General features: G+C 57.7%; 45 protein-coding genes (1 of these 45 only partly in view). 17 read left to right on the top strand and 28 right to left on the bottom strand.

Features of this window, described 5'->3' with window-relative positions; all coding sequences use genetic code 11:
• Positions 1–1020 precede the first annotated feature (1020 nt).
• The gene (gene sucD, locus DSM3645_RS02850) at positions 1021–1896 is read right to left on the bottom strand and encodes a succinate--CoA ligase subunit alpha (protein WP_002650509.1); all 876 of its coding nucleotides are present in this window, start codon (positions 1894–1896) and stop codon (positions 1021–1023) included.
• A gap of 172 nt (positions 1897–2068) precedes the next feature.
• Positions 2069–3253 carry an ADP-forming succinate--CoA ligase subunit beta gene (gene sucC / locus DSM3645_RS02845; RefSeq protein WP_002650508.1) on the bottom strand — a complete coding sequence of 395 codons (1185 nt, stop codon included), beginning with the start codon at positions 3251–3253 and terminating at the stop codon, positions 2069–2071.
• Between the two features lie 594 nt (positions 3254–3847).
• On the opposite strand from sucC, the gene DSM3645_RS02840 reads away from it, so the two are divergent.
• The gene (locus tag DSM3645_RS02840) at positions 3848–4669 is read left to right on the top strand and encodes an ankyrin repeat domain-containing protein (protein WP_002650506.1); all 822 of its coding nucleotides are present in this window, start codon (positions 3848–3850) and stop codon (positions 4667–4669) included.
• 34 nt (positions 4670–4703) lie between these two features.
• Here the strand turns inward: DSM3645_RS02840 and DSM3645_RS30380 are convergent, their stop codons facing one another.
• The 12 genes from DSM3645_RS30380 to DSM3645_RS02785 all read right to left on the bottom strand — a co-directional run bounded on the left by DSM3645_RS30380 (position 4704) and on the right by DSM3645_RS02785 (position 15248).
• On the bottom strand, positions 4704–4847 hold the full coding sequence (locus tag DSM3645_RS30380) for a hypothetical protein (RefSeq protein ID WP_002650505.1): 144 nt from the start codon (positions 4845–4847) through the stop codon (positions 4704–4706).
• A 122-nt stretch (positions 4848–4969) separates the two neighbouring features.
• On the bottom strand, positions 4970–6217 hold the full coding sequence (locus DSM3645_RS02835; RefSeq protein WP_002650504.1) for a hypothetical protein: 1248 nt from the start codon (positions 6215–6217) through the stop codon (positions 4970–4972).
• Between the two features lie 316 nt (positions 6218–6533).
• On the bottom strand, positions 6534–7418 hold the full coding sequence (locus DSM3645_RS02830; RefSeq protein WP_002650502.1) for a methyltransferase domain-containing protein: 885 nt from the start codon (positions 7416–7418) through the stop codon (positions 6534–6536).
• Positions 7419–7439: 21 nt separating this feature from the next.
• Positions 7440–7853, bottom strand: a complete 414-nt coding sequence (locus tag DSM3645_RS02825; RefSeq protein WP_002650501.1) for an arsenate reductase ArsC — start codon at positions 7851–7853, stop codon at positions 7440–7442.
• Between the two features lie 35 nt (positions 7854–7888).
• Positions 7889–8137 (bottom strand): hypothetical protein, encoded by a 249-nt coding sequence (locus DSM3645_RS02820; RefSeq protein WP_002650500.1) that lies wholly within the window; start codon positions 8135–8137, stop codon positions 7889–7891.
• The gene (arsB, locus tag DSM3645_RS02815; RefSeq protein ID WP_002650499.1) at positions 8137–9366 is read right to left on the bottom strand and encodes an ACR3 family arsenite efflux transporter; all 1230 of its coding nucleotides are present in this window, start codon (positions 9364–9366) and stop codon (positions 8137–8139) included. Before arsB ends, DSM3645_RS02820 begins: the two co-directional genes overlap by 1 nt.
• 72 nt (positions 9367–9438) lie before the next feature.
• On the bottom strand, positions 9439–9795 hold the full coding sequence (locus DSM3645_RS02810) for an ArsR/SmtB family transcription factor (RefSeq protein ID WP_002650498.1): 357 nt from the start codon (positions 9793–9795) through the stop codon (positions 9439–9441).
• A 77-nt stretch (positions 9796–9872) separates the two neighbouring features.
• Positions 9873–10907, bottom strand: coding sequence for an LVIVD repeat-containing protein (locus DSM3645_RS02805; protein WP_002650497.1), 1035 nt, complete (start codon positions 10905–10907; stop codon positions 9873–9875).
• Between the two features lie 135 nt (positions 10908–11042).
• The gene (locus DSM3645_RS02800; protein ID WP_002650496.1) at positions 11043–12116 is read right to left on the bottom strand and encodes an LVIVD repeat-containing protein; all 1074 of its coding nucleotides are present in this window, start codon (positions 12114–12116) and stop codon (positions 11043–11045) included.
• A gap of 9 nt (positions 12117–12125) precedes the next feature.
• Entirely contained in the window at positions 12126–12578 is a 453-nt protein-coding gene (locus DSM3645_RS02795) for a carboxypeptidase-like regulatory domain-containing protein (RefSeq protein WP_131282156.1), read from the bottom strand.
• Positions 12579–12705: 127 nt separating this feature from the next.
• Positions 12706–13779, bottom strand: a complete 1074-nt coding sequence (locus DSM3645_RS02790) for a DUF1559 domain-containing protein (protein ID WP_002650494.1) — start codon at positions 13777–13779, stop codon at positions 12706–12708.
• Positions 13780–14090: 311 nt separating this feature from the next.
• Positions 14091–15248: an AraC family transcriptional regulator gene (locus tag DSM3645_RS02785; RefSeq protein WP_002650493.1), complete on the bottom strand. Its 1158-nt coding sequence runs from the start codon at positions 15246–15248 to the stop codon at positions 14091–14093.
• A gap of 221 nt (positions 15249–15469) precedes the next feature.
• Here DSM3645_RS02785 and DSM3645_RS02780 point away from each other — a divergent pair, with 221 nt between their 5' ends.
• Both DSM3645_RS02780 and DSM3645_RS02775 read left to right on the top strand, forming a co-directional pair.
• Positions 15470–16585 (top strand): Gfo/Idh/MocA family protein, encoded by a 1116-nt coding sequence (locus tag DSM3645_RS02780; RefSeq protein ID WP_002650492.1) that lies wholly within the window; start codon positions 15470–15472, stop codon positions 16583–16585.
• A 91-nt stretch (positions 16586–16676) separates the two neighbouring features.
• Positions 16677–21095: a PVC-type heme-binding CxxCH protein gene (locus tag DSM3645_RS02775; RefSeq protein ID WP_002650491.1), complete on the top strand. Its 4419-nt coding sequence runs from the start codon at positions 16677–16679 to the stop codon at positions 21093–21095.
• A 171-nt stretch (positions 21096–21266) separates the two neighbouring features.
• Here the strand turns inward: DSM3645_RS02775 and DSM3645_RS02770 are convergent, their stop codons facing one another.
• Genes DSM3645_RS02770 through DSM3645_RS02760 form a run of 3 tightly spaced genes read right to left on the bottom strand, consistent with a single transcriptional unit; the run spans position 21267 to position 24067 of the window.
• Complete coding sequence (locus DSM3645_RS02770) at positions 21267–22931, bottom strand: serine/threonine-protein kinase (RefSeq protein ID WP_002650490.1); 1665 nt, start codon at positions 22929–22931, stop codon at positions 21267–21269.
• Between the two features lie 7 nt (positions 22932–22938).
• The gene (locus DSM3645_RS02765; RefSeq protein WP_002650489.1) at positions 22939–23565 is read right to left on the bottom strand and encodes a sigma-70 family RNA polymerase sigma factor; all 627 of its coding nucleotides are present in this window, start codon (positions 23563–23565) and stop codon (positions 22939–22941) included.
• A 58-nt stretch (positions 23566–23623) separates the two neighbouring features.
• A complete protein-coding gene (locus DSM3645_RS02760) occupies positions 23624–24067 on the bottom strand; it encodes a GNAT family N-acetyltransferase (RefSeq protein WP_040351559.1) in 444 nt (147 codons plus the stop codon).
• A 216-nt stretch (positions 24068–24283) separates the two neighbouring features.
• On the opposite strand from DSM3645_RS02760, the gene DSM3645_RS02755 reads away from it, so the two are divergent.
• Together DSM3645_RS02755 and DSM3645_RS02750 are read left to right on the top strand one after the other, a co-directional pair.
• Positions 24284–24844, top strand: coding sequence for an RNA polymerase sigma factor (locus tag DSM3645_RS02755; RefSeq protein ID WP_002650487.1), 561 nt, complete (start codon positions 24284–24286; stop codon positions 24842–24844).
• A 74-nt stretch (positions 24845–24918) separates the two neighbouring features.
• Positions 24919–28812 (top strand): hypothetical protein, encoded by a 3894-nt coding sequence (locus DSM3645_RS02750; protein ID WP_002650486.1) that lies wholly within the window; start codon positions 24919–24921, stop codon positions 28810–28812.
• Position 28813: 1 nt separating this feature from the next.
• Here the strand turns inward: DSM3645_RS02750 and DSM3645_RS02745 are convergent, their stop codons facing one another.
• Together DSM3645_RS02745 and DSM3645_RS02740 are read right to left on the bottom strand one after the other, a co-directional pair.
• Entirely contained in the window at positions 28814–29869 is a 1056-nt protein-coding gene (locus DSM3645_RS02745; RefSeq protein ID WP_002650485.1) for an NAD-dependent epimerase/dehydratase family protein, read from the bottom strand.
• 77 nt (positions 29870–29946) lie between these two features.
• Complete coding sequence (locus DSM3645_RS02740) at positions 29947–30888, bottom strand: hypothetical protein (protein WP_131282154.1); 942 nt, start codon at positions 30886–30888, stop codon at positions 29947–29949.
• Positions 30889–31009: 121 nt separating this feature from the next.
• On the opposite strand from DSM3645_RS02740, the gene DSM3645_RS02735 reads away from it, so the two are divergent.
• The 6 genes from DSM3645_RS02735 to DSM3645_RS02710 all read left to right on the top strand — a co-directional run bounded on the left by DSM3645_RS02735 (position 31010) and on the right by DSM3645_RS02710 (position 37307).
• On the top strand, positions 31010–32737 hold the full coding sequence (locus tag DSM3645_RS02735) for a c-type cytochrome (protein WP_002650483.1): 1728 nt from the start codon (positions 31010–31012) through the stop codon (positions 32735–32737).
• A gap of 67 nt (positions 32738–32804) precedes the next feature.
• Positions 32805–33791 carry an aldo/keto reductase gene (locus DSM3645_RS02730; RefSeq protein WP_040351558.1) on the top strand — a complete coding sequence of 329 codons (987 nt, stop codon included), beginning with the start codon at positions 32805–32807 and terminating at the stop codon, positions 33789–33791.
• 213 nt (positions 33792–34004) lie between these two features.
• The gene (locus DSM3645_RS02725; protein ID WP_002650481.1) at positions 34005–34856 is read left to right on the top strand and encodes a 3'-5' exonuclease; all 852 of its coding nucleotides are present in this window, start codon (positions 34005–34007) and stop codon (positions 34854–34856) included.
• A 107-nt stretch (positions 34857–34963) separates the two neighbouring features.
• Complete coding sequence (locus tag DSM3645_RS02720; protein WP_002650480.1) at positions 34964–36154, top strand: AAA family ATPase; 1191 nt, start codon at positions 34964–34966, stop codon at positions 36152–36154.
• Complete coding sequence (locus DSM3645_RS02715) at positions 36151–36771, top strand: DUF4276 family protein (RefSeq protein ID WP_002650479.1); 621 nt, start codon at positions 36151–36153, stop codon at positions 36769–36771. The genes DSM3645_RS02720 and DSM3645_RS02715 overlap by 4 nt, the downstream gene beginning before the upstream one ends.
• Positions 36768–37307: a DUF1697 domain-containing protein gene (locus DSM3645_RS02710; RefSeq protein ID WP_002650478.1), complete on the top strand. Its 540-nt coding sequence runs from the start codon at positions 36768–36770 to the stop codon at positions 37305–37307. Before DSM3645_RS02715 ends, DSM3645_RS02710 begins: the two co-directional genes overlap by 4 nt.
• 52 nt (positions 37308–37359) lie before the next feature.
• On the opposite strand, the gene DSM3645_RS02705 is transcribed toward DSM3645_RS02710, so the two are convergent.
• From DSM3645_RS02705 to DSM3645_RS02695, 3 genes are all read right to left on the bottom strand, one after another.
• Entirely contained in the window at positions 37360–37611 is a 252-nt protein-coding gene (locus DSM3645_RS02705) for a hypothetical protein (RefSeq protein WP_002650477.1), read from the bottom strand.
• 133 nt (positions 37612–37744) lie between these two features.
• On the bottom strand, positions 37745–38779 hold the full coding sequence (locus DSM3645_RS02700) for a DUF1559 family PulG-like putative transporter (protein WP_237564742.1): 1035 nt from the start codon (positions 38777–38779) through the stop codon (positions 37745–37747).
• On the bottom strand, positions 38772–39425 hold the full coding sequence (locus DSM3645_RS02695) for an RNA polymerase sigma factor (protein ID WP_202594917.1): 654 nt from the start codon (positions 39423–39425) through the stop codon (positions 38772–38774). Before DSM3645_RS02695 ends, DSM3645_RS02700 begins: the two co-directional genes overlap by 8 nt.
• A gap of 248 nt (positions 39426–39673) precedes the next feature.
• On the opposite strand from DSM3645_RS02695, the gene DSM3645_RS02690 reads away from it, so the two are divergent.
• The 3 genes from DSM3645_RS02690 to DSM3645_RS02675 all read left to right on the top strand — a co-directional run bounded on the left by DSM3645_RS02690 (position 39674) and on the right by DSM3645_RS02675 (position 42741).
• Positions 39674–41407 (top strand): hypothetical protein, encoded by a 1734-nt coding sequence (locus DSM3645_RS02690; protein ID WP_002650474.1) that lies wholly within the window; start codon positions 39674–39676, stop codon positions 41405–41407.
• The gene (locus tag DSM3645_RS02685; protein ID WP_002650473.1) at positions 41404–42084 is read left to right on the top strand and encodes a class I SAM-dependent methyltransferase; all 681 of its coding nucleotides are present in this window, start codon (positions 41404–41406) and stop codon (positions 42082–42084) included. The genes DSM3645_RS02690 and DSM3645_RS02685 overlap by 4 nt, the downstream gene beginning before the upstream one ends.
• A gap of 318 nt (positions 42085–42402) precedes the next feature.
• Complete coding sequence (locus DSM3645_RS02675; protein ID WP_002650471.1) at positions 42403–42741, top strand: four-helix bundle copper-binding protein; 339 nt, start codon at positions 42403–42405, stop codon at positions 42739–42741.
• A gap of 195 nt (positions 42742–42936) precedes the next feature.
• On the opposite strand, the gene DSM3645_RS02670 is transcribed toward DSM3645_RS02675, so the two are convergent.
• The 3 genes from DSM3645_RS02670 to DSM3645_RS02660 all read right to left on the bottom strand — a co-directional run bounded on the left by DSM3645_RS02670 (position 42937) and on the right by DSM3645_RS02660 (position 46265).
• Positions 42937–43818, bottom strand: coding sequence for a sialate O-acetylesterase (locus tag DSM3645_RS02670; protein ID WP_002650470.1), 882 nt, complete (start codon positions 43816–43818; stop codon positions 42937–42939).
• An 87-nt stretch (positions 43819–43905) separates the two neighbouring features.
• Positions 43906–44634, bottom strand: coding sequence for a hypothetical protein (locus tag DSM3645_RS02665; protein ID WP_002650469.1), 729 nt, complete (start codon positions 44632–44634; stop codon positions 43906–43908).
• A gap of 128 nt (positions 44635–44762) precedes the next feature.
• A complete protein-coding gene (locus tag DSM3645_RS02660; protein WP_002650467.1) occupies positions 44763–46265 on the bottom strand; it encodes a sulfatase family protein in 1503 nt (500 codons plus the stop codon).
• Between the two features lie 320 nt (positions 46266–46585).
• On the opposite strand from DSM3645_RS02660, the gene DSM3645_RS02655 reads away from it, so the two are divergent.
• Positions 46586–47554: an acyltransferase family protein gene (locus tag DSM3645_RS02655; RefSeq protein WP_002650466.1), complete on the top strand. Its 969-nt coding sequence runs from the start codon at positions 46586–46588 to the stop codon at positions 47552–47554.
• A 482-nt stretch (positions 47555–48036) separates the two neighbouring features.
• Here DSM3645_RS02655 and DSM3645_RS02650 read toward each other — a convergent pair whose 3' ends face one another.
• Both DSM3645_RS02650 and DSM3645_RS02645 read right to left on the bottom strand, forming a co-directional pair.
• A complete protein-coding gene (locus DSM3645_RS02650; protein ID WP_002650464.1) occupies positions 48037–48363 on the bottom strand; it encodes a hypothetical protein in 327 nt (108 codons plus the stop codon).
• Positions 48364–48570: 207 nt separating this feature from the next.
• Positions 48571–49257 carry a helix-turn-helix domain-containing protein gene (locus DSM3645_RS02645; RefSeq protein WP_040351555.1) on the bottom strand — a complete coding sequence of 229 codons (687 nt, stop codon included), beginning with the start codon at positions 49255–49257 and terminating at the stop codon, positions 48571–48573.
• Between the two features lie 272 nt (positions 49258–49529).
• On the opposite strand from DSM3645_RS02645, the gene DSM3645_RS02640 reads away from it, so the two are divergent.
• Positions 49530–50126, top strand: a complete 597-nt coding sequence (locus DSM3645_RS02640) for an ECF-type sigma factor (RefSeq protein WP_002650462.1) — start codon at positions 49530–49532, stop codon at positions 50124–50126.
• Positions 50127–50390: 264 nt separating this feature from the next.
• Here DSM3645_RS02640 and DSM3645_RS02635 read toward each other — a convergent pair whose 3' ends face one another.
• Positions 50391–50840 (bottom strand): RNA recognition motif domain-containing protein, encoded by a 450-nt coding sequence (locus tag DSM3645_RS02635; protein WP_002650461.1) that lies wholly within the window; start codon positions 50838–50840, stop codon positions 50391–50393.
• 597 nt (positions 50841–51437) lie between these two features.
• Between DSM3645_RS02635 and DSM3645_RS02630 the strand changes: the two genes are divergently transcribed.
• Positions 51438–51656, top strand: partial view of a hypothetical protein gene (locus tag DSM3645_RS02630; protein ID WP_002650459.1) — the 5' portion only. Its footprint extends 96 nt past the window's final position; only the first 219 of its 315 coding nucleotides appear in the window; it begins with the start codon at positions 51438–51440; its stop codon lies off the right edge, out of view.

Raw genomic sequence — 51656 nt, 5'->3', positions numbered from 1 at the left:
TCGCCAGCCGCATTCCATCGGCTTGCGCCTCTGGCTAGTGTGATGATTTCCGGCTGGTTCTGGCCCTGTTTTACGGTTCTTTACTCATGTTTGATTGTTTGTGAATTGCAAATAGCGCAACTTCAAAAAGCGCCAGCAAAGGAAATGCGGCCGGAAGCAATGTAGAGAACACGGCCCGACCACGGATCCAACTTCGCAACTACTGCTCCAACGTTGGCATCTCCTAGTGCGCCGCATTCCCAGGGCTGCGTCACTTCGTGACTCCATTGCACCATCCCGAATACTTGCGAAGGCCCCTTTGGGCATGGACGATCGCCAATCTTTGTCGATTGACAAAGCGCACGGATCAGGGGTCCACTATCCACGAAATCCCGATCCAACCAACAACGATGATTCGGCGGCCGAGAAGGCCGACTTGAGGGCGTATTGCTGCGCGCGGGCCATTTCCACACCGACCGATCAACCAAATCGCCAGTGCGGTAGCGGTAGGGTGGGTGGAGCAAGCGAATTCCGGCGCCCAATTTCAATCGACATCGCCGCTTGCACAACCCACCGATGACGCCGTGTCGGCAAGCAGGTTTGGTGGGTTACGCAAACCGGTCATGTCGATCGAAAATGGTTTAATCGATCTCGGTTTTGCTCCAACCACCCTACGATAATTCACACATCGCGGTCCAGTCCTGTCCAAGGTTTCAACCCGAAAAACAGCGGTCCAGTCCTGTCCAAGGTTTCAGCCCCAAAAACAACGGTCCAGTCCTGTCCAAGGTTTCAGCCCCAAAAATAGCGGTCCAGTCCTGTCCAAGGTTTCAGCCCCAAAAATAGCGGTCCAGTCCTGTCCAAGGTTTCAGCCCCAAAAACAGCGGTCCAGTCCCATGGTCCAACCGAAAATGCTGCGGGCCGTTTGTCACAAAACGCCCCCTTGAGCAAGCGAAGAATAATGGTGTTCCTCGGCAGCGCGCACAAAAAAACGCGTCCCGTGCGGAACGCGTTCTTCGTGTTGGATTGTGCAGGGAGCGAATGCTATTTCTTTTCGATCGCTCGCTTCAGCGCGGTCCCCATATCGGCCGGGCTTTCGGCGATTTCGACGCCGGCGGCTCGCAGTGCGGCGAACTTTTCGTCGGCGGTTCCCTTGCCGCCCGAGATGATCGCGCCGGCATGACCCATCCGCTTGCCGGGAGGCGCGGTACGTCCGGCGATGAACGCGGCGACCGGCTTGTCGACGTTGGCTTTGATGAACTCGGCCGCTTCCTCTTCGGCGGTGCCGCCGATTTCGCCCATCATCATGATCGCTTCGGTCGCTCCGTCCGCTTGGAACATCTTCAGCAGATCGATAAACGAGGTTCCGACGATCGGATCGCCGCCGAGACCGACGCAAGTCGACTGGCCCAATCCCAAGCTGGTCAGTTGCCAAACCGCTTCATAAGTGAGCGTACCGCTGCGGCTCATCACGCCGACCGGGCCCTTCTTATGAATGTAGCCCGGCATGATGCCGATTTTGCATTCCTCCGGCGTGATCACGCCGGGGCAGTTGGGTCCGATCAAGACCGAGTCAGAAGCTCGCACTTTCTCGTAGACCGGAACCATGTCGAGAACCGGGACCCCTTCAGTGATCGCGATGATCACTTTAATTTTGGCGTCCAGCGCTTCGAGAATCGCGTCGGCCGTACCAGCCGGCGGCACAAAGATCATCGTCGCTTCGCAACCGGTCGCGGCGACCGCTTCTTCGACGGTATCCCAAACCGGCAAGCCTTCGACCTGTTGGCCACCTTTGCCCGGCGTTACGCCGCCAACCATTTTGGTGCCGTACTCCAGGCACCCCTTGGTATGGAAGCCGCCGACGCGGCCGGTGATCCCTTGGCAAATGACCTTCGTATCTTTGTTGATCAGGATGCTCATTGGAACAGCTTCTTCTGGAGGTGTTTTAGCCTAAGGAGTTTTTAATCGTCGTAGGGTGCGTCGCGACCCAGCTTTTTCATATCTCGGAAGTCAATATGGGAGACGAATATTGTCGCCAACCACATTCCCTCGGCTTGCGCCTCGGGCTAGTGTCCAGATCGTCCGTGATCGCCTAGGCGACCGACGCGACAACTTTTTTCGCGGCGTCGGTCAAACCGTCGCCGATGATGATCGGGATGCCCGACTCGGACAGGATCTTGCGGCCCTGCTCGACTTCGGTTCCTTCCAAACGGACGACCAACGGCACGTTAAAGCCGACGCTCTTGTAGGCTTCGACCACCGCGGTGGCGATCGTCGTGCAACGCATGATGCCGCCAAAGATGTTGACCAAGACCGCTTTCACGTTCTTATCGGCCAGCAAAATGCGGAACGCCTCGGTGACTTGATCAACGTTGGCGCCGCCGCCGACATCGAGGAAGTTCGAGGGTTCGCCGCCGTGCAGCTTGATGATGTCCATGGTCGCCATCGCCAAACCGGCGCCGTTGACCAGACAACCGATGTTGCCTTCGAGCTTGACGTAGCTGAGCCCGGTGTCGGCCGCTTTGACTTCGGCCGGCTCTTCTTCCGACAGGTCACGCAGTTCGACGATCTTCGGATGACGGAACAAGCCGTTGGTGTCGAAGTTCATCTTGCAGTCGAGTGCGATCATGTCGCCCGAGCCGGTGATGACCAACGGGTTGATCTCGAGCAGGCTGCAGTCGGTGTCGACGTAAACCTTGCAGAGACCTTGGATAAACTTGTAGGCGCTTTTGATCGTAGCGCCTTCGATGCCCAGCTTCTTGCAAAGCTTGCGAACCTGGAATGCGTCAGGACCGCGGGAAGGATCGAAATGCTCTTTCAGAATCAATTCGGGGCTATGGGCGGCGACCTCTTCGATTTCGGTCCCCCCTTCGCTCGACATCATCAGCACCGGCTTGGCGGCGGCGCGATCCAACACGATCCCCATATAGAGTTCGCGGGCGATGTCGCACCCTTCTTCGACCAAGACCTGGCTGACCAGTTTCCCCTCGGGGCCGGTCTGAATGGTGACCAGCTCTTTGCCCAGCAATGCGGCGGCGACCGCTTTCGCTTCGTCGGCAGATTTGACGAGCTGAACGCCGCGTTGGTCGGCGTTGTCTTTTACCGTCCCCTTGCCGCGTCCGCCGGCGTGGATCTGAGCTTTGACAACGGCGATCTTGCCGCCGAGCTCTTCGTAGGCCTTGGCCGCCTCTTCAGGCGTCTTGGCGACGATGTTGCGCGGGACGGCGACGCCTGCGTCGCGGAGAAGCTGCTTCGCCTGGTATTCGTGAATTTTCATCGACTAAATCCGACTGAGTCGAGGCGTCATGGTGCGGTAAAAGCCGGATTATCGATTCAGAACGAAACAGGGTCAACCATAGCGCTTTTGTGGTTGATGAACCTGAAGGGTTTTTCATGAAGGAGAAAGCAAGTGGTTTTCCGCAGGCCGTACGAGGGGGATTCGCTCGGCAAACGTAAGGTTTAGACGCCGAACGGGGTGGTTCGTTTGATCGGACGCAAAGCGGCCGTCAAAGCAATCATCGAAAAAACAAAACCGGCGAAAATCAGGCAGGATTGGATGGCGAGCATTTTAAAAGTCTCCAAACTTGGGGGAAGTTGGCAGACTTATTAGGCGATAGGCGTGCCAAATCCTTCGGAGGCGAAAAAACCCGGAATACCAGCCTTAAATCTTATCCAGACTACCACCAGGGGCCGATAAACAACCAATCGCGTCAGCTAGCAGTTGTCGATATGACTTCTCTCTTCGCGATGTGAGACAAATTCGCGACACGCGACACAAGAAACGCCTAGACCCAATGCGACCGCAGCCGAACAATGACATCGCCAGCTTAAACGCCATGCCGAACTGCGTTCCCCCGCCGAGTCGGAGATCATGATGCGCAGCCTGCTAATAATCGTCGCCATCGCGGCCGCCCAGGTCGGGATTTACTTCTGGCGACTACGACCAACGGAGTTTGAGTGGGGCAGCCTGACTGGCGTCGCCCTGATGACGTTGACCCTGGTCTTTTGGTCAGCTGTGCTGCAAATCGCTTGGCGTGATCCATCCCCTGCCTCGCCTCGGCCGATCTCGCCGGAGCCGGGCAACAAAAACTGGCGGCCGCTGAACCGATTGACTATCGCCGGGTTTTTTGCGCTGCTGGCGATTCACGCGTCGATCGTGTTGTTTGCCTGGACGACCTACGATGGCCAGCAACAGCAAAATCGCTTGGTCGACGGCATTTATCGCGCGGTAAGCAATGGCAGAATGGCCGAGATGCGCGGGCTGGCCGCCCATGGCTGTCGCTTCAACGATCGCATCGATACGGCGGATCCCTTGATTCACACCGCCAATCAACCGGAGGTCGCCGAGTATCTGGTCGACCATGGGTCGGACGTGAACGCCAGAAACGGCATCGCCGAGACGCCGCTGATTCAGTCTTCTCGCTACAAGCGATCGCCAGACTTGATCCGCGCCCTGATCCGACATGGCTCGGAAGTAAATCTAATCGATCGCGCCGAAGACTCGGCGCTTGACTGGGCGGTGCGTCATGGAGAACTGGAGACGGCGCAAGAGCTGCTTGAAGCCGGCGCTAATGTAAACCGGCTCAGTCCGTCGACCGACAGAACGCCGCTGGATGAAGCGATCTTCCGCGGTAATGAACCGATGATCGAGCTGTTGAAAAAAGCAGGCGCCACCCCTTCGCCAGATGCATAGCCGCATGCGGCGATCGACAGGCGCAGCCTTCGCGTTACTTCGGAATCGCCAGCCGTCGGTTCATCAGCAAGAACCAGATCGCCAACCCGCCAAAGGTGACGCCGGCCGTTAGCATGACGTTCCAATCCATATAGCAGCCAAACCCGATCAAGGCGCAAAAGAGAATGAGATACGACATAAGCTATCCGCGTCCTGAAAAGTGACAATTGTCCACTAGGAAACTTGTCATACGGACGCGGCAAGTCAAATCGTTACGAGCGGGATTTTCCGAAAAATCATGCCCTGCAACGGCTGACCTGGCTACGGACGCTGGGCGTTTAGCGGGCGATAGTATCGGCTCTCGCCTCGCAAGATCTGATGGTAGATGCGGTAATGATCGATCGAACGCTTAACATCGTTCGGACCAACCGGCTGCAGCTGCGGATCAAGAAACGAAAGCTTCTTCGCGATGCGGTCGCTATAGACGTCTCCGTCGCGCGCCCCCAAGTAGGCCAAGTCCAACTTCGGCAGATCTTCGCCTAGTCGGCTCTCGACCAACTGAGCCCGGATGATGACCGGTCCCGGCCGACCGCTGGCGAAGTCGCGCGAATGTCGCACATGACTCACCGGTAACAAGACGCCCTGTTGTCGCTGGTAGGTATTGAAAAACCAATCGTCGACCAGCGTTTCGTCCCCCCGCTTTTGCGTGATTCGCCGTGTTACCAAAGAGCACCCGGTCGCGAGCGAAAAGATATCGATCGTGCGATAGGGCGAGTCGGTCGGTTCATGCCGCATCACCAAAAAATGGTGGTCGCCGGTTTGATCAATCTGGGCGGCGACAATGCCTTCGGTCTCCTCATTACTCAGTTCTTCGATTCGCTTGCGACAGATGTCGATCACGTTGCTGCCGGCGACCGAAATGAAGAGCGCCCGCGGATCGGCCAGCGGTCCCATTGCGAACGGCCGCATCGGTTCGACCGGCTTATGGCGAACGATTCTGCGCGGCAAGGGAGAATCGGCGGGGATCGCCGCTTTGTCAATCCGCTGCGGATCGCGGGGAAGCGTACGCAGCCCCAGCACTTGGTTGGGGCCTGCAATGATCTCCACCAACTGTTGGGCTGGGATGATGGTCGACCTGGTGTCCAATCGCCGCGGCAGATGGAACAGCCGCGGCGTCTGGAGCTGCACATACTTGTAGTAACAAACGTCGGTCAAAAAATTGGTCGCAAACTCGACATGCGCGGTCGTTTCGCCGAAACCGACCTCGGCGATCCGCGTCCCATTGGGGCGTAGCCCGACGACTCGGCGATACTCTTTTTGAAACAGCTGGTACTTGCCTCGCCAGGTGGTCAGCTTGGCTTTATTCGCCGTTTGCTCGGCGATGATTCGCTGTAGATATTCGATGGTTTGCAACGGGCTGAGTTGGCTGGTGCGAATGTCTGTCAGCTTCGCTTCCAGCTGGTTGGCGAACGCTGCGGTCGCGCCTGCTTGCGGCGTTGGCTGCACCACATCGGCCGACGCGACGCTGCTCCAGAGCAACAAGAAGCAGAGGGAGATCGAGGATTTCATGCGGGTAACTCTTTACAGTTCGCTCTCTATCGTCTTGCGGCCTTGGCCCAAACTCTCATCCGCGATTGGGCCTCTTCACTAGGCTGAAAGTCTTTCCGCTCAACCAATTGAAAATCGCGATCGATGACAAGGACTGTCATCGGCCTTGCTTTCCAGCAACAGGCCACCACGTATGGAGCGAGAGAATCACCGCTTCTCACCTTTACTTATACTGGCCAGACCGCCGCCGCGGCAAACTTATTCCTGGGACGAAAAAAGGCGCCAGGAAAACTTCCTGACGCCTGAATCTCTTCCGCTCAACTCTGCGTATTCGCGCTTACGGCTTCACCGCGTAAACCTTCACGCTCGCCGCGTACTCATTGATGTCATATTTCTTCAGCAGTTCGGTCAAACGCTGATGGATACCTGGTTCCAGCGGAGCTTCATTGCCGCCGCAGCAACCGGCGTCGATAATCGCCAGCGGATCGTCGCTCATGGTGGGTGAGCAGCAGCCGGCCTGATTGTCGACGCTGGCGTAGGCGTTGAGATCGGCCTGGTCGTCGACCACTTCGACCGCGGCGAAACCGGCGTCGAGCAGACCTTGGCGATAATCGGCGATCGGAATCGCTCCTCCGATGCAACCGACCAGCGCCGAGATATCGCCTGCCAACTCTTCCGGCAGAGGCTTTTTGAGCGCAATGTCACTCACCGCGACACGTCCGCCGGACTTCAAGACGCGGGCAATCTCTTGGAAGACGGCCCCTTTGTCATCGGCAAGGTTGATCACGCAGTTGCTGATCACGCAGTCAACGCTGTTATCATCCAGCGGCATCGCGTCGATCGTCGCCAAGTGAAACTCAACATTCGTCAGCGGCGGGTTACTGCCGGCGGCGTTCTTGTTCGCCAGGTCGATCATTTGCTGCGTCATGTCGATGCCGATCGCTTTGCCGGTTGGGCCCACTTTCGCCGCCGCCAAGAAGACGTCAAGACCGCCGCCGCAACCGAGATCGACGACCACTTCGCCGGCGCGCAGATTGGCGGTGGCCGTCGGATTGCCGCATGACAGCCCCATATTGGCGCCGGCCGGGATCGAACTAAGTTCGGCGGCCGAGTAACCGAACGCCTCGGCGATCGCTTTGACGCCTGCATGTTCGCTGGATAGGCCGCTGGTCGCAACGGCGCCATAGTTCGACTTGATTGCAGCGGTGTTTTCGTTGGTCATTCTGTTCCCCTTTGAGTCGAATTAGGCCGTCGGCAAGTAGCCCAGAATTTTGGTTTTGATCTCGTCGCGCACGCGGCGGAACATCAACATCTTTTCCTCTTCATCACCGGTCGCGTCGGCCGGATCATCAAAGGGCCAGTGCAACGTTTGCTTGGCGCCAGGAAAAACCGGACAAGCCTCTTTGGCGTTGTCGCAAACGGTCACAACCAGATCAAACGGCTGGTCGGCGAACTGGTCGACATGCTTGCTTTCGTTAGACGAAATATCGACGCCCAGCTCGCTCATCGCGCGAATCGCCAGCGGATGCACGTAGCCAGAAGGCTTGGAACCGGCCGAATCGGATTTCCAGGCGCCTTCGCTCAAAGTCTCGAACAAAGCTTCGGCCATCTGCGAACGACAAGAGTTGCCGGTGCACAGAACTAAAACGCGTTTCATCAATCGTGCTCCTATCTTAATTGTCAGACTGAAATTTATTGAATGGCCGCCGACAACGCCAGCTTGGCCATCGACAGTTGATAGCAATGTTCAAACTGGGGACAGCGGCGACAAGCGTTCCATTGCTCATGATTCACGACGACCCGCTTACCCGATGTCACCAATCCGCCCGACTTTTGAATCTCCACTCCCAGCGCCTTCCCAGATACGGTTCTGCCGGTCGGCAAATGAAGTACGTCGGGAAACATCTTCGAGTAGCATTCAGGAAGTTGCTGATTCTCCATCACATGGCTCCCTTTGTCGCCGTGACCGGCTCGGACGATTGGCTCGCAAACGACGTCTGCGTTTTGACGCAAAACCGCACCAACATCAGCATCAACGGCACTTCGATCAAGACGCCGACAACCGTCGCCAGCGCGGCGCCGGACGACAAACCGTACAACATCGTCGCCGTCGCGATGGCGACCTCAAAGTGATTGGAAGCGCCGATCATGGCGGTGGGCGCCGCGTCTTCGTACGAAAAATTCATCCATCTAGCGACGGCGTATCCCACGGCGAAGATCAAGATCGTCTGCAGCATCAACGGGATCGCGATCCAGACGATCGTGAGCGGGTTGCCCAGAATCACTTCCCCCTTCAACGAAAAGAGGAGCACCAATGTCGCCAACAAAGCGGTGATCGTAACCGGGGTCAGCCAATGCAGAAACTTCTCTTCAAACCAGGCTCTTCCTTGGGTGCGAATGATCAAGATCCTTGATGCATAGCCGGCCGCCAGCGGCAATGCGACGTAGACCGATATCGACAACAGCAACGCCTGCCAAGGCACGGGAAGCTGACCGACCCCCAGCAGAAAACCACCCAAGACGCCGTATAGCAATAACATGGTCAGCGAGTTGATCGCGACCATCACCAGCGTCAAGCCATCGTTGCCGCGGGCCAAATATCCCCAGACCAACACCATGGCCGTGCAGGGAGCGATCCCCAGCAAGATGCAACCCGCGAGATAGCTGCGCCACAAGGGAACTTGCAGCATTTTGACTCCGTCCACCAAGACGACGGTTCCTGATCCATAGACATCGCCTTCGACCAGGCTCACGCCTAACGGCGGTTTGACGAGATCGACGGCATCCTCCCCAATCAGCGGCAGAAACAGGTATCCCAGAAAGAACAACGCAATCGCGTACATCGTGAACGGCTTAACGCCCCAGTTGAGGAGCAGCGTCAACCCGACCGGCTTCCAAGCTTTGCCGGCCTGAACGACTTTGGCGAAGTCGATCTTCACCATGATCGGATACATCATAAAAAAGAGACAGAGCGCGATCGGGATCGAGATGACCGGCGCATCTCCTACGTAAATCGCCATTTGATCGAGCGACTGAGCGACGCCTGGGGCCAATTTACCCAGCAGTACGCCGCCGCCGATGCAGAGCAAAACCCACACGGTCAAATATCGCTCGAAGAAGCCGATTCCCTTCGACGGCTGGTCACCGCAACTTTCAGAATTCATGTCCATATCAATTCCAATTCACTTGCTTCTCGGGACACTATATTCGCCCAAGCGAATGTATAAATTAAAAAAAAGGAGCTACTCGCAACAATCGCTTTCGCCGCACGACGACAAATAGTCGCGATCGGCGGCAAGTTGCGGCAGCACCTCAGCGCTATCGGCGACGCACTTCAGCAGCGACTGATGAAACTTGCCGCTCGCCGGAATCAAACGGTAGTACTGCCACAGCCCCTCCTTGCGAGCCGCGACCAGGCCTGACTTTTTCAAGTAAGCCAAATGTCGCGAAGCGGTCGGCTGCGGCACGTCGAGCACGTTGACCAAATCGCAAACGCACAGCTCTCCCTTGCGCAGCAAATGCAAAATCCGCAACCTGGTCGGATCAGACAAGGCGCGAAACGCTAGCTCGGGATTTAGCGCTAGTGCGATGGTATTCATGCTTGGCTCATTACATTCGTCTAAGCGAATATAGTGTTCATGGCGGAAAAGGTCAAGGAGAGATCGCTCAAGACGGGTCATTTCTCGAGTTCGTGGCGATTCAGAATAACCAGACTGTCGCCGGTACGTGCTCCCAAATAAACATAATCGCCGCGAGCCGCCAGTCCGTACGTTCGTTTCGCCAAGGGATGGCTAAACGAGGTCACAAATCGTGGTTTTGCGGGATTGGAGATGTCGACCACCGCGACTCCATCTCCGCGGACCATCGGCAGGTAAGCCCTGTCCCCGACAACCGCACAGCGATTCGGCTCGCCCAGCCGTTCATCCACCAATTCCCCTTCGAGACTAGGCATGGTCGTATCCGAGAGTTCGGCGAGATTGATGACCGCCAGCGCATCCCATGGCCAACACGCGGCGTACATCCGGTCGCCAACGACGGTTCCAATCACCTGACTGAGATGCGGGGCGAGCACTTCCCCCACAATTCGTGGTTTCACAGGATCCTCAACGTTGACCACGACCAAGCGATTCGGATGGCCGAAAACGGTTCCTACCAGTGCATAATGCCCCTGCATCGTAACGCAATACGCGCCGTCATCGGCCGTGGTTACTTGCACGTGACTAACGACCTGAGGACGTGATTTGTCTCGTGCGTCGACAATGTACAGCCGTTTTTCCGCTTGATGAGCCATGTAACAGTACCCGTCTCGATAGGCCATCTTATAGACGGGGCCTTCACTCCCCGGTTGACCAATGCGAACCTTGCCCAGCAATTTTATCGCAGCGGAATTGGATACATCGACAATCAGGAGAAACTGGCTGTTTTGCGACGCCAGATAAGCGGTGTCTCCCTCCAAGGCGAAACCAGTTATGTGGTCCAAATCTGGGTCGCTGAACGATCCTATGATTACGGGCGCTGCGGGGTTCTTGATCGAGCAGACGGTCAAGCGACGCCCTTCCCGACAAGGCAAGTACGCAAGATCACCGCTCAAGAGGATGTCTTCTACGCCGTTCAACTGTTCGCTGTCGACCAACGTGCCCACGATCGGAGATCCCGCCAGCGACAACTCGCCGCTAGTAATCAGACTCGCGGCCGCCAAGATGGCAAGCATGACTCTGTTGAAAAGTGACAAAACTCGCTGCATTGCTCATTCCCGTGAATCCAACCCCGCGAGAAGTCGAACCCTTACCTTCTAACAGACCAAAGGGGCCGACTTTCGCTCCCTCACGCGCCGCTGCATTGCAGATCACTTGACCAGCCCGCTCGCCGATCCCGGCTCAAGATCCCGGCGATCAATCACCACCAGGCTATTGCCTTCACGCGACCCGACGAACAACAGATCGCCGCGAGCAGCGATCCCGTAGGTTTTATCCAAAAGCGGATGCGTGAACGACGACAAAAAACGAGGCTTCGACAGATCGGAAATATCGACAACGGCGACGCCATCTCCTTCCACCATCGGCAAGTAGGCGCGGTCTCCCACCACTTCGCACCGATTTGGTTTCCCCAGGCGCTCGTCAACCAGCACTGCTTCGAGAGTAGGCTTGGTCAGATTGGAGATGTTCACCACAAGAAGCGAATTGTTGTTCCAACAAACGGCGACGTATCGATCGCCGACAATCTTCCCGCTCACCTGGCAAAGATGCGGGTTCAGCAAAACCGCGGTCAACTGCGGATGCAGCGGATCTTGGATGTCGACTACCGCCAGGCGATTGTTACGGCCAAACAGCGTCCCCACCAGGGCATAATGATCTCGCAACTCGACGCTGAAAGGACCGTCATTATCCGTAGTGACTTGAATATTGCTGACGACTTTGGGCTCGGTTTTGTCGCGTACGTCGACCACGTACATCCGCTTGCCTTGTTGCAAAGCGACATAACAGTAGCCATCTCGATAGGCGACTTTGTAAAGAGCGCCAGGGCCGTCCGCCGTGCCGATCAAAACCTTTCCCAACAATTTCATCTCCGCCGGATCGGCCACATCAACGATCAACAGTTGATGATTGCTATTGGATGCGACATAGGCCGTCGTTCCATCCAAAGCGAACCCCGCCGCTTGGTCCAACGCCGGGTGCGTGAACGAACCCAAAATCTGCGGCTGGGTCGGATCTTTGATCGAGCAAACCGTGAGTCGATGCCCTTCGCGACATGGCAGATAGGCTCGATCGCCGTCGAGATAAACGTCTTCTACACCTCGCAACAACACAGGATCGACCAGCACGCCGACAAAAGGAGAAGCGGCCGAAAGAGATCCGCAATACGTCAACGCAATTCCAAAGAAGGCGACAACTAGCAAGGGAAACTTGAAATTTACAATCATGAAATGGCTTTACCGACGGTCTGTTGAAGAAGAACCCAATTGAAAGTTAAACGTGCTCTTTCCCTCTTTCACACTGGCGGACAAATTGCTGGACTGTGAAAAATGAAACTTCCTCGGGATCTTCGCCTGAATTGGAGTAAGGGGGATCCGCTTATCCAGTTCGTCTCGAGTCGAGGGGGGAGAAATGGAAACGACATATTCCCCCGGCGGAATCCCATCGCCATACTGCGAGCGGATCCGATAGTTGCCGTCGTCTGCGATCACCGCCATCGCGGCGAAACCGGTGCGCGCATTTTCAAAAGAGACGATCGCCTGGGCGACCGGCTCGTCATTCATCATGACTTGCCCGGTAACCGGGACGATCGGAATTTGATTTCCTCCCATGCAACCAGCGAACATGCAGCACAAGACGCCGCCAGCGATCCCGGAATAGATATTCTGGAGAGTAGTTCTTGAGTACATAGTGCAAGCCAAATTGGAGATGTACAGGAGGAAGTCAACGGAGCGTTCCCGTTCTGGATCATTTCTTACCGACAAACAAGGAATCGGAAGTGCAGCATCCGCTCCCCCTAGTTTTCGCTGCGGCGGCTTAGTACTCGCCGATCGTGAGACCATCATTCCGTGCGGCCAGCGGACACAGGATCCCATTTACATCAATCGTTTCCGCAAGGAAATGGGCGCTTCCGTCCGCAAACAACACCTGCGCTCCGCCGGGGTGAGCCGACTGGATCGGCGCATTGGTGCCGTATTCAACATTGCCTAAGGTGTCGGAGGTCTTCGCTTTGTAATTCACGGCATAGCGAATGGTCGAGATATTGTGCGTGTCGTTCTCAATCGTGCTCGTCCAAGTCGAGGTTCCGGGATATCCCGGGGATCCAGTCCCCATCGTAAAACCCCAGCGCCACGAATTTCGGAGATCCACTTTCGCGCCTGTTGAGTCGACGCAGAAATCGGACTGTTCGCCAACGAGCAGTGTGTTGGTCAAGCCATCGGTGATTTCTCCCATCCGAATCGACAAATTGGGAGGCATCAGCCCATTCGAGCAGACATAGCCATATTTCCCTTGGATGCAGCGATCTCCGGTTGTCGACGACACCACATCGGTTGGCGTCGCCGCTCCTGAAATCCCCATATAGTTCGACGCGCCGAAACGGGGACTAACGCTCGCTCTGCTCAGATTTTCCAAGGGACTCGAAGGGCAGATATAACCCGAGATCACCACATCCGCGAAGGCCGTTTTGGTCGTCGCAGGCGCATTGGAGGTTTGTCCCCCGCGACTCTGGACGAAAGTCCATTGATCGTACAAGGCGCGTTCTTCAATGAACGGCAACACTCCCACCATCCAAGACGATGCATACTGATAAGCGCTGCCAACCGGAAAAGCGCCAAAGGTGTCGTGGTAATTATGCAAAGCCAAGCCGAGTTGCTTCAGATTATTTGAGCAAGACATCCGCCGGGCCGCTTCGCGGGCCTGCTGCACTGCGGGTAGCAAGAGAGCGATCAACACGCCGATGATCGCAATGACCACCAGCAATTCGACCAGGGTGAACCCAGCACGAATTCGGAACGCAGAAGTCGGGACGGAACCGTTCTCGATCGATTGTCGGACATCCCCAACCAGATCTTCGGGACTTCCGTTCAAGCAAGGCGTGGAGGTATGCATTTCAAGGATTCTCTTGGCTGGTTAGAGAGCGGATAAACCATGCGTCAAAGTCGATTGCCGCTGGCTCCCTCAAACTAACTCCAAGCGAATTCTAGATCGAACAAGACTGCGTGAAGATTCGATAAAAATCCCCCGATCCAATCCCTCACCAAGCCAACAGGCCGCTTCACGAAGAACGTCTCCCGCACAAAAGCGCACAATTCTCAACAGAAAGCGTCATCCAGCGCAAAACAGAGGCGTAACGTCTTTCCTTAGACCAAGCCGTGCAAAACAGATCTCGAAGCGCTCGACTAGAAACCACCACACCGCGTTTACTTCGGCTGCACCTGGCGGCGATATTCCGATGGCGACATCCCGGTCTTCTTCCGAAACGCCGAGCTCATGTATTCGACATGCTCGAAGCCGGTGCGATCGGCGATGTCGGCCATTGAGAGTTGCGTGTCGCGCAGCAGCTGGCGGACGCGATCCAGGCGAACTTGCACCAGCGCTTCGTGCGGCGTTTTGCCGGCCGCTTCTTTGAAGCGATATTCAAGCACGCGACGCGAGAGCGGCACGACCGACAGGACGTCTTGCACGTTGACGCCGTCGCACGCGTGTTCGCGAATGAACTGCATCGCTTTGGCGATGATCGGATCATCGGTCGCCATCACGTCGGTCGATTGTCGCGTGTTGATCCCGAGCGGCGGTACGAACATCCCTTCGTCGCCGACCGCTTCGCCGTTCATCTGACGATCGAGTAAACGGGCCGCTTCGTATCCGGTGGTGCGCGTGTCAGGGATCACGCTCGACAGCGGCGGCGAGCAAAGATCGCACAGCAAGCGATCGTTATCGACGCCGATCACGGCGACCTGCTCCGGCACGGCGATCTCCAACTCGCGACAGATGTCCAACACCTGCTGTCCTTTGATATCGTAACAGGCCATCAAACCGACCGGCTTCGGCAGTTTGTGCAGCCAAGCGGCCATGCGTCGTTTTTCGCGCGTCCATGAATAAGAGTCGCTATCGCGCGGCGTCGACTCGAAGATGTGACAACGTCGCTTCGCTTGCTTCAATCGCTCGACAAAGTTTTCTTCGCGCCACTTGGACCAGTTAAAATGAGGCTCGCCGCAAAACGCGAACTCTCGGAATCCCCGCTCCAACAAATGATCGGCGGCGGTTCGGGCAATTTCGGCGTCATCCGTCTCAACCCACGGCACGCCGGGCGCCAACTGCGCGGCGCTGACATCGACGACCGGCATCTTTAGCTTTTTGACAACCGCCGCGATCTGAGGAGTCTCAATGCGGACGATCGCGCCATCTCCTTTCCAACTTTTTAGCCAGGCCGGCGGCGATGCGCCGCGTTCTTGTTCCGGCACATAAATCGACCACGGCTGATGCTCGTGAACATACGAGATGATCCCTTCCAACAGCCCCCGCGCGTACGCGTTTGACGTTTCAACCAACAGCGCGACTGTCTTGCGGCGTTTCATGGGAAAGCGGTTACTCTTTAAAGGAGCGGCGTGCTTGGCTCCATTGTAGACGAAAAGTTGTGGCGACTCTGCTCCTTATGTGAAATACCTCCGATTGTATTCGCGTTTTCTCATGGCTTTTAGCCCGGCGACCGGTCAGGTTATAAGAACGTACTGAACGCCGTCACCGCTTGGTCAGTACGCTGCGCTCTGCATGCATCTTCTCGCTCGAAGGATTATTGATGAATACGAAGCAGTTCAACGTGGTGATTGTGGGTCTCGGTTTCGGCGCCGAGTTCATCCAGATCTACAAAGCTCACCCGCAAATCAAGATGTACGGAGTTTGTCGGCGGAACGAGGCCGAGATGCACAAGATGGCCGACTTGTTCGAGATCGAGCAGCGCTATACCAGCTACGACCAAGTGCTGGCCGACCCGACGGTCGACTTTGTCCATATCAACTCGCCGATTCCCGATCACGGCTGGATGTCGCTGCAGGCGCTCGAAGCCGGCAAGCATGTGATGTGCACCGTACCAATGGCCACCACGATCGACGAATGCCGTCAAATCGTTGAGAAGGTCGCCGAAACCGGTCTGAAGTACATGATGGCCGAAACGGTCGTCTATAGCCGCGAGTTCCTCTACATCAAACAGCTCTACGACCAAGGGGAGCTGGGAGACATTCAATACATGGCCGCTTCTCATCCGCAAGACATGCAGGGATGGCCCGAGTATTGGGAGCGCATGATCCCGATGCACTATGCGACCCATGTGGTCAGTCCCGTATTAGGCCTAATGAATAGCCGCGCCGAATACGTGAGCTGTTTCGGCTCTGGCGTTATCTCGCCGGAACTGGCCGAAAAGTCAGGCAACCAATACGCCGTAGAAACCTGCCATATCAAGCTGAAAGATAGTCCCGTCGCCGCCCATGTCTGGCGATTTCTGTTTGACACGGCGCGGCAATATCGCGAAAGCTTCGATGTCTACGGCACCAAGCAGAGCTTTGAGTGGGCGCTGATCGAAGGGGAAGAACATGTACTGCATACGGCGAAAAAGCCAGAGCACGAAATCGCCCAACGAATCACGGTGCCTGACTTCGCCCAGCGACTGCCGGCCGAGATTCAAAAATTCACGCGCGCGATTCAGGATGTCGAGCACTTGTCGTTCATCCAAGGCGCCGGACACGGCGGTTCGCATCCGCACTTGGCCAACGAATTTGCCTGTGCGCTGGCCGAAGATCGCGATCCCTGGCCCAACGCCGTGATCAGCGCCAACTGGACCTGCGTCGGTTTGTGCGCCCACCAATCGACCAAACAGGGGGGCGAGATCGTTCGCTTGCCTGACTTCACGCTCGCCTAATGCGCGTGCGTGCCGAGAGAGACCGTAGATTCTATTCGCATACCCAAACGCTCGTCACCGCTAGGACGAGCGCGCTGGCCGGAGTTTCGCCGTGATTCGTTTGCTCGCCGCCGCAGCCGTGCTGTTCGCTTTCGTCGCCAACTCGCTTGCCCAAACGGCGAACGAAGCGCCGATTCGGATTCTCTTTCTCGGCGACCAAGGACATCACCACCCTGCCGATCGCGCCGCTCAGTTGATTCCAGCGATGAAAGAGCGCGGCGTCGATATCGAATACACGGAAGACATCACGGCGCTGAACAAAGATCGGCTGAAGCAATACGACGGCTTGATGATCTACGCCAACGCCGAGAAGATCTCGGCCGACCAAGAAGCGGCGCTGTTGGATTACGTCGCCCAGGGAGGCGGTCTGATTCCGCTGCACTGCGCCACGTACTGTTTTCTCAACTCGCCGGCCTATGTTGACCTGGTGGGCGGACAGTTCTCGAAGCATGGAGGCGAAGTCTTCAGCACCGTTATCGCCGAGCCCGCTCATCCTCTCATGCAAGGCTTTCACGGTTTTCAAAGTTGGGACGAAACCTACATCCACCATCGCCACAACGATCGCAATCGCATCGTGCTGGAGTATCGCCTTCAAGGGGGTCAGGCCGAGGGACAAACGCGTGAACCTTGGACCTGGATTCGCACGCAAGGCGCCGGCCGCGTCTTCTATACCGCGTGGGGACATGACGCACGGACCTGGAGCAACCCCGGATTCTTGAATCTGGTCGAACGAGGAATTCGCTGGGCGACCAAACATGACGTGAGCGTCGTGGATGATTTCTATGATAAGTCGCGGTTCGATCCGCCGGCGATGAGCCAAGTTCCGGCCGACGCCGCCAAGTTTGCCTACATCGACGTGGGCGCCAAGATCCCCAACTACACGCCGAGTGACAAATGGGGAGTGCAAGCCGCGCCGCTCACCGTCATGCAGGCGCCGCTACCCGCTAACAAATCGCTAACGCACATGGTCCATCCGGTCGAATTCTCGATTGACGTCTACGCGGCCGATCCAGAATTGGGCGGAAAACCGATCGCGATGAACTGGGACGAACAAGGGCGACTCTGGATCTGCGAAACGCTCGACTATCCGAACGAACTGCAGCCGAACAATCGCGGCCGCGATCGGATTCGCATTTGCGAAGACACCACCGGCGACGGTCGTGCTGACAAGTTCACGATCTTCGCCGAAGAGCTGAGCATTCCGACCACAATCTTGCCCTATCGCGGCGGCGCTGTCGTGCAGAACGGAACGGAGACCCTATTCCTGAAAGACACCGACGGCGACGGCAAAGCCGATGTCCGTAAACCGTTGATCACCAACTGGACCTTGGGCGATACGCACGGCGGCGTCAGCAACTTCCACTATGGTCTCGACAACTGGATCTGGGGAATGCAGGGGTACAACGACTCGGCGCCGATGATCAACGGCCAGAAGCAGCCGAACTTTCGGATGGGCTTTTTTCGCTTTCGCCTAGACGATCAAGATCCGCCGAATGTAACCGACCTGGAGTTCGTCCGTTCGACCGACAACAACACATGGGGACTCGGCATCAGCGAAGAAGGACTCATCTTCGGCTCGACCGCCAATCGCAATCCCAGCGTCTATATGCCGATCGCCAACCGCTACTATGAGACGGTTCGCGGCTGGGGGCCAAGTCGACTCGGCTCAATCGCCGACACCTACCTATTCAAACCGATTTCTGACAAGGTTCGCCAGGTCGATCAACATGGGGGCTACACCGCCGGCGCCGGCCATGATCTGTACACCGCTCGCGTCTACCCGCAGCAGTGGTGGAACAAAACGGCCTTTGTTTGCGGACCGACCGGCAAGCTGATCGGGACGTTTGTATTGACTCCGGATGGCTCTGACTTCCACTCGACCAGCCCGATCAACCTGGTCGCTAGCGATGACGAATGGACGGCGCCGATCGCCGCGCAGGTCGGTCCAGACGGCAACGTGTGGTTCCTGGATTGGTACAACTACGTCGTGCAGCATAATCCAACTCCGCATGGTTTTAAAACCGGCAAAGGCGCCGCCTACGAATCCGATCTGCGTGACAAAAAACATGGTCGCATTTACCGCGTCGTCTATGACCACGCGAACCCAGACGCGAACCCGGCGATCCATCTGCAAGAAGCCGACGCCGCCGCTTTGCTATCAGGCTTAAAGCACCCGAACATGCAATGGCGACTGCATGCTCAACGTCTGTTGATCGATCGCGGAAAGCGGGACGTCGTGCCGCAGTTGATTCAGATGACCCTCGATCCGCTGACCGATGCGATCGGCCTGAACACTGGAGCGATTCACGCGTTGTGGACATTGCAAGGACTGGGCGTGTTCGCCGATCCGCAGCAAACGGCCGCTCATAGCGCGGCGGTCAAGGCGCTCACCCATCGCTCGGCTGGGGTACGACGCAACGCGTTGGCGGTCTTGCCGCCGACCGCTGCTTCGACAGCCGCGATTCTCGCGAGCGGAACGCTGCAAGATGGCGACGCCCAAGTTCGCCTGGCGGCGCTGTTGGCTTTGGCCGATATGCCTGCCCACAAAGCCGCAGGCGCCGCGATCGCCAAGTTGACGACCGAAGCCAAGTTGATGAACGATCGTTGGCTGCCGGATGCATTGACGGCGGCGGCGGCAAAGCATGCCGACGCTTTTCTGCTGCAGCTCGCAGGAAGCGCCGAAGCGCCGGACAAACGCGTCCTGGGAATGACGATAATCGTCGCCGAACATCTGGCTCGCGGCAAGTTGGACGCTGGCCAGCTTGATTCGCTCTTGGCCGGCCTTGAAGCGGCCGATCCCGCGATCGTCGGTGCGATCATCCATGGTCTCAACGCAGGTTGGCCGCGCGACTTCAAGATCGATGCGACTTCCGCCACCACTTCGGTCGCCGGCGCCGTGGTCGAAAAAGCGCCGATCGCCACCAAGGCGGCGCTGATTCATCTGGCCGGCAACTGGAACGGAGTCGACCTGCGATCGTACGCCAATCAAGTCGCGGATCAATTGCTGGAAATCGTGGAAGATGAAGACGCCAGCGAGGACGCGCGGATCTTGGCGGCACGGCAGGTCGTGGAGTTTCTCGCCGATAGCATGCGACCGGTGGACGTGATCCTGGAAATCGTCGGCCCCCACGCAACGCCCAAATTGAACGAGGGACTCCTCTCCGCGCTCGCGGCCAGCACCGCCACAGCGACCGGAGAAGCGCTGGCCGAAAGCGCCGGCACGATGACCCCAGCGACGCGCGACGCGGCGATTCGCGTCCTGCTGTCGCGTGCTTCGACCACCGTTGATCTGGTCAACGCGTTGGAATCAGGCGCGCTGGCGCTGAACGATCTGAAGCTCGATCAACGTCAGGCGCTGGCCGATCATCCTGACGCCCAGCTTCGCCAGCGCGCTCGCAGATTATTGGCGATGGGCGGAGGACTTCCCAACGCCGATCGCGACACGGTGCTGCAGGATCTGCTGGCGATCACCCAAGTCAAAGGCCATCCGAAAAACGGCCTAGAGCTGTTCAAAAAGCATTGCGCCAAATGCCACAAGCATAGCGGCGAAGGGGGCGATGTCGGCCCCGACCTGACCGGCATGGCGGTTCACCCGAAAGCCGAACTGTTGACCAACATTATCGATCCGAGCCGGAGCGTCGAAGGCAACTTTCGCACCTACAAAGTGCTGACGATCGACGGCAAATTGCTGACCGGAATGCTGGCCGGCGAATCGCGCACTGCAATCGAAATCATCGACGCCGAAGCGAAGAAGCATCAGTTGTCGCGGGAAGATATCGAAGAGCTGGTCGCGTCACGCAAGTCGCTGATGCCGGATGGGTTTGAAAAACAGATGTCCCGCGAAGAACTGACCGACCTGTTGGAGTTTTTGACCAACAAAGGAAAGTTTGTCCCGCTGGCGCTCGATCGCGTCGCGACCATCACCAGCAACCAGGGTATGTTCTACAGCGCCGATAGTCCCAGCGAGATGCTGCGTCTATCCGACTGGTCCCCCAAAACGATCGAAGGGATCCCGTTCGTACTCGTTAATCCGACCGGCGACAAACCAAATGTCGTCATGCTGAAGAGCAAAAAAGGCCCCATCCCGGCGACCATGCCGCAGTCCGTCACGTTGCCGCTGCACGCGCCGGCTCAAGCGATTCACCTACTGAGCGGAATCAGCGGTTGGGGCGCGCCATTCGACAACAACCAGACGACGGTGATGACCATCCGACTGCATTACGCCGATGGTCAAATCGAAGAAGTCCCCCTGAAAAACGGGCTCCACTTCGCCGACTATGTCCGCCGAGTCGATGTGCCTAACTCACAGTTCGCCTTCGCTTTCAGCGGCGGACAACAGATGCGGTACCTCAAGTTTAAGCCTAAGCGCACGGCGGAGATCGCCGAGGTCGAGCTATTCAAGGGACCGCATCCTAGTGCGCCGATCGTGATGGCGATCACGGCGGAGCAGCCGGATGGGAAGGGGGAATAATTAGGGAACCACCGTAGGCCGAGGGGCGAACCGAGGGAATGCGGACAGCCATCGGCGAACGGTCAAGATTTGCACTTGAGCGAATATCATTGGAGTCTTGACCGATGGTTCAGTCTCCATTCCCTCGACTCGCGCCTCAGGTTACGGTTACAGGAAACCGGATCTTGCCGTTCAATCGCTCCTCATTTCCCCACTCCGCAGCCGCTGCAAATAATACTGCACCCCCGGCACAAAGAAGCACAACGACGCGATCACGCCGTAGATTAGATGCGCGTAGAGCGGAAAGATCGCCATTGGCAGCGCCGTCAAAAACAGCACGCCGGCTTGGATGTAAAACCAGCCGGTGAGGATTCCTCCTTTGATCAAAAAGAGCATCCCCAGGATCACGGCCAGGATCGGCGAGAGTTCGACCGGTTGCATCCCCATCAGCGCTTCGATGGGGAACAGCGACACCACGCCGATCATCCCGGCGCCCCAGACGTGGGCGATCTGTCTTTCGACAAACGTGACCGGCCCCATGCGCCGCCGCATTCCCCAAAAGATGATCGCCCAGGCGCCGGCGATCACGGTCCAAATGAAAATATAATGCCAGCGAGTTTCGTCGCCGATCAATTGCAGGCCAAAGGTAGCCAGCGACATCGCGAGCAAGACCAAGCTATGCCAGATCCAGAGCAGCCCCCAGTTCTCCAGCACCTGAGCGTGATGCGTTTCACGAAACAGTCGCGAGACGATTTGCCCAAATCGCCCACTGCGAGCCGAGATCGATTCGTCATGTAGATAGGCGTTCAAGTCTCGCGCCAGCGCATCGGCGCTGCCGTATCGCAGGTCAATCGGTTTTTGTAAACAGCGCAGCGCGATCATTTCTAAATCGCGATCTACCTTCGGATAAATCTCGCGCGGGAGCGGCGGATCTTGCTCCAGCACCTTCAAGACGACATCGACCGGCGAATCACCTTGAAAAGGGGGCCGACCGGTCAGCATCGCGTAGAGGATGGTTCCCAAGCTATAGACGTCGCTCACCGGACCGATGCGACCTCGATTTCCGGCCGCTTGCTCCGGCGCCATGTAGGTGGGCGTGCCGAGGATCGCGCCGGTGCGGGTCAGATCAATACCGTCGGTCGTACGCTTCGCCAAACCAAAGTCGGTGACGAGCGGCCGGCCGATTTCATCCAGCAGGATATTGGAAGGCTTCAAGTCGCGATGCAGCACGCCTTGCTGATGGGCGCAGTGGACGGCGTCGGCGACTTGCTTTAGCAGCAAGGCCGCATCACGCGGCGCCATCGGCCCGCGGGCAATTCGGTCTGAGAGCGTCTCTCCCTGCACAAACTTCATCGTGAAGTAGCAGCGGCGATCGAACTCGCCCACTTCGTAGATCGGCACGATCGAGGGATGCTCGATGCGCGCGGCCGCTTCCGCTTCGCTGCGAAAGCGGGCCTGATCTTCGAGCGACGCCAAGCGATCGCGCAAAACCATCTTTACCGCGACGATGCGATCCAAACTTTTTTGCCGCGCGCGATAGACGATTCCCATCCCGCCGCGACCGATCTCCTCTAGCAGGTGATAGTCGCCAAAATCAGCAGGCAAACTCAGCGGCGACAAATTGCCGCTGGACGAGCCGGTGATGCTTTGCGTGATGGCCTGATCGCTGCGAACTTGCGTCGCCACCGCGTCGGCCAGCATCACGGCGCCCCACAGCTCGCGCAGATCGCTGGCCAAGTCGGGGTGCGACTCGGCGACCAGATCAAGATCAACATGTTGCCCGGCTTGCACCTGAGAGGTGAGCTGATCGATCAATGCGGCAAGTCGCTCGTCGCGTTGGTCAGCGTCTTCGGTCATACGTCGTTCACTCGTCGGTCGGTTCGCCCAAAAGCACGCGCAGGCGCCGCAAAGCGCGCAAGTAACGCATGCTGGCCGCTGCGGCTGACAGTTCTAGCGCCGCGGCGACTTCCTGGTTCGAGAGTTGCTCAAAATGCCGCATCACCACCACTTCGCGGTCGACATCCTCTAACTGGGCGATCGCCTGTTCAAAACGAGCTTGCAGCTCATGCATGGTCGCAGCGGCGGCCGGGGTCAGTTCGCGGTCGCAGATCTGGGCGATGATGTTGATCGACGATTGGTCGACGTTCAGCGGCGCCGCGATATTTTGCTCTAAATCGACGCTGCGCTTTTGCGACGCGCGATGTCGACGATGCGCGTCAATGATGCGATCGTGGGCCAGATGTCGCAGCCACAAATGGAACGGCATTTTGGGGTTGTCCATGTAGTCGGCCAAGCGGCGATTCGCTTCGACCAGCACATCTTGGACAACATCGCTGGCGTCGACTCGACGGCGAATCTTTCGATCCAACCGCATCTCGACCATCCGCCGCAGCGAGTCGCGATGCCGCTCGAGCAGCTTATCGCGCGCGGCGGAGTCGCCCCCTTTGGCGTCCAAGATCAGTTGTTCCGTTTTATCGGCGGTGGGCCACATACGTTTGTTTATCGTCTGAGCTAAAGAAGAACGGCAAGCAGTCTGACCGACTGGATCCTTACGGAGCGCCCGGCTGACGCATGTGTAGTAGCGGAAACGGACGTCCCGACGAGTCCAGTTCGGACCGATCATAGGTGACAAATCCTTGCGCTTCGTAGAAACGACACGCCTGCGGATTTTGCTCATTGACGTCGACGGCCAGGGGCCCCTTTTGCTTTTGGGCGAATTCGATCAATCTCTTGCCCCCTCCCCGACGTAAATGTTCCGGCGCGAGAAATAGCGCTTCTACCCGGTGAGCGTCGAGCCCCATGAAACCGAGCGGACTCTGATCCTCGTCGATCCATACCCATAGCTCTAGCCCAGGCAACGCTTGATCGCGAACGATGGGGAGAAAGAATTGGATGTCTTCTTCCGTTAGAAAAGCGTGCGTATGACGTACGGAACGTAGCCATACGTCGAGCAGCTTCTCGTGATCCCCCGGGACTGCGGCCCTAATTTTCAAGCGATTCTCCCTATCCGTACCGACGACGCCCGGCTTTTAATTATCGTCAAGGATGGGGGTAAACCGCAAGAATGTCAGCGTTTCTGGTCAAACAAGGGGTATTTCTCGACCAGAATTGGTCACTGGCTGGCGATTTCGGTCAAAATCGTTGAAAATCGTCTCCGCGGCGAAATCTTGTCGCACTCAGCAGTCGTCTAACAGGGTGAAGGGCGAAACGTGGCGAAGCTCGGACAAGGCAACAAAACTCGGACCTGCCGGAAACAGCAGGAATCGTTGGAGGACGTGTTCGCGCGCCTTCACGGCGAGTTGCTGGGCGCCTTGTACCACCTCCTAGGCAATATGGAGGATGCTCGCGACGCACTTCAAGACTCCTTCATCAAATGCTGGCGGCACCAAGACAAATTACCCGAAATTGAAAATGTGCGAGCCTGGATTTTCCGAATTGCGATCAACACCGGTCGCGATCATCGTGAAAGCGCCTGGCGCCGCAAGCGCCAGCACCTGGTCGCCGAAGAAGAAACGGTCATCAGCCCGCATGCGTCCGTCGAAAGTAAAGCGGAGCATGCTGAGCAGATCGATCGAATGCGGCTTGCCGTGATGCAACTGCGTGACGAAGAACGGGAAGTGTTCCTGCTTCGTCAGAATGGTGACATGACCTACGACGAAATCGCCGTGGCGCTGGATATTCCCTCCGGCACGGTCAAAACACGCATGCGAATGGCGCTCGAAAAACTGCGCACGATCCTGGCCCCTAGCAAGGCCGACGCACCGCACTAACTGATAACTCCGCCCCCTCCCCCCGACTACTGCTCAAGGAAACTCGCCCACCCGCGTTTACCACGTAAAGTTCGATGACCGATCACGACGAAATCCGACAACAATTGCTCGAGCTGATTTACGGCTTGCTCCCCGCTGACGAAGCGTCACGGTTGGCGGGTCGTATCGGTCGCGATCCGGAACTAGCCCGAACCTATGCCGAGGTGAAAGAGCAAACCGATTTGTTGGGATCGGCCGTTCGCCTGACCGAAGTTCCCCTGCCCGACTTCGCCGCTTGGAAGAAACAGGCGCAGGAAGCAGAGCGGGTGGAACGTTCCCGAGCGATGCAGGGTTTTGTCCGCGGCTTGCAAGTTTTGACCGCGCTGGCGGCGTCGGTTTTGATTCTCGCAAGCGGCGCGGCGGTCTTCTTTACGACTACGGCGGAGCTGGCGCAAGCTCCCACCGCTTTCCATTCGGCGCCCACCAAAGTTCGCGTTGCGGCGGCCGGCGCCGAAGCTTCGCCCCCGGCGATTGAACTGGAAGTCTCTGGCCCGCGCGTCCTTAGCAGCGAAGTCGCCAACCGCTTCGCCATCTCGGTTCGTAACGAAGCGGCGCCTCAGGAAGAGACCGAGATTTCTTACAACTTCAAATCGCCGCAAGGCGAAACAATCGCCGCCGGCAAGCAACAAGCGGTCAACGGCCTGGCGCGGATCGCGCTGCCGGCCGACAAAGCTCGCGCGGACCTGAAACTGCAAGTCACCGCGCAGCAGGGACGCGAATTGGCCGAAGTCGAATCTCCGCAACTAGCCAGCGCACCGCCGAAGACGGTCACGTCCCTTTCGCTCGATCGTCCGCTGGTCCGCGCCGGCGACACGATCCGCTGGCGCAGCAACACGCTGACCAGTCAAACGCAACTGCCGGTCGATGGATCGGTCGGGTTTGAGATTTTCGATCCCAATCAACAACCTGTTTCTGGTTTTGTCGAGCAGGGAGAGACGCGTCAGGGGGTCGCCGCCAGCATGTGGTCGCTTCCCACCGACATCATCGCCGGCAACTATTCGCTGATCGCCAAAAACGGGGACGGAATCGCCGACGTGACGCGGTTCCAGGTCGATCCGATCGCGCCGCCGGTCTGGAACGCGCGACTCGACTTCGCCCAAGACTGGTTCAGCCCTGGGGAAGAAGTCTCGGCGTCGCTTCAATTGAATTCGCAATCGGGTCAGCCGTTGGCCAATCAAAAGCTGCAGATGCGGCAGATCGTCCAAGGAAGTTTTGTCGCCGCGCCGCAAGAGATCGAAACGTCGGCCGAAGGCTTGGCGACGGTCAAGTTGCAGTTGACCGGCAGCGTTGACCCTCGCGTCTCGCAACATCTTTACTTCTCGAACGCCGATCAAAGCTGGGCCTTCGCTTCGCCGATTCCGCTCGAGCCCCAAGCGGTCGATGTCCTCTTCTGTCCCGAAGGGGGAACGCTGGTCGCTGGACTCAGCAATCGCGTTTACTTCCATGCGACCGACGCCAACGGCAAACCGGTCGAACTGCAAGGCGCCGTCGTCAACAGTCGTGACGAAGTGGTCGCTACGGCGAAGACCGAATATCGTGGTCGCGGCCGGTTTGATTTCATTCCGCTGCCCCAGCAAAACTATCGTCTGACCGCCGCGTTGGGCGATAACCGAATTGAAGCCGATTTGCCGGCCATCAGTGAGACGGCCCTCGCGACGATCAAAGTGGCGGCTCCGGTCGTCGACGCCGATCAGCCGCTTGAAGTCGAAGTGGTCAGTCGCGACGCCGATCAGCGGTATGGTCTGGCCTATTACAACAACGGCGCCTTGGTTACGCAGCAATTCTTCGCCGTTCCGCAAACGCTCAAATCGACGCGCGTTCGCTTGGACGTGCCGCCCGAAATCGCCGGGGCCGGCCAAGTGACGCTCTATGCGGCGAGCGAGTTCGGACAAATCACGCCGCTGGCCGAACGGATGGTCTTCCGCCGACCGGCGCAGCACCTCACGATCGAAACGCCCAATTTGCAGCAAGACTATGCGGCCAATGATCAGGTGAGCATCGACGTCGTCACCAAAGACGAAACGGGTCAGCCGACGCTCGCCGCCCTGGGAATCGCCGTCGTTAATGAAAACGCTTTCACTCACACGACGCAAGCTTCGCCGACGCTGGTCGCGGCGCAGCTGTTGACCAAGCGACTGCAACGCCCTGAAGAACTGCAAGATCCGCAAGCGTTGATGAGCAGCGACGCAGAAGCCGAACGGGAACTCGACTTCATCTTGGCGACCGACGGCTGGCGACAATTTATCAAAGCCGGTAGCAACAGCGACTACGGCAACGAGTACTCGCAAGAGCTCGCTTATGGCCGCCAAGCGGTGCCAACCGAAGAGCTGGAGCGAATTGAGGAGATGCTCCCCCATGACTTCGGTAACAGCGCTGCTTTCGACGCGGAACCGCCGATCTTGATCCTCAAGAATCGCATCTCATCTTCCGTCGTCCCGTCCTCGTCGACGGCATCAGCTCCCGTGACTTCAGCCATGGCCGGTTCCGGTTTCTCCATGACGCCGTGGCTGCTTGGCGCGGCGATCACCACGATGCTTGGCCTGATCGGACTGGCGCTGCTCCATTCGGCTGGCTCCCCTTGGTTCTGGGGACCGGCGATCGTGATTTCTTCTCTGGCGGCGATCTTGATCGGAGTGATGGCGGCGCCAACAACCGTCGGCTCCTCTGCGATCCGTAATCCGCTCGCGATGCGTGAACCGACCGTCTCTGCACCGACCGCCCGTCCCGAATCGTCCATGCCTAACGATATGGGCGCGGAGATGAACGACGGCCTGATGCAGCCCGGCAAGGCCGGGCGAGAAGAATCGGTTGCAGCAATGGAATTGTCGGCCATGGATGTCGATCGCGTCCAGATGCAACGTCAGCCGCTTTCCGCAGAGCCCGGTGATGTCGTTTCCCCATCATCGGCCCTGCCGCTCTCCGACAATTTGCAGCCGATGGCGGCTGGCTCCCAGCAAGAAGAACAGCGCAAGCTGGCCGAATCCAAACCGCCTGGCAGCGCCGCCAAAGCGGCGCCGATGTTGAAAACGACGCCAGAAAATCGCGCCAGCGAAAAGCCGAGCGCTATGCGAGCGGCCGGCGACGAAGCGGCGGCCAAAAAGGAAGCCGGCGATGCCCCCGCCGCGCCCTCAACCTTGCTGAACTCAGCGATGTCAGAACCAACGCCCCCGGCGACGCCCAAGGGAAACGCTCTGGAGCGGAGCCAAATCGGCAATCGCCCGCAATCTCGCTATTCGTTCTCGGACCAAAAAGGCAAGTCGCAACTTGGCCAATTGCAGCAGCGGCGTGACAACATGTCCACGATGCAACGCGAAGACGACCTCCTGTTACGAAATCAAACGCTCGGCACGACCGAATACGGACTTCGCCAGGCCGAGTCGCAGCATGGATTCAAACAATCGGCGGCCGCAGCGCAACAAGCGCAACCAATGCAACTCCCCAGTGCTGGATTTGGCGGCGGAGCGCCTCAAGCTAACGCAGGCTTCGCTCCTGCTCAGCCCGCCGCAGAAGCGGCCCCCAACCAACCCCCGACGCAGCGGTTGATGTTGTCGCGCGGCGCAGCACAACGGGACCGGACCTTGGGCGACGACGCCCAACCCAGTGCCGACGCCAACGACAAACGAACCGAGAAGTCGACGAAAGATTTCTACTATCGCGCTTACGCTTACGGCGAATCCGAGAAGAAAGACGTCGGCGGCGATCGGAACAACCAAGCGGCGCCGGAAACGATTTACTGGGCTCCGCTTGTTCAGACCGACTCCAGCGGCCAGGCGACCCTTAGCTTTCAATTGCCGCCGACTCCCGGCAAGTATCGCATCACGATCGACGCGTTGGGCGAAGGCCGGCTCGGCTCGGTCCGTCACAGCTTCTCGACCCGTCCGGTCTCCAACAGCGCGACTCCGCCAGCGTCGAAAAAGGCGAGCAAGTAGGTTATTGGATCGCCTGAGAGCTAGGCTTGGTCACGGTGGCGGCGGTCGCAGCTTTCATTCGCTCTTGCTCAGGCGGAAGTTTTTTCGTGTAGCCATGTGCTTGGAACCACTCCCAGGCGTCGCTGATCGATGTCCTCGCCGGTCGGCAGTGATAGCCTAATTCTTCTTCGGCTCGACGGCTTGAATAATAGTGATAGACGCCTGACATCTTCATTGCGGCCGAATTGACCGTTCCCTCGGTCCCCGTGAGCTTGCTCCAGACGTCTCCGACCAGTCCCGCGCCCAACACCATCAACGGCCCCATCCGGCAAATCGGCTTGGGGATTTTGGCGACCTCGGCGAATAGCTTCCAAAGTTCCAAGTAGGTCATGTTCTCGCCGCCCAGAATATAGTTCGCGCCGCGACGACCTTTTTCACTGGCCAATAAGATACCTTCGGCCACATCCCGTACGTCGCAAACGGTGGTGCCGCCGCGCGGCGCTAACGGCGGTTTCCCCTTGGCCACTTCGATCAGCATTCGTCCGCTCGACGGCTTCCAATCCCAAGGCCCCAACATAAAGCCTGGATTGACGATCACCGCGTCGAGACCGAGGTCTACCTGGCGGCGAACTTCCGCTTCTCCGGCGGTCTTGGTCACCACATACGGAATCGGCGGATTATAGACTTGTCTCGTATCTTCATCGGCCAACTTATCGCGTAGTCCTGCGCCCAACGTATCGACGCTCGAAACATGCACCATCTTGGCGCCGGCTTCGCGCGCCACGATCGCAATACTTTGCGTTCCGCCCACGTTGACCTCTTCGGCAGCCTCTTTGCCGGTCCAACCGATATGGACGTAGCCAGCGCAGTGGATCACCAGATCAACGCCGCGCACCGCGGCTCGCAGGCTGTCGCGATCACAGATGTCTCCGGCGACGATCTCCAAATCAAGATCATCGATCGGCACAGTCGAACGCTCGGAGCGAACCACCACGCGCACCTTTCGTCCGTCGCCCAATAGGCGTCTGACGACATTATTGCCGACCAGACCGGTCGCACCGGTAACGAGAACGGTCAAAGTGATGTCTCCAGGAGGTCAGAGCTTGGGAACGGACCAGGACGCCGCTTGATGATACTTGCCGCAACTCCAAAACGCTATTTTTTCTCGATCTTCGCCGCAATTGCGCCCGAAGTGACAGATCCGGCGATCGTCGCAGCCGCGGCGCCGATCTGGGCCGCAGTCAGCGGGTCGGCTCCGGCGATCCCCGCTGCAGCGATCGTCGCCAAAATAGCCTCTGGAGAGAAATCGGCGGTAACCTGCGCCGGCAGCAGCTGCGCCGTCTGGTCTGGCGCTGCGACGATCAGCCCCGACTTGGTCCGCACAAAATAGGTCTCCCGGTGCTCCATCGCCGCCGCAGTGATAGCTCTGAGGTCGTTGTTTGCGATCGAAACAGGCAGATCTTCCGGCTCTAGATAGCGCCACCAACCGGCGAACTGACCGAGCGGAGCGTCGCTCCACGCGATTAGCCCCTTCCGCGCGTCTTGTTCGGCGATATGCCGCGCCACACGGCGGATCTCGTCGTCGATCACGCTCGCCTCGAAGGTCGGCCCCCGATCGACGATCACCAACCCGTCATGCTGTCGGCAAGCGGCTCGCAGTTGCATTTGCAGCGGCAGCGACAAAGCCTCGTCGAGCGCCCCCTCATGCCGTAGTCGCCAACGCCGCGCTGCGCCGGCTTCGCTGATTTGATAGTCGACCGGGGTCGTCCAGCGGCTATCGCTCTGCAGATAGTCGGCTGAAAAGGTAAGCTCAGCAAAGCGTTCCTTGAGTTCGTACCAGACCCCGTCATCCCCGACGACGGTCACCGCGGCCCGGATTTGAACCGTTAGCTCGCAAAGGGCCGCCAGCACTCGGCCGATGCCCCCGATCGTCTCTTCGGACTTAATAACGAGCCCTGCGTCGGTTACTTGCAACGTCCGACAGAGGGTCAAATCGCCGGCCACAGCAATGCGGAGCCGCCAAAACCGGCTGAGTACGTCTCGGATCGCCGCGATGTCGCTCAACGCTAAATCTCGTAAAAATAGGGGTGATGTCACGATTTTGCCGCTTCACCGGCGGCCGTCGGCTCGATTGACGCGACAACTTCTCTTGTGACCGGCGGAAGCCTGTGGGAAACTGAAAGCTCCCGCCTTCGCTCCTTCCGGAAGTATATGCCGTATGTTCGGCCTTGCCACGATTTCTCTGTTGGTCGTCTCCGCTGTTATCGGCGCAAATTCGCTCGATCTTCAGCGAGCCGATCTGCGTCAGCCGCAACGCCTGGCCTTGTCGCACGCCGGCGATCGTCTGCTAACCGCCAATCAGAAGAGCGGCAGCGTCTCGCTGATTGACCTAACAACGCACAAAACCATCGGTGAATTCCGGGTCGGACAAAGCGTCACCTCGCTCACCACCCTACCCGGCGATCACTTTCTGTTGACCGATCCGATCGCCCACGAAGTCATTGAGATCGCGCTGATCGACGATCAGATTACGGTCGTCGAGCAAATCCCGGTTCCCGCCTATCCGCAGCGAACCGCCGCGACCCTCGACGGCGACGTGATCTATGTCAGTTCGCTCTGGCCGAAGCAAATGACCCGTCTGGAAAAACAAGCGAACCAATGGCGCGAAACGAAGCGACTGACGCTCCCCTTCGCTCCGCGCGAACTCTTGCTGTTGCCAGAGCGAAACGTTTTGATCGTCGCCGATGCGTTCGCCGGCAACCTGGCGGCGTTGTCGACCGGTGATTTCGAAGTGCAGGCGATCAACCAATTTCCGGCCCATAACATCCAGCGGATGCAGCCCGCCGATGATGGAGAAAGCGTGGCGCTGGCGCATCAGATGCTCAGCGAACTCGCTTTCACCAACGAGAATGATATTCACTGGGGCATGGTGATGTCCAACGACATTCGTTGGCTCGCAGTCGACGCGCTGGTCAAACAAGACGCCGATCTCTACGAAGGGAACCGGATGCACTCGATCGGTGAGCCGGGTCGCGGCAGCGGAGACCCAACCAGCATCGCGATCGCGACGACGGACGACTATGCCGTCTCGATGGGCGCGACGAATCAAATCGCGATCGGTAAAGATCACGCGTATGGCATCTGGCGCGTGAAGGTCGGCCAGCGTCCGACCGATGTGATTTTCTCGGCCGACCAAAAGCTGGTTTACGTCGCCGACTCGCTGGACGATACGATCTCGATCGTCAACGTTAAACGACGCCAACGGATCGGAACGATCTCGCTCGGTCCGCAGCGTGAACGTACGCCCGAGGAAAAAGGGGAAGCGATCTTCTATCGCGGGCTTTCGATGGAAGGCTGGATGTCCTGTCACAGCTGCCATACCGACGGACACGCCAACGGCCTGGCCAACGACAATCTAAGCGACGAGTCGTATGGAGCGCCGAAACGCGTCCTCTCGCTGCTAAGCCAAAGCGATACGGCGCCCTATGGTTGGCTCGGCAAGAGCGACACGCTGCAGGTTCAAATTCACAAGTCGATCACGCAGACGATGCAGGGAGAGGACATCAGCGCAGTAGAAGCGAATCATCTGGCCTCGTTTCTGGAAACGCTGGCGCTCCCTCCGCCGATTGACGAGTTGCAACAAACGCGCGACGACGCCCAAGTCGCCGCCGGCAAGGCGCTCTTCACCGAGCTGAGCTGCGTGGGATGCCATGCTCCGCCCACGTACACGACGCCTGATGTCTATGACGTCGGCATGCATGACAAAAAGGGGAACGAAGCGTTTAATCCTCCTTCCCTCCGCGGCGTCGGCCATCGCGGCCCCTACTTCCATGATCGCCGCTGCGAAACGTTGGAAGAGGTGATCGTCGGGCAAAAACATCAACAACCGCGTGATCTCAGCGACAACGAGCAGGCCGCCCTGATCGCGTTTCTGCGCAGCTTGTAACCCTGACGGATTCGCCGCATCTAATCGGTACGTCTATCTGTATCGAAATCCCGCCAGGAGCCCTGCAATGAACTACGCCCAACTCGGCAATACCGGCCTAAAGGTTTCGCCCCTGTGTCTCGGCTGCATGACCTACGGGGTTCCCGATCAAGGAGCACATCCTTGGTCGCTGGACGAGCAGCAAAGCCGTCCCTTTTTGCAAAAAGCGTGGGACGCCGGCATCAACTTTTTTGATACGGCCAACGCGTACTCGGCCGGAACCAGCGAAGAGATCGTCGGCCAGGCGCTCAAAGATTTCGCGCCCCGCGATGAAGTCGTGATCGCGACCAAGGTTTTCTTCTCTTGGAAGAAGCGGCCCAACGCCGGCGGCTTGTCACGCAAAGCGATCTTCACGGCGGTCGACGACAGTCTGCGACGACTGGGGACCGACTATATCGATCTCTACCAGATTCATCGCTGGGACTACGACACGCCGATCGAAGAGACGCTCGAAGCGCTGCATGACGTGGTGAAATCGGGCAAGGTTCGTTATCTCGGCGCGTCGTCGATGTTCGCCTGGCAATTCGCCAAATCCCTTTATCTGGCCGACGCCGGCGGTTGGACCCGCTTCGCGACGATGCAGCCGCAGTACAGCTTGCTCTATCGCGAAGAAGAGCGCGAGATGCTGCCGCTGTGTGAAGAAGAAGGAGTCGGCGTGATTCCCTGGAGCCCGATGGCCCGCGGCAAGTTGACCCGCCCCTGGAGCGATCAACAAACGACCACCCGAGCGAACAATGACGATTATGGCGACAAGCTGTTCGGCAAAACAGCCGATATCGACCAACCGATCATCGATACGGTCGAAGCAATCGCCGCCAGTCGTGAAGTTTCGATGGCCCAGATCGCATTGGCCTGGGTGATGAGCAATCCTGCAGTCACGGCGCCAATCATCGGCGCGTCGAAACCGCATCATCTGGAAGACGCATTAGCGGCGATTGAGATTGTGCTAACCGACGAAGAACTGGAGACGCTGGAAAGCTGCTATACCCCGCGCGAAGTGATGCCGATGCGATAGTTGCAGCCGTAGGGTCCGCTGTGCGAACCAGCGAAGTTTGCTACAGCTTGCAAGTGGCTTAGCAACTCGGTTGGTCCGTACAGCGGACCCTACAGCGCGCGCCTGAGGCGACGGCCATGACCTTCTGGCGCCGCTTTCCGCAAGCCTTCCTCGCCCCCTGCTTGCGAATCTGGTAATCTGCACGTCGGATACTTTGCAGGAAGGACTCGCACGATGAACGGCAATCCGATTCGCTATTTCGTTTTCGATATCGAGAGCGTCGCCGATGGGGCGCTGGTCGCGAAGATCAAGTATCCCGGCGAAGGGCTCTCCCCCGCCGAGGCGATCGCCCGCTTTCGCGCCGAGCTGATGGCCGACAAGGGTTCCGACTTTATTCCCTACACGTTTCAAATGCCGGTTTCGGTCGCAATCGCCAAGGTTGACGCCGAGTTCAATCTGGTCGATCAGGTGCTGCTCGACGAGCCGAATTTTCGCCCGCCGGTGATCGCCGAGAACTTCTGGCGCGGCTGGAAAGCGTATCGCAAGCCGACCTTCGTGACGTTCAACGGCCGCTCGTTCGACGTGCCGCTGCTTGAACTGGCCGCGTTCCGCTTTGGGATCAGCGTGCCGGAGTGGTTTCAGATGCACGGCAAAAGCTTTGAGCTCCCCCGCAATCGCTATAACGTCGACGCTCATTTTGATCTGCATGACGTGCTGACCAACTACGGCGCGACGCGGTTCACCGGCGGCTTGAACCTGGCGGCCAACTTGCTCGGCAAGCCCGGCAAGATGGGAATCGAAGGAAACATGGTCCAAGATCTCTACGACGAAGGCCGCTTGGCCGAGATCAACGACTACTGCCGCTGCGACGTGCTTGACACCTATTTCGTCTTTCTACGAACGGCCGTCTTGCTGGGAATGATCACGCTCGAGCGGGAACAAGCGTTGATCGAGCAAACAAAAACCTGGCTCGAAGAACGAGCCGCCGAAATCACGGTCTTCCAAGAGTATCTCGCCGGCTGGGGACGCTGGGAGAATCCTTGGGAGGAGCCACCAGAAGAAGAATCGAGCCAGCCGGAAGCCTAGTCGACGTAGCCTTCACTCCCGTTGTAAGCCATAATTAACAAGGGGATGGAGTTTTACACGCTTGGAGCTTTTGTTTCGTACGCTACTTTCCGTTGGGATAAACACCGGTGAAAATCGTCCAGCTCGACATCGAAGGCTTCCGCTCGCTGAAATCTCAGTCATGGCGCCCTGGCGATTTGAACGTGGTGATTGGGCCAAATGCTAGTGGGAAGTCGAATTTGCTGCGCGCGCTGGAGATGTTGAGTGCCGCGGCGGGTGAGCGACTGGAAAAGTTTGTGCTGCGCGAAGGAGGAATGGACTCTATCGTTTTCGACGGCAGCGCTGACGGGATCGCTTTTAAAATACGACTACAAAGTCCCTCAAACCCAGTTGAACAAGCCTCAACATCCATTTCTTATCTGCTGTCGTTATTACGAATTCCTTCGCTCCGAACTTTTCTAATCGGAGAAGAGAGTCTATCTGAAAACCGAAGCGATGACTCGCTTGGTATATTTCGATTACTTCAGCGAGATCCAGAGAATTCGATTGTCCGCAATAGAGAAATGAAGGATGTCGAGTTTATCGAAACCAACGAACTCAGCCCCATAGAATCGCTCCTACCTATTGCGAGTGGCCAGTTTTCAGTGCACCCGATCCTAAAGAAACTCCAAAAGTTCCTGGCTGAAAGTTGCGTCTACCAAAGCATTCCAACCAATCGCAATGCGCCGCTTCGCCTAGCTCAGGTTACCCGATCAGACACGCAAGTAGACTCCGACGGACAAAACTTGATTTCCGTACTGCATACCCTCTATAGCAGCAATCGCGATTTTGAAAAGGAACTCGATGCTGCAATGCGGATTGCCTTTGGCGATGACTACGATCGACTCGTGTTTCCGCCAGCGGCTGACCAGCGGATTCAAATGCGAATTCGTTGGAAGAGCTTAAAGCGAGAGCAATCCGCCGCTGACCTCTCCGACGGGACGCTGCGATTTCTCTTTCTGATCGCGATCTTGGCCAATCCAGAACCGCCGCCGTTAATCGCGATTGACGAACCGGAAACAGGGCTACACCCATCGATGTTCCCCGTGATCGTCGATTTGGCTCGTCAATGCTCAACAAAATCCCAGGTGATTTTTACAACACATTCCGCCGAGTTTCTTAGTGCCTTTGGCAAAGAAGCGCCAACGACCACGGTTGCTGAGCGCGTTAATGGTGAAACGCAACTGCGCGTTCTCGACAAGGATGAACTTGACCATTGGTTGAAGCAATACACGCTGGGTGAACTGTTCCGCAGCAATGAGCTTGAGACGATGCAATGAAGTTCGTCATGGTGGTCGAAGGACGGACCGAGGGAAATATTCTCAAGCCATTCTTAAAGCGCTGGCTCGATCCGCAACTTTCGCGACCCGTTGGTATCGACGTCAAGATGCTGGATGGCCACGGTAATTTTCTCCGTCAAATCGCCACGAGAACGGCCAACTATCTGCGCGGCCGTGACGAACAGGAAATCATCGCGGTAATTGGACTTCTCGACTTGTATGGGCCGGACTTCTATCCCGCGGACAAAAACAGCGCTGCTGAACGTTACGAATGGGGCGTTGACCATTTCGAAAACGTGGTTGGTTCTGATCGATTTCGAATGTTTTTCGCCGTCCACGAAATCGAAGCATGGTTGTTCAGTGATCCGGCGATCTTTCCGAGAAACGTCCAAGACTTATTTGGGGCGTTGCGGCCTCCGGAACAGATCAACTTTAATCGCCCGCCAGGGCATCTGCTGAAAGAGACATATCGGCGAACGAACCGAGAGTACCGAAAGACGCTAGACGGTTCGCAACTCTTTGGCAATCTTGATCCAGCCGTCGCTGCCGACAAATGTCCCTATCTACGCCGTATGCTCAATACGATGTTGGACTTGGCCCAAGCAAAAGAAACATGATGCCCAGCTACCTGGCCTTCTTACGCGGGATCAACGTCGGCGGCAAACACAAGTTGCCGATGCAGGAACTTATCGCGATTCTAGAATCACTCGGCTGCACCAACGTCAAAACCTACATCCAAAGCGGCAACGCGGCGTTCGACTGTAAGCAGCGGAACCGCGGCAAGCTGGCGGCCGAGATCACTGCGGCGATCGAAGCCAATAAAGGATTTGCCCCGCTGGTGCTGTTGCTGGAGCAACATCAGCTGGAAGCGATCGTCGCGGCGAATCCTTTTCCCGCGGCGCAGGACGATCCCAAGTCGCTCCACTTCTTCTTTCTGACGGCGCCGGCGAAGAAGCCAGACCTGGCGGCGCTCGAAAAGTTGACAGCCGCGGACGAATCTTTTTTGCTCGCCGGCAATCTCTTTTATTTGCATGCACCGAGTGGAATTGGCCGCTCCAAATTAGCAGAGAAGGTGGATCGACATCTCGGCGTGGCGACGACGGCCCGCAATTGGCGGACGGTAAGCAAGATGTTGGAGTTGGCTGGTAAGTGAACCACCCAAGTAACGACCTGCTGCTCACGCAAGCAAATCGCCGCGAGAATCTCTACCCAACCGAGACCTGCTGGGCCGCCAACCGGGCTCGCTTTAGTCCCACTCTCCAGCCATTCAGCGAACCCAGACTGCCGCCGAGGCCGAGGCCGATCGCTTGGCAGAGGAGGTTTTCATGCAGATAGACGCCGAACGCTGCGCCGGCCAAAATGCCGAGCCCAGCGCCGATGAAGAAACCAAGCCGTAAAGAGTCTTGGATCAGCAACGTACGCGAATAAATCGTCGTCGATTCGCCGGTGCGGCGCATGGTGTATCAATCGAAAAAAGCTAAGAATTCCGGGGGGGATGAGCAACCTCGCTTGGGCGAAGCTCCCCTAATCTATCTGGAATCTACGTTTATGTAACGTTCAATTCCGTTATTTTTCTGAATTCGCCAGAACTTAGCGCCCTGCGAGCGCCTTGGTGAAGCCGCTGCCGAGGACGGGATCGTTCTCGTTGACGCCGGCTTCCACTTTGCCCAGGTCGTTGAAATAGTACTGACGGACCAGTTCCGGAATCTCATCCAAGCGGATGAATTCGACGCGGCCATCATCGAAGAGAATATTGACCCCGGTTACTCCGTGTCCGTTGGGGGCGAGATTTCCCTTGTCCCCCACACGCACGATATCCGATGCGACCGGATAATCGGAGCGGCCCTGCATTCTCGGCGGGATGACCCGGCCGTTCTTCTGCGAACCAAGGTTGTAGTTGTAGACCAGTTCAAAATTGGAGTGGAGACCAGGAATTTTGTCCGGCGCGGCCTGGGCGACTTCTTGGAGCGTCGGCAAGCGGAACTTGTCGTTCTTTGGGCGATTGGCCGCACAGCTCAGATACTCGGGCGATTTCAAAAAGCCTTGCTCGACCAGCGGCAGACCAAACGATCCGGCAAAGTCGGCGGGGCCATCGGTGTCGATCGCGGGATAGGATTGCTGCTTGTTTTGATAGGCGAACTCGTGCAGCGCCATGCCGACTTGATGCAGGTTGTTTTCGCACTGCAAACGGGACGCCAACATGCGACTGCTGGCCAAAGCCGGGAAGAAGATGACTGCCGCGGCCAGGCAAGCGCCGGCGGCGACCAACATATCGGCCATGGTGAACCGCGATGACTCAGAGGTCAGCGCGCCAAATGCGCGGCTACCTTTGGCGATGGGACGATCCTCCATCGGCGTCTCATCCAGTTCCTTCGTCGCCGCCGCAGAGCTTTCGGCAGATGAAGATTTGCGACCAACCGGCGTATCAAGAAACGCACAAGCCCGCGCGGCTAATCCGGCGGGCGGAGCGACATCGACCCAGCTGTTTTCCAGCAGATCGACGTGCGACTGAAGTCGCTGTAACTGTTGTTGGGTTTCCGGGGAGCGCTCGGCCATCACTTCGACGTCGCGCGCTTCGTCCTCTTCGAGGGCGTTTAGCAGATAACCGAGTAGATTGTCACGCATCATGGTCGTTGCTGGCGTAAGTGCGGTTCCAAGCTTCCGTCAGCTTGAGAACGGCGGAATGCAGTCGGCTTTTGACGGTTCCCACCGGAATGCCCAGGATGTCAGCCGCTTCGCGGTATTTCAGACCTTGGTAGTAAACCAGGATCACGACTTCCTGCAACGTTTCCGGCAATTGTTTGACCGCCTCTTGCATGTACATTTCGCGCTCGGCATCGTCAATCTGCGTGGCAGGAGCCGGTTCACCGCTGACCAACAGGTCGACCAAGCCTCCGATGTCATCGGAATCTTCGCGACCGGTTCGGTCTAAACTGACCATCCGATGCCGTTTTGAACGACGCTGGGCGTCGATCGCCTGATTGGTGGCGATCGTGTAGAGCCAAGGACGGAATCTTCGTCCTTCCTCAAAAGAATCACACTTCAGGTGCACTTGTAAAAAAGTGGCCTGAAACGTGTCTTCCGCCATTTCTGCGTCATTCAAATAGCGCCTGAGGTAGTTGAACAACTCCCGCTCGTAACGGTTGACGAGGCTTTCAAATAGCTCACGATCCCCCGTTTCCCGGTATCCGAGAATCAATTCTTCGTCGGACATCGGTTCGAGGTAGGTAAACTCCGAAGCGCTCTGCGTCATTTCAAGTGTGGCTGTCATGATTACTTACGCGGCAAGTGGGCGACGGTTCGACATCCATTCCAAAAAGGCCCAGATTTCTTCCGGGCTGCCGGAAGTCCTCTTGGATCGTCGCTCGCTTGTCGTCGGATCTGATTGCCGGCCATCCTACCATGAATGATCGCAGCAAACGCTCTTATGGAGCAAAATCCGCCGATTTGACAGCGTGCGACTAGCCTCCTAAACTCACGATCGGACTAATTGCAAACACCGTGCCAGGGCAGCCAAAAATGAAGAACAAGCATCCCCGCTGGGCGGCTGCTGGCGACGTTAACGCGTTCTTTGGCTTGATGTTAGATAACATCGCCGATCTGCTTTTGACGATTGGACTGCTAGCAACGGTTTTTAACTTTCCTACAAACTTCGCGATCTCGCATATGGCTCCGGGAACCGCGATTGGAGTGTTTGTCGGGGACCTGGCCTTCTTCTTTATGGCCCTGGCGCTGGCCAAGAGAACGGGCCGTAACGATGTAACTGCTATGCCTTTAGGGCTCGACACGCCCAGCACGTTTGGCATGGTTTTCTTTGTATTGGGACCGGCCTTTAACCACGCTCAGCACATTTTACAACTCAATGTCGAAGAGGCCGCTGTTTATACGTGGCACATCGGGATTTGCTCGATCGTAATCAGCGGCTTGTTCAAAGTCTTGTGCGCCTGCGGATCAGGTTGGATTCGCAAGTTCCTCCCGCGGGCCGGTTTGCTTGGCTCGCTAGCGGCGGTGGCGCTGGTGCTGATTAGCTTTCTGCCGTTTGTCGAAGCGATGCACTACCCCGTCGTCGGCATGACGGCGCTCGCGATTATCTTGACCACCTTGGTCGCTCGCATTGGTTTGCCCAAGCAGATCCCTGGCGCGCTGGCGGCGCTGTTGATCGCGGGGACGATCTATTACGTCATGTCGGCGCTTGGGATCTTGGGCGCGGCGCAGGAGGAGATGCCGTTTAATCCACGCGAAGGTCTGTTGCCGACTGACTGGTTGGCCGTCTTTCGGTTTGGCTGGCTCGCCCAGTTCGGCGATGCGCTCCATTATCTGCCGGTCGTGATCCCGTTCGCACTGGGAACCGTCATCGGCGGCATTGATTGCGTCGAAAGCGCCGCGGCCGTCGGCGACGAGTACGACACCGACCGCATCATCTTGGTCGAAGCGATCGCCACGTTGATCGCCGGACTTTGCGGCGGCGTGATTCAAACCACTCCCTACATCGGGCACCCAGCGTACAAAGCGATGGGGGGCCGTTCCGCTTATGTGTTGGCCACCGCCATCTTTGTCGGCGGCGCCGGCACGCTGGGTTACTTCGGCTATCTCTATTGGCTCGTTCCCAAGTCGACGGTCTTCCCCATCCTGGTCTTCATCGGGCTTGAGATCACCGCGCAAAGTTTTCTCGCGACTTCCAAAAAGCATTACGCGGCGTTATCGCTGGCTTGCGTTCCGGCGCTGGCCGCTTTGGTGCTGGTCTTTGTGGACGATGCTCAGGGTCAGTACTTGGGGCAGTCGGCGCAATTGTTGGCGGCGATTGAGCAACTGCCGACCGACACCGAGGGACTCGACAAGGTGAAAGCCTCTGCTGAAACCATTCAATCGATTTCGCAAGGGAACTTCTTTGGCCCGCTCGGCGTAAAACTGCAAACGCTGCGCATGCTGTCCGGCGGGTTCATCCTGACCAGTTTGCTATGGGCGTCAGCGCTGGCGATGATTATTGATCGCCGCTTGCTGACGGCGGCGGGGTTCTTCGTCGCATGCGGGCTATTCGCCCTCTTCGGGGTGATCCATTCCCCATTGCCGGGCAGCCCGGTAGTATTGCCTTGGGCGGTTGAACAGTTTCCGGCGACCTCGGCGGGCCAAACGCCGGTCTATATGCTGGCCGCCTATTTATCGGCGGCGGCGGTGTTGGTCCTCTTTCACTTTTGTCGCCCAGAAGAATCGCCCGAGTTAGAATCGACAGACGATTGGAAAGAGACGACATGATCATTCGCATCCTAGAAGACGAGGTGATGGACAATCCGCAGGAAGCGTCCGCCTACGACGCGATGGATCATTCGGCGGTCAACGCTCAGTTTGTCGCGGACCTCTGCGCCACCTTCCCGCTCGATCCCTCGGCGACCGAGGGCTCGTTTCATGATGTGCTGGATGTCGGTACCGGCACCGCGTTGATACCGATCGCGCTCTGCCAAAAATTGCCGATGGCGCGCGTGATGGCGATCGACATGTCGACGGCGATGCTGACTTTGGCGAAAGCGAATGTCGACATGGACGGCATGCTCGACCGGATTCAGCTGGCGCATATCGATGCGGCTGACACCGGTTACGAAAATGAAATGTTTGATCTGGTGATCTCCAACAGCATTGTGCATCATCTGGAAGATCCGCTGCCGACGTTGCAAGAGATCGTCCGCGTGACCCGCCCCCAAGGGATGATCTTCGTCCGCGACTTGCTGCGCCCCCAGAGCGAAGAGGAACTAACGCGTCTCGTAGAAACCTACGGCGGCGCCAACGAAACCGAGCGCCGACTCTTTGGCGATTCGCTTCGAGCCGCGTTGACGCTCGATGAGATCCGCGAGCTCATCACCCCGCTCGGGTTCGCCCCCGAGACCGTTCAACTCACGAGCGACCGACATTGGACTTGGGCCGCACGCAAATCGTAGGGCCAACTGTACCTGCCAAACTCGCCGCTCCCCAACCAATCTCATTCTTTCGCATTCAAGTTCTCGAATTCGTGTTCGTTGATTTGCACGAACCGCGCGGCGACCGCTCAGCGTTCAGCGCGGTCGTCACCGGCGCATCCTCATTTGTCCGCAAGGGAAGCGATCGTTCCGCCGCTTGCACCTATCGTTCCTATTGCCAACGATTTGCGATGATCTCGCGATGATTGGGAAGTCTGGCGCGTTGTTTGCAGATCGAAGTCCGTCGGCGCAAGTGCGTCAGAACACTTTGCAATCTTGGCGTCCCCCAAGGAGAAAAGAATGTCGACTGATAAATTCCGCGATTGTATTGAAGCTTGCATTCGTTGTGCGCATGCGTGCGAGCATTGCGCTCAATCTTGTTTACGCGAGAGCGACGTCACGCCGATGGCCGCGTGTATTCAAACCGATCGCGACTGCGCCGAAGCGTGCTGGATGGCGGCCGCATTCATGAGCCGCGGCTCCCTCTTTATCGAAGAAGTTTGCGACGTTTGCGCCAAGATCTGCGACGCCTGCGCCGCCGAGTGTGAAAAGCATGAAATGGACCATTGTCAAAAGTGCGCCGAAGCGTGTCGTCGCTGCGCTCATGAATGCCGTACGATGAGCGGCGTGCATGCGTAGTAGGACGAAGCGGTGAAGGTGCGCGATGAAGCGTTGTAAGCGCCCACTATTCTTTGTAGCCTGAGGCGCGAGCGAGGGAAAATCGCTCGGCGCTTCTAATATGGCTCGAAGCAGCCGACCGCATTTCCCTCGCTTGCGCAGCGGGCTACGAAGAGGCCGCTCGTCCGATAGAGCAGCATAGCGGCCAGCTCTGCTCTACTTTGCTTCGACCAACGGTTTCATCGCTGCCGCCATCGCTTCGCCCAGCCGAAGCTGTCCTGCGGCGCTGTAGTGGACGGTATCTGGCAAAACTTCAAAACCGTCGGTCGAAACCATTTTGGCGGCGGTGATCGCTTCCGGTTTGCCGGAGTCCGCGTCGGCGTCGGCCATCTGCTGTCGCGTTTCGGTCCGATGCGTGAAACGAGCATGGGCCGGTTCGTGCGGCAACACTTGGCCATAGACCATCGGTAGGTTGGCGTCGAGCTTTAGATCAGCGGCCAAACGATCGCGCAGACGTTTTAGATTCGCGGCATAGGTGATGGCCGACTCTTTCCCTTTGGCGTCCATTTCGCCCTGCATCCAAAGAAAACCTTTCACCTGCGGCGCTTCCCCTTGCTTGGCGAGTTGGGCCAAACCGGTGCGATACATCTTCAGCATCTGTTGATAGAGCGTGCCGACATTCGGATCAGCGGCGGCGGCGCCGGGATAAAAGTTGCGGCGCTTCGGCCCCGGCTCGGTACCCGCCCAAGTTCCGCCGTTCCAACCATGATAGAGCGGCATCCCGCTCGCGTGATACTTGATCAGATAGACCGGGTGCTCGGCGCTCGCCATCTGTAACGCGAAACCAACCTCCGGACCAAATTCGCCGGCCCTCGTCGAGATTTTGGTTTTTCCCAGCACCAGCGGTTCGAACGTCTTACCATTCCAGAAGAACGCGTGCGGCATCTCGTGCGGTACGCTCTCTGGCAAATCGGCGAGCTTGCCGATCCCCTGCATGTTCGACTGGCCCGAAAGAAGGTAGACGTGCGGCTGTGCGGCGAGTGCAATCGAAGCGCTAGTGAGCACCAAGATGGCAACGAACAAACGCAAAGTGAGCATAGGAAGAACTCCGATAGGAAGCTGGGCGGGAAGCCCTTCACTTTAGTTGACCCGTCTGCGCCTCGCTACAGCGCACGTAGACGACGCCTATTCCGAAACATACGTCCAAGCCGTTTCGCGTTCGATGGTTTGGTCACGGTTGAATTCAGTTGCGACTTCCGCGGGAAGCAGCACACGAATGACAACCGGACTCGTCAGAGCAAACCGACTTGCCGCCGCCGCGTCTATAACCTCTGTCGTGAACGTATCGCCAAACTCTTGATTGTCGCGCAGGAGCACACCGTCAGCAAAGCGCAGCCGTTCTCCTTTTCCATCGGGATAACAGACCGCTGCTCCGATCTCGAACGACACGGTTTTCCCCTGCAGCTTTTTGGAAACGGGAACCGGCAGACGAAGAACGCCGTACTCCCCGGGGTTGATCGCCAGGTCGACGCAGATCGATGCAAATTGCGGTCGCGACATCCAGGAACCCGATGTGGGACGAATCGCGATTCTCCCCTCGGATCGCTTGGAGTATTGACTTTGATAGGCGATGACGAGATAGCAAACGCCATCGTCGGCGCTGGCGTCGATGTCAAAGCAAAATCCATCCCGGTTGAAATATCGAGCCCCGAATACCGCCAAGTAATCGGTCGCCCGATCTTGCGGGCGCCTGCGTCGGATCAATACAGAGAACAACGCCGCTGCAAGTAAGGAAAAGCCGATTCGAGCCGTCCAAACTACTTCATTCGGTCGGTCATTCCACCAAGCGATCGACGCGATCAGTACGGAACCGATAAGCATCAGCGTCAAAACGGTTTTGACAAATTCGCTCATCGCGTGAGTCACTGCTCTCTAGGTTGATTTCTAAAACTCGACGATCATGATTTCGAGCGGCCAATCTTGTTGCGCGATCTGATCGAGCATGATTGCTTTGCCGCCGGGCGTCATTGCCACGGCGTGACCTATGACTTTTTGCGCACTTGTCCTTCCGCCTGAATCTGATTCATCAGCTCCGTCAGCTCTTTCACCTTCTCTGGTTGGTCGGCGTACAGATTGTGCTTTTGGGCGATGTCCAACTTCAGGTTGTACAGCTCGCCTGGCAGATCGTCTTCGATATAGCCGCGCGCCTTGTCAAACCAGGCCGGGACTTTGCTATGAGCGCCCGACTTCGCGGCGATCAGCACCCAGTCGCCGTCACGGATGGCGAACCGGCCGGCCATCGTGTTATGAACGATGCTCTGACGCGGGCTCGCATCGTTCTCTTTCCAGACATTCAGCAAACTGTAACTGTCGTCCGCAGCGTCTTGCGGCAACTCAAACCCCGCGATCTCCGCAACGCTCGCCAACACATCGACTTGACTGACCAGCGCATCGCTGGTCGTGCCGGGCTGCACGTGACCAGGCCATTTGACCACCATCGGGACATGATGTCCCCCTTCGTACAAATCACGCTTCACGCCGCGCAGCGGAGCCGAACTCCAATGATCGAAGTTGCGAACGCGATCGTAGGCGTAACGCTCGGCGCCGTTGTCGGCGGTGAAGATCACCAGCGTGTTTTCGCCGAAACCATTTTCGTCGAGCGCGGTTAAAATGCGGCCGATGCTGTCGTCGGTCTGCACGACATAGTCGCCAAAGCCGCCTGCTTTCGACTTACCGCGAAACTCTTCGGTCGGCACGATCGGCGCATGGGGCGAGTTGAACGGCACGTACAAAAAGAAGGGGCCCTGCTCCTCTTTCTGCTGGCCGATCCACTCGACCGTTCGCTCGGTCAAACGGGGAACGACCTGATAAAAATCCCAGTCTTTCACCATCGGACCGGGACGCGCTTCCCACGATCCTTCGGCGGTCATCGGCGTGATGCTGAGCGGCTCGGTCGGCTCGGTGATGACCCGATCATTTTCAAACCACGCGTAGGGCGGGAAGTTCGGCACGTCATCGCCGAAGTAATAATCGAATCCGTGCGACAACGGCCCGCCGCTGATCGGCTTCGACCAGTCGAACGCCGCAGGCGAATAGATGTCGCGTCCGCGTTGATCCTTTTCCGGCTTCACCTCTTGGTTACGAATTTCGTCCCAGTTCCAGCCGAGGTGCCACTTGCCGATGCAGGCCGTCCGATATCCTTTGTCTTTCAGCAGCTCGGCGATCGTCAATTCATCTGGATCGAGCACCGGCGCGTCAAACGAGTTGACGATGCCGTGAAACTTTCGCCAATGAAACCGACCCGTCAACAGCGCGTAACGGCTGGGAGTGCAAATGCCGGACGAGCTATGAGCGTCCGTAAAACGCATCCCTTCGCGCGCCAAGCGATCGAGCTGGGGAGTTGGAATCTTGGAATCCGGATTGTTGGCGCCCAGATCGCCGTAGCCCATGTCATCGGCGTACAAGATCACGATGTTAGGGAGTTCAGCAGCCGTCGCGCCGGCGGTTAGAACCAGTAACAAAAGCAGCGAAGTGAAACGGTGCATGACAGGTGTTCCGCAGAAGTAGACGGAGAATGGTGAGAGCTTCTAGTTTACTAGCCCGACTACGGCGGAGCGAGCAAGCAATGCTTAGGGCACGGGGCTTTTCGGCGCCAATCTTTGCTCGCAGCGCTTTGACCGGCGCTTCGCAATCGCGATCCACCCCCAAAGATGTCGCCGATGAAACAGGGATGATATGGGCCTCCAGCCACCGGGCCGCACATTCGCTACAAGCCATACGACAAGCGGGCGCGAACGCGCCGTTTTGGAACCTATGTTTTCCATAACGTTGCAAGCGACTTCTTCCGCGTTAGGCAGTTTGTTGAATGAAGGCCTCCCGAACGGAAACCGTGACCGATAAGCCGCTGGCCAAGCCGATCGAACGCTTGGTTTGGCTCGATGCTGCGCGGCTGGGGGCAATGGGATTGGTGGCGCTGCAACATATCATCACGATCTGCGATCGTGAGCCGCCGAAGGTGCTGCTCGGGCTCGACCCAGGGCAGATCGGCGTCGCGATCTTTTTTGCGATCAGCGGGCTGTTAGCCGCGCAAGGTCAACAAGGGCACGCCGTCCGTTGGTTGTCGAAACGACTCTCGCGGATTTACTTGCCCTACTGGATCGCCGTGACCGGCGTCCTGTCGGCCAATTATATTGTGCAATACAAACCGGCGCCCTTGTCGCTGGTGATCGCCGAGCTGGCCGGCGTCGTCGGGTGGACGCATCGCGGCGATATTGTCGGCGTCTACTTCTGGTTTGTTTCGCTGCTGTTGTTCTGTTATCTACTCGCTGCGGTCGTCAAATTGGATCGCCGCGTGTTGCCGCTGCTGGTCGTCGCGTCGATCGTCTGGCTATGGTGGGACGAAGGCTTCGCCGCAAATACGTTAGCGTTTTTGACCGGGCTGTCGCTGGGACAACTTGGCAAGCGTCCCTCGCCGCTTCTGACCGTGGGGGTTGCGCTCGCCGCCGCCGTTCTCACCTTTACTGTCCATCCCGGCTTTGCCTGCGTGACGATCGCCGGAATCGCGATCCTGTCGACGGCAATCCCGTTCTCGCTGCCGGAACATACTGAAGCGGTCATCGCCAAATTGTCAGAACTCTCGTACCACTTTTACTTGGTGCATGTGCCGTTCTACCTGGCGGCCGACAAGCTGTTTCCCAACGCCCTGCTGCCGGTCTTCCTGCTTGGCACCACCGGGGCCGTGATCGGCGCCGCGGTGCTCTATGTGATGGAAACCTATTTGCGCAAGGGACTTGCGTCGCTCTATCCGAGTCGCCGGACAGTCGAGTCCGTCTGACCGGACCGGACCGTTGTGTTTTTTTTCGATCAGGTCACCCAAACTACCGGCGCATTAACTTGGGAGCTTTGGCCATCCGTATGGAACCAGGGGGTTGGACCGGACCGCTCTGTTTTTTTGGCGAGATTGCCTAACTTGCCGTGGGTTAAGATCGGTGGTCTGGTTATCGTCAGCCACGGCCAGACCTACTGCCTTATCAGTTGGACCGGACCGCGACGTTTTTTTTATCCGCTTACTCCGCCTGCCTGGATGTCGATCTGGGCATGGGGCGGTCGGTCGACGATCGATCTCGAGGGTCGCGCCGGCGCAACCGCGACATCGCGTCGAGCGCATCAGATTTTCCGCACCCTGCAATCGACCCGAAGATCGTGCGCTTTGTCAATCGACAAAGTCTCGCCTAGCAACTGTGCAACGCCCATGGAAAAGAAATCCCTCAGCAGCCCACCATCTCAAGCCCCCCAACTCCGCTTTCCGCTTTTGTTCTACCACTCTTCAAACGTCATCCCATCGATCTGCGTCGGATCGGCGTCGGCGTAGAAGTCGGTGATTATCTGTTGGCACTCGGCGGCGTCGCTCGACTTGGTCCAGGACCCGCTGCGATCGGGGACCGGGACGTCGATCACCATCGACTGGTCCTCTTCCCAGAGAAATTGGACGGTGACGTCAGCGTCGTTGACGATGCCGAGAAACGAGAGGGGCTCGCCTGACATTGCGTCCCACGCGGTCAGCACCTCCGGCAGCGTCGCTTCTTTGGGGGAACCGCCGTCGATCCCTTTTTGCTTGCCTTCGTCAAAATAGAAGTACTTCATGAGCGTCGTATCTGGGGTGGTGCATGTTGGGGGACTCGCCCCGCGGCGAGTCTAAATTGAGAATACCCCGAGATCCGACGACGGGCGAGGCCCTGTCTCACAGCAAATACGCCGCCTACTTTCGCGATATCGGGCGCTTGCACCCGTTCGATTAGAATCGAGGGATCTTCTTCTCTCCAACAGCGAGCCGCGGAAGTCAGCGCCTCGCTACGTCTCGGGCGATTTTGGCGTCTGTCGCTTCGCACGCATTTCGCGAATGATTTGGGCGGTCGCCGCGGTATCAAAGAAGTCGTCAATCTTGACGATCTTTCCTCGTTCGAATTTGAACATGATCGTCACCCAACTTTGCGTCATTTGATTGGCGTCTTTCAATTCGACTTGTTCTTGGCCGATCGCGATGCAAGTCAGACCGTCAGTAACGACCGTCGGTGTATACAGCTCTTTGCTAGGACGTGAAAAGAGCTGGAAAAAAGAGCCCCAAAAAGAGTCGAAACCGTCGACCGTCTTCCAAATTCCGGCAAAGGGAATCTGCTCTGGATCGCCGGCGACAAAGCATTCGACGTTGTCGTCGAGATGCGTATGGAAATTGGCGACCAACTGCCGTTCTTTCTTGCGATAAGCCTCGACAAACGATCGCACCGCCGCTGCGGGCGAAGTCACGAGATCTTCGGGAAATATCGGCGCCGTTTCTGTCGAGAGCGCGTCGGCTAACACCTCGATCGTATCGGGATGCAGTGCGCCGCCCGCTTCCGCTTTGCGAATCAATCGATCGCTATAGCCGGCGTGGTCGGCCAATTGGTCTTGGGTCCAACCCTGCTGTTCTCGCAGCAAGCGGAGGAACTCGCCGCGTACTCGCATCGACCTCTTTAACGATTTGCCGGATTGCCATGCCATGAGAATTTTCCCTCGCCACGTTCGGCTCATGCTTCCTGCTGGAAACCTGGCAGCTAAACGGCCATTCACCAACGTTTCCCATCGCGCGGTTTCGTGATCGTTCCGGATCCGTTCCTGAACGAACCCTTCGTGCGATGTTATATGTCTAAGTAGTCAAATGCAAAAAAGAACACACAGGAATAGCAAAAAGTCTGCATAAAGGCGATCCACACGTCATTCATAGAAATCCCCGGAATTATCCTAACGCATCAAAACCAAGTATCACCCTCCTCATGAATTCTTACTTTGATGTTGATCGTTGGCGCCGCCGTCTGCAGGTCGATCCGAACGAAGCGATGCATCAGTTTTGGCGCACCTTCTATCTTCCGCTCGTCCGCTATGCGCGCAACCAATTGAAGACCTCCACCTGCCGGCACTGCGACGAAGAAGATATCGCGATCATTTCAATCAGCGCTTTTTATCAGGCCGCGTCCCAAAATCGCTATCCTGATATCGAAGATGAAGTCGCGGTTTGGAAACTTTTGCTAACGATCGTCGCCCGCAACGCGCGCCGCGCTATCCAGCACGAAAGAATGCAGAAGCGCGGGGGAGGCCGCGTCCGCCGCGAATCGGATCTGACAACCGCCGAACAAGCGACCGACGGCAGTTTGGACTTGGCCGTCGAAACGTCGCACATTCTAGAAACGCTGCAAGTCGACGAACGCATTGATTCTCTCGATCAGATGCGTGATGACCGCCTACGCGAGATTGTCATCCGTAAGCTGCAAGGCTATACCCACGAGGAAATCGGAGCCGCGCTGGGCTGCACCGCGCGAACCGTAAGCCGACGCTTGAATCGCGTTCGATCGGCTTGGACCTATCCGCATTGAAAGATGCCGGCCCCCAGAGACGGCGCTGGTCGTAACCAGGCCCGCAATCGCAGGCGATTGCTGGAGATCATCGCAACTCGAACCCGCTAATAGAGAGGGCCGAATCGCACGCGAAGATCTTCCGGATGCGGTTTCTCGACCCGGCGCAGATTTGGCGATCAAGAAACAAACAGCGGCTGCGTGGTGACAGCCGCTGTTCGAGGTTGATTCAGTTGCGATGCCGCGAAACTGTTCGGCAAGCGATTGCCGAACGGGAAGCGTCGCTTACCAGCGATCGCCACCACGGTCGCCGCCGCGTCCGCCGCGGTCGCCGCCACGGCCACCGCCGCCGCCGCCACCACCGCCGCCGCCGTAGCCGCCACCGCCGCTGCGACCACCGCCGCCGCCGCCATAGCCGCCACCGCCGCTACGACCACCGCCGCCGCCGCCACCATAGCCGCCGCCACCACCGCCGCCGCCGGAACGTTCGCGTTCGCGAGCTTCGTTCACAACGAGCTTACGGCCGTCGACGTCGAAACCGTTGAGGGCTTCCGTCGCAGCGAGAGCGTCGCCATCAGACGCCATTTCCACAAAACCAAAACCGCGCGAACGGCCAGTTTCGCGATCATTGATCACGCTCGCCGAAGCGACCTGACCATATTGACCAAACAGGTTCTCCAGCTCACTGGAACCATAACCGTAGGGGAGATTCCCTACATACAACTTCTTACCCACAGGCGCAGACCTACTCAAAACATCTGACTAGAAAAGATCGATCTCGGATGGATCGAAGAAACACGACAAAAGCAGGGCAACCACAGGCGAGCGGTTCGCGAGCAGCCGCTAAGCCGGCTCTCAGTCAGAAGGGGAGAAGAAGATTCGGTCGTGCGCCGTTCGAAAATTCGGACCGGAAACCTGATCGTCGCTCGCGTCTTCGGGACTTTCGTCAGCCGGCAAGTCATTCTTGCAGTCTGATCCTATCGGCGCGAAATGACCCTCGTCAATAGAATTCGCCCGCATTTGCCCGTTCATTACCCAAATTTGACGTAATCGTCTCTTGCCCGCAGGTCAATCCTCCCCCTGCGGCGGTCGATTGCAACCTTTTGTTGATTCCTTACTCGTTTCGGCATCGCCTGCGATGGTCCGCCTGTCAGACCGAAAGTTCATCTACCCCGGCAATGGCCGTTCGCTTTGCGATGTCTTCCGCCAGATCGCCAACCGACGAAATTACCCGGGTCCCCGCCAGGCGTCTCCTGGGAATCGCGTTAAAACGCGTCGCCAACTACAATTGGCCCGTATCGTTCCCACGCCGTCCTACGAAAAGCGACCTGCATGCAGCCCAAAGTGAAGATCATTGACCTCTTTGAATGCGGCTCGATTCCGGCTGCCGAAGCGGCCCATCGCCTGTTGCTGCTGGTCAACGAAGAGAACGTCGCCGAACTGCTGGCCGATCTTCCCCCGGCCGTGCGTGAAAAGATCATGACGATGCCGCCCGAGTACCGCCGCGTGCTGTTGGGCGCCCATACGACGATCATCGGCCCGGAAGAGTTC

Source organism: Blastopirellula marina DSM 3645, from assembly GCF_000153105.1.
Lineage (GTDB): Bacteria > Planctomycetota > Planctomycetia > Pirellulales > Pirellulaceae > Blastopirellula > Blastopirellula marina.
Note: the sequence above shows the minus strand (reverse complement) of the source record. Positions and strands in the feature narration are given on the sequence as shown.

What these genes read in the sequence shown, in the direction of transcription:
- sucD (WP_002650509.1), bottom strand. Translation starts at nt 1,896, where the DNA reads ATGAGCATCCTGATCAACAAAGATACGAAGGTCATTTGCCAAGGGATC.
- DSM3645_RS02705 (WP_002650477.1), bottom strand. Translation starts at nt 37,611, where the DNA reads ATGCGCCGCACCGGCGAATCGACGACGATTTATTCGCGTACGTTGCTG.
- DSM3645_RS02770 (WP_002650490.1), bottom strand. Translation starts at nt 22,931, where the DNA reads ATGACCGAAGACGCTGACCAACGCGACGAGCGACTTGCCGCATTGATC.
- DSM3645_RS02735 (WP_002650483.1), top strand. Translation starts at nt 31,010, where the DNA reads ATGTTCGGCCTTGCCACGATTTCTCTGTTGGTCGTCTCCGCTGTTATC.
- DSM3645_RS02645 (WP_040351555.1), bottom strand. Translation starts at nt 49,257, where the DNA reads ATGGCATGGCAATCCGGCAAATCGTTAAAGAGGTCGATGCGAGTACGC.
- DSM3645_RS02750 (WP_002650486.1), top strand. Translation starts at nt 24,919, where the DNA reads ATGACCGATCACGACGAAATCCGACAACAATTGCTCGAGCTGATTTAC.
- DSM3645_RS02840 (WP_002650506.1), top strand. Translation starts at nt 3,848, where the DNA reads ATGATGCGCAGCCTGCTAATAATCGTCGCCATCGCGGCCGCCCAGGTC.
- DSM3645_RS02725 (WP_002650481.1), top strand. Translation starts at nt 34,005, where the DNA reads ATGAACGGCAATCCGATTCGCTATTTCGTTTTCGATATCGAGAGCGTC.
- DSM3645_RS02640 (WP_002650462.1), top strand. Translation starts at nt 49,530, where the DNA reads ATGAATTCTTACTTTGATGTTGATCGTTGGCGCCGCCGTCTGCAGGTC.
- DSM3645_RS30380 (WP_002650505.1), bottom strand. Translation starts at nt 4,847, where the DNA reads ATGTCGTATCTCATTCTCTTTTGCGCCTTGATCGGGTTTGGCTGCTAT.
- DSM3645_RS02765 (WP_002650489.1), bottom strand. Translation starts at nt 23,565, where the DNA reads ATGTGGCCCACCGCCGATAAAACGGAACAACTGATCTTGGACGCCAAA.
- DSM3645_RS02675 (WP_002650471.1), top strand. Translation starts at nt 42,403, where the DNA reads ATGTCGACTGATAAATTCCGCGATTGTATTGAAGCTTGCATTCGTTGT.
- DSM3645_RS02710 (WP_002650478.1), top strand. Translation starts at nt 36,768, where the DNA reads ATGATGCCCAGCTACCTGGCCTTCTTACGCGGGATCAACGTCGGCGGC.
- DSM3645_RS02795 (WP_131282156.1), bottom strand. Translation starts at nt 12,578, where the DNA reads ATGTACTCAAGAACTACTCTCCAGAATATCTATTCCGGGATCGCTGGC.
- DSM3645_RS02830 (WP_002650502.1), bottom strand. Translation starts at nt 7,418, where the DNA reads ATGACCAACGAAAACACCGCTGCAATCAAGTCGAACTATGGCGCCGTT.
- DSM3645_RS02665 (WP_002650469.1), bottom strand. Translation starts at nt 44,634, where the DNA reads ATGAGCGAATTTGTCAAAACCGTTTTGACGCTGATGCTTATCGGTTCC.
- DSM3645_RS02820 (WP_002650500.1), bottom strand. Translation starts at nt 8,137, where the DNA reads ATGGAGAATCAGCAACTTCCTGAATGCTACTCGAAGATGTTTCCCGAC.
- DSM3645_RS02650 (WP_002650464.1), bottom strand. Translation starts at nt 48,363, where the DNA reads ATGAAGTACTTCTATTTTGACGAAGGCAAGCAAAAAGGGATCGACGGC.
- DSM3645_RS02825 (WP_002650501.1), bottom strand. Translation starts at nt 7,853, where the DNA reads ATGAAACGCGTTTTAGTTCTGTGCACCGGCAACTCTTGTCGTTCGCAG.
- DSM3645_RS02810 (WP_002650498.1), bottom strand. Translation starts at nt 9,795, where the DNA reads ATGAATACCATCGCACTAGCGCTAAATCCCGAGCTAGCGTTTCGCGCC.
- DSM3645_RS02695 (WP_202594917.1), bottom strand. Translation starts at nt 39,425, where the DNA reads ATGACAGCCACACTTGAAATGACGCAGAGCGCTTCGGAGTTTACCTAC.
- DSM3645_RS02670 (WP_002650470.1), bottom strand. Translation starts at nt 43,818, where the DNA reads ATGCTCACTTTGCGTTTGTTCGTTGCCATCTTGGTGCTCACTAGCGCT.
- DSM3645_RS02660 (WP_002650467.1), bottom strand. Translation starts at nt 46,265, where the DNA reads ATGCACCGTTTCACTTCGCTGCTTTTGTTACTGGTTCTAACCGCCGGC.
- DSM3645_RS02690 (WP_002650474.1), top strand. Translation starts at nt 39,674, where the DNA reads ATGAAGAACAAGCATCCCCGCTGGGCGGCTGCTGGCGACGTTAACGCG.
- DSM3645_RS02785 (WP_002650493.1), bottom strand. Translation starts at nt 15,248, where the DNA reads ATGAAACGCCGCAAGACAGTCGCGCTGTTGGTTGAAACGTCAAACGCG.
- DSM3645_RS02655 (WP_002650466.1), top strand. Translation starts at nt 46,586, where the DNA reads ATGAAGGCCTCCCGAACGGAAACCGTGACCGATAAGCCGCTGGCCAAG.
- arsB (WP_002650499.1), bottom strand. Translation starts at nt 9,366, where the DNA reads ATGGACATGAATTCTGAAAGTTGCGGTGACCAGCCGTCGAAGGGAATC.
- DSM3645_RS02835 (WP_002650504.1), bottom strand. Translation starts at nt 6,217, where the DNA reads ATGAAATCCTCGATCTCCCTCTGCTTCTTGTTGCTCTGGAGCAGCGTC.
- DSM3645_RS02780 (WP_002650492.1), top strand. Translation starts at nt 15,470, where the DNA reads ATGAATACGAAGCAGTTCAACGTGGTGATTGTGGGTCTCGGTTTCGGC.
- DSM3645_RS02700 (WP_237564742.1), bottom strand. Translation starts at nt 38,779, where the DNA reads ATGCGTGACAATCTACTCGGTTATCTGCTAAACGCCCTCGAAGAGGAC.
- sucC (WP_002650508.1), bottom strand. Translation starts at nt 3,253, where the DNA reads ATGAAAATTCACGAATACCAGGCGAAGCAGCTTCTCCGCGACGCAGGC.
- DSM3645_RS02715 (WP_002650479.1), top strand. Translation starts at nt 36,151, where the DNA reads ATGAAGTTCGTCATGGTGGTCGAAGGACGGACCGAGGGAAATATTCTC.
- DSM3645_RS02800 (WP_002650496.1), bottom strand. Translation starts at nt 12,116, where the DNA reads ATGATTGTAAATTTCAAGTTTCCCTTGCTAGTTGTCGCCTTCTTTGGA.
- DSM3645_RS02805 (WP_002650497.1), bottom strand. Translation starts at nt 10,907, where the DNA reads ATGCTTGCCATCTTGGCGGCCGCGAGTCTGATTACTAGCGGCGAGTTG.
- DSM3645_RS02790 (WP_002650494.1), bottom strand. Translation starts at nt 13,779, where the DNA reads ATGCATACCTCCACGCCTTGCTTGAACGGAAGTCCCGAAGATCTGGTT.
- DSM3645_RS02685 (WP_002650473.1), top strand. Translation starts at nt 41,404, where the DNA reads ATGATCATTCGCATCCTAGAAGACGAGGTGATGGACAATCCGCAGGAA.
- DSM3645_RS02730 (WP_040351558.1), top strand. Translation starts at nt 32,805, where the DNA reads ATGAACTACGCCCAACTCGGCAATACCGGCCTAAAGGTTTCGCCCCTG.